Source organism: Streptomyces sp. NBC_00637, from assembly GCF_045161545.1.
In the GTDB taxonomy this organism is placed as follows: Bacteria; Actinomycetota; Actinomycetes; order Streptomycetales; family Streptomycetaceae; genus Streptomyces.
Genome location: NZ_CP109046.1, coordinates 5617931 through 5675601, shown reverse-complemented (window position 1 = coordinate 5675601; position 57671 = coordinate 5617931). Strand labels below are relative to the sequence as shown.

46 protein-coding genes and 2 tRNA genes (2 of these 48 running past the window's edge) are annotated in these 57671 nt (G+C 71.0%); 13 read left to right on the top strand and 35 right to left on the bottom strand.

Annotated elements, in window-relative coordinates:
• Window positions 1-125: the 3' portion of an MBL fold metallo-hydrolase gene (locus OG440_RS24900; RefSeq protein WP_406008997.1), read on the top strand. The gene continues 592 nt to the left of window position 1, outside the view; the window shows 125 of its 717 coding nt (coding positions 593-717); the start codon falls outside the window, past its left edge; it ends in the stop codon at window positions 123-125.
• A 31-nt stretch (window positions 126-156) separates the two neighbouring features.
• A complete protein-coding gene (locus OG440_RS24895) occupies window positions 157-960 on the top strand; it encodes a DUF3097 domain-containing protein (protein WP_406008996.1) in 804 nt (267 codons plus the stop codon).
• Window positions 961-1024: 64 nt separating this feature from the next.
• Here OG440_RS24895 and hemW read toward each other — a convergent pair whose 3' ends face one another.
• The 5 genes from hemW to lepA all read right to left on the bottom strand — a co-directional run bounded on the left by hemW (window position 1025) and on the right by lepA (window position 9966).
• Window positions 1025-2257 carry a radical SAM family heme chaperone HemW gene (hemW, locus tag OG440_RS24890; protein WP_406008995.1) on the bottom strand — a complete coding sequence of 411 codons (1233 nt, stop codon included), beginning with the start codon at window positions 2255-2257 and terminating at the stop codon, window positions 1025-1027.
• Between the two features lie 217 nt (window positions 2258-2474).
• On the bottom strand, window positions 2475-3581 hold the full coding sequence (locus tag OG440_RS24885; RefSeq protein ID WP_406008994.1) for a Dyp-type peroxidase: 1107 nt from the start codon (window positions 3579-3581) through the stop codon (window positions 2475-2477).
• Between the two features lie 152 nt (window positions 3582-3733).
• On the bottom strand, window positions 3734-5761 hold the full coding sequence (locus OG440_RS24880) for a SpoIIE family protein phosphatase (RefSeq protein ID WP_406008993.1): 2028 nt from the start codon (window positions 5759-5761) through the stop codon (window positions 3734-3736).
• A 215-nt stretch (window positions 5762-5976) separates the two neighbouring features.
• Window positions 5977-7851 carry an AMP-dependent synthetase/ligase gene (locus OG440_RS24875; RefSeq protein ID WP_406008992.1) on the bottom strand — a complete coding sequence of 625 codons (1875 nt, stop codon included), beginning with the start codon at window positions 7849-7851 and terminating at the stop codon, window positions 5977-5979.
• A 246-nt stretch (window positions 7852-8097) separates the two neighbouring features.
• Window positions 8098-9966 (bottom strand): translation elongation factor 4, encoded by a 1869-nt coding sequence (gene lepA / locus OG440_RS24870; protein WP_406008991.1) that lies wholly within the window; start codon window positions 9964-9966, stop codon window positions 8098-8100.
• 269 nt (window positions 9967-10235) lie between these two features.
• Here lepA and rpsT point away from each other — a divergent pair, with 269 nt between their 5' ends.
• Window positions 10236-10502: a 30S ribosomal protein S20 gene (gene rpsT, locus OG440_RS24865; RefSeq protein WP_020127768.1), complete on the top strand. Its 267-nt coding sequence runs from the start codon at window positions 10236-10238 to the stop codon at window positions 10500-10502.
• 254 nt (window positions 10503-10756) lie between these two features.
• On the opposite strand, the gene OG440_RS24860 is transcribed toward rpsT, so the two are convergent.
• The 8 genes from OG440_RS24860 to leuS all read right to left on the bottom strand — a co-directional run bounded on the left by OG440_RS24860 (window position 10757) and on the right by leuS (window position 21912).
• Entirely contained in the window at window positions 10757-11152 is a 396-nt protein-coding gene (locus OG440_RS24860; protein ID WP_406008990.1) for a nuclear transport factor 2 family protein, read from the bottom strand.
• 131 nt (window positions 11153-11283) lie between these two features.
• Window positions 11284-12273 (bottom strand): DNA polymerase III subunit delta, encoded by a 990-nt coding sequence (gene holA, locus OG440_RS24855; protein ID WP_406008989.1) that lies wholly within the window; start codon window positions 12271-12273, stop codon window positions 11284-11286.
• Window positions 12274-12473: 200 nt separating this feature from the next.
• Window positions 12474-12719: a hypothetical protein gene (locus OG440_RS24850; RefSeq protein WP_406008988.1), complete on the bottom strand. Its 246-nt coding sequence runs from the start codon at window positions 12717-12719 to the stop codon at window positions 12474-12476.
• A gap of 177 nt (window positions 12720-12896) precedes the next feature.
• Window positions 12897-15593 carry a ComEC/Rec2 family competence protein gene (locus OG440_RS24845; RefSeq protein ID WP_406008987.1) on the bottom strand — a complete coding sequence of 899 codons (2697 nt, stop codon included), beginning with the start codon at window positions 15591-15593 and terminating at the stop codon, window positions 12897-12899.
• Window positions 15594-15670: 77 nt separating this feature from the next.
• Window positions 15671-16762, bottom strand: a complete 1092-nt coding sequence (locus tag OG440_RS24840) for a helix-hairpin-helix domain-containing protein (protein ID WP_406008986.1) — start codon at window positions 16760-16762, stop codon at window positions 15671-15673.
• Window positions 16763-17076: 314 nt separating this feature from the next.
• The gene (locus OG440_RS24835; protein ID WP_406008985.1) at window positions 17077-17922 is read right to left on the bottom strand and encodes a DegV family protein; all 846 of its coding nucleotides are present in this window, start codon (window positions 17920-17922) and stop codon (window positions 17077-17079) included.
• A 157-nt stretch (window positions 17923-18079) separates the two neighbouring features.
• On the bottom strand, window positions 18080-18817 hold the full coding sequence (locus OG440_RS24830) for a hypothetical protein (RefSeq protein WP_406008984.1): 738 nt from the start codon (window positions 18815-18817) through the stop codon (window positions 18080-18082).
• A 209-nt stretch (window positions 18818-19026) separates the two neighbouring features.
• Window positions 19027-21912 (bottom strand): leucine--tRNA ligase, encoded by a 2886-nt coding sequence (leuS, locus tag OG440_RS24825; RefSeq protein ID WP_406008983.1) that lies wholly within the window; start codon window positions 21910-21912, stop codon window positions 19027-19029.
• A 428-nt stretch (window positions 21913-22340) separates the two neighbouring features.
• Here leuS and OG440_RS24820 point away from each other — a divergent pair, with 428 nt between their 5' ends.
• Window positions 22341-23651: a cytochrome b/b6 domain-containing protein gene (locus OG440_RS24820; protein ID WP_406008982.1), complete on the top strand. Its 1311-nt coding sequence runs from the start codon at window positions 22341-22343 to the stop codon at window positions 23649-23651.
• Window positions 23648-25258 carry an NADH-ubiquinone oxidoreductase-F iron-sulfur binding region domain-containing protein gene (locus OG440_RS24815; protein WP_406008981.1) on the top strand — a complete coding sequence of 537 codons (1611 nt, stop codon included), beginning with the start codon at window positions 23648-23650 and terminating at the stop codon, window positions 25256-25258. The genes OG440_RS24820 and OG440_RS24815 overlap by 4 nt, the downstream gene beginning before the upstream one ends.
• 241 nt (window positions 25259-25499) lie before the next feature.
• Here the strand turns inward: OG440_RS24815 and OG440_RS24810 are convergent.
• The 3 genes from OG440_RS24810 to OG440_RS24800 all read right to left on the bottom strand — a co-directional run bounded on the left by OG440_RS24810 (window position 25500) and on the right by OG440_RS24800 (window position 27686).
• A tRNA-Ala gene (locus OG440_RS24810) sits at window positions 25500-25572 on the bottom strand.
• Window positions 25573-25703: 131 nt separating this feature from the next.
• Complete coding sequence (locus tag OG440_RS24805; protein WP_003976229.1) at window positions 25704-25937, bottom strand: hypothetical protein; 234 nt, start codon at window positions 25935-25937, stop codon at window positions 25704-25706.
• 246 nt (window positions 25938-26183) lie between these two features.
• Window positions 26184-27686, bottom strand: coding sequence for an MFS transporter (locus OG440_RS24800; RefSeq protein WP_406008980.1), 1503 nt, complete (start codon window positions 27684-27686; stop codon window positions 26184-26186).
• 109 nt (window positions 27687-27795) lie between these two features.
• On the opposite strand from OG440_RS24800, the gene OG440_RS24795 reads away from it, so the two are divergent.
• Window positions 27796-28704, top strand: a complete 909-nt coding sequence (locus OG440_RS24795; RefSeq protein ID WP_406011447.1) for a helix-turn-helix transcriptional regulator — start codon at window positions 27796-27798, stop codon at window positions 28702-28704.
• 90 nt (window positions 28705-28794) lie between these two features.
• Here the strand turns inward: OG440_RS24795 and OG440_RS24790 are convergent.
• The 7 genes from OG440_RS24790 to OG440_RS24760 all read right to left on the bottom strand — a co-directional run bounded on the left by OG440_RS24790 (window position 28795) and on the right by OG440_RS24760 (window position 33254).
• Window positions 28795-28867 (bottom strand) — tRNA-Ala (locus OG440_RS24790).
• Between the two features lie 92 nt (window positions 28868-28959).
• Entirely contained in the window at window positions 28960-29640 is a 681-nt protein-coding gene (locus OG440_RS24785) for a histidine phosphatase family protein (RefSeq protein WP_406008979.1), read from the bottom strand.
• The gene (gene rsfS / locus OG440_RS24780; protein ID WP_351753929.1) at window positions 29637-30089 is read right to left on the bottom strand and encodes a ribosome silencing factor; all 453 of its coding nucleotides are present in this window, start codon (window positions 30087-30089) and stop codon (window positions 29637-29639) included. Before rsfS ends, OG440_RS24785 begins: the two co-directional genes overlap by 4 nt.
• Before the next feature lie 122 nt (window positions 30090-30211).
• Window positions 30212-32041, bottom strand: coding sequence for a LytR C-terminal domain-containing protein (locus tag OG440_RS24775; protein ID WP_406008978.1), 1830 nt, complete (start codon window positions 32039-32041; stop codon window positions 30212-30214).
• Window positions 32042-32057: 16 nt separating this feature from the next.
• Entirely contained in the window at window positions 32058-32684 is a 627-nt protein-coding gene (gene nadD, locus OG440_RS24770) for a nicotinate-nucleotide adenylyltransferase (protein WP_406008977.1), read from the bottom strand.
• A 97-nt stretch (window positions 32685-32781) separates the two neighbouring features.
• Window positions 32782-32946, bottom strand: a complete 165-nt coding sequence (locus tag OG440_RS24765; RefSeq protein ID WP_310430738.1) for a hypothetical protein — start codon at window positions 32944-32946, stop codon at window positions 32782-32784.
• A 146-nt stretch (window positions 32947-33092) separates the two neighbouring features.
• On the bottom strand, window positions 33093-33254 hold the full coding sequence (locus tag OG440_RS24760; protein ID WP_406008976.1) for a hypothetical protein: 162 nt from the start codon (window positions 33252-33254) through the stop codon (window positions 33093-33095).
• A 154-nt stretch (window positions 33255-33408) separates the two neighbouring features.
• Here OG440_RS24760 and OG440_RS24755 point away from each other — a divergent pair, with 154 nt between their 5' ends.
• The gene (locus tag OG440_RS24755) at window positions 33409-34554 is read left to right on the top strand and encodes a M48 family metallopeptidase (RefSeq protein WP_406008975.1); all 1146 of its coding nucleotides are present in this window, start codon (window positions 33409-33411) and stop codon (window positions 34552-34554) included.
• Window positions 34555-34611: 57 nt separating this feature from the next.
• On the opposite strand, the gene OG440_RS24750 is transcribed toward OG440_RS24755, so the two are convergent.
• The 5 genes from OG440_RS24750 to proB form a co-directional block, all read right to left on the bottom strand.
• Window positions 34612-35682 (bottom strand): hypothetical protein, encoded by a 1071-nt coding sequence (locus OG440_RS24750; protein ID WP_406008974.1) that lies wholly within the window; start codon window positions 35680-35682, stop codon window positions 34612-34614.
• Window positions 35683-35748: 66 nt separating this feature from the next.
• On the bottom strand, window positions 35749-36363 hold the full coding sequence (locus OG440_RS24745; protein ID WP_406008973.1) for a hypothetical protein: 615 nt from the start codon (window positions 36361-36363) through the stop codon (window positions 35749-35751).
• 69 nt (window positions 36364-36432) lie between these two features.
• A complete protein-coding gene (locus tag OG440_RS24740; RefSeq protein ID WP_406008972.1) occupies window positions 36433-37719 on the bottom strand; it encodes a glutamate-5-semialdehyde dehydrogenase in 1287 nt (428 codons plus the stop codon).
• 107 nt (window positions 37720-37826) lie between these two features.
• On the bottom strand, window positions 37827-38384 hold the full coding sequence (locus tag OG440_RS24735; protein ID WP_406008971.1) for a hypothetical protein: 558 nt from the start codon (window positions 38382-38384) through the stop codon (window positions 37827-37829).
• A 138-nt stretch (window positions 38385-38522) separates the two neighbouring features.
• Window positions 38523-39629: a glutamate 5-kinase gene (gene proB / locus OG440_RS24730; protein WP_406008970.1), complete on the bottom strand. Its 1107-nt coding sequence runs from the start codon at window positions 39627-39629 to the stop codon at window positions 38523-38525.
• A 237-nt stretch (window positions 39630-39866) separates the two neighbouring features.
• Between proB and OG440_RS24725 the strand changes: the two genes are divergently transcribed.
• Complete coding sequence (locus OG440_RS24725) at window positions 39867-41267, top strand: polysaccharide pyruvyl transferase family protein (RefSeq protein WP_406008969.1); 1401 nt, start codon at window positions 39867-39869, stop codon at window positions 41265-41267.
• A 91-nt stretch (window positions 41268-41358) separates the two neighbouring features.
• Here the strand turns inward: OG440_RS24725 and OG440_RS24720 are convergent, their stop codons facing one another.
• The 7 genes from OG440_RS24720 to rplU form a co-directional block, all read right to left on the bottom strand.
• Complete coding sequence (locus OG440_RS24720) at window positions 41359-42585, bottom strand: glycosyltransferase family 2 protein (RefSeq protein WP_406008968.1); 1227 nt, start codon at window positions 42583-42585, stop codon at window positions 41359-41361.
• Between the two features lie 177 nt (window positions 42586-42762).
• Complete coding sequence (locus tag OG440_RS24715; RefSeq protein WP_406008967.1) at window positions 42763-44862, bottom strand: hypothetical protein; 2100 nt, start codon at window positions 44860-44862, stop codon at window positions 42763-42765.
• Window positions 44863-45019: 157 nt separating this feature from the next.
• Window positions 45020-46519: an SDR family NAD(P)-dependent oxidoreductase gene (locus OG440_RS24710; protein ID WP_406008966.1), complete on the bottom strand. Its 1500-nt coding sequence runs from the start codon at window positions 46517-46519 to the stop codon at window positions 45020-45022.
• A 259-nt stretch (window positions 46520-46778) separates the two neighbouring features.
• Window positions 46779-47975: a hypothetical protein gene (locus OG440_RS24705; RefSeq protein WP_406008965.1), complete on the bottom strand. Its 1197-nt coding sequence runs from the start codon at window positions 47973-47975 to the stop codon at window positions 46779-46781.
• 265 nt (window positions 47976-48240) lie between these two features.
• Entirely contained in the window at window positions 48241-49677 is a 1437-nt protein-coding gene (gene obgE / locus OG440_RS24700; RefSeq protein ID WP_406008964.1) for a GTPase ObgE, read from the bottom strand.
• Window positions 49678-49803: 126 nt separating this feature from the next.
• A complete protein-coding gene (gene rpmA, locus OG440_RS24695; RefSeq protein WP_007381992.1) occupies window positions 49804-50058 on the bottom strand; it encodes a 50S ribosomal protein L27 in 255 nt (84 codons plus the stop codon).
• A gap of 14 nt (window positions 50059-50072) precedes the next feature.
• Complete coding sequence (gene rplU, locus OG440_RS24690) at window positions 50073-50393, bottom strand: 50S ribosomal protein L21 (protein WP_007381993.1); 321 nt, start codon at window positions 50391-50393, stop codon at window positions 50073-50075.
• Between the two features lie 426 nt (window positions 50394-50819).
• Here rplU and OG440_RS24685 point away from each other — a divergent pair, with 426 nt between their 5' ends.
• The 5 genes from OG440_RS24685 to OG440_RS24665 form a co-directional block, all read left to right on the top strand.
• Entirely contained in the window at window positions 50820-52562 is a 1743-nt protein-coding gene (locus OG440_RS24685) for a D-glucuronyl C5-epimerase family protein (RefSeq protein ID WP_406008963.1), read from the top strand.
• A 97-nt stretch (window positions 52563-52659) separates the two neighbouring features.
• Complete coding sequence (locus tag OG440_RS24680; RefSeq protein WP_406008962.1) at window positions 52660-53262, top strand: acyltransferase; 603 nt, start codon at window positions 52660-52662, stop codon at window positions 53260-53262.
• Between the two features lie 253 nt (window positions 53263-53515).
• The gene (gene wecB / locus OG440_RS24675; protein WP_406008961.1) at window positions 53516-54619 is read left to right on the top strand and encodes a non-hydrolyzing UDP-N-acetylglucosamine 2-epimerase; all 1104 of its coding nucleotides are present in this window, start codon (window positions 53516-53518) and stop codon (window positions 54617-54619) included.
• A 200-nt stretch (window positions 54620-54819) separates the two neighbouring features.
• Window positions 54820-56064 (top strand): glycosyltransferase, encoded by a 1245-nt coding sequence (locus OG440_RS24670; RefSeq protein ID WP_406011446.1) that lies wholly within the window; start codon window positions 54820-54822, stop codon window positions 56062-56064.
• On the top strand, window positions 56061-57671 hold the 5' portion of the coding sequence (locus OG440_RS24665; protein ID WP_406008960.1) for a glycosyltransferase family 1 protein. Its footprint extends 534 nt past the window's final position; 1611 of the gene's 2145 nt are visible here — the first part of the coding sequence; it begins with the start codon at window positions 56061-56063; its stop codon lies beyond the right edge, outside the window. Before OG440_RS24670 ends, OG440_RS24665 begins: the two co-directional genes overlap by 4 nt.

Genomic DNA, 57671 nt, shown 5'->3' with positions numbered 1-57671 from the left:
ACCGCCTCCTGGAGCTCGGCGGCGAGGACGCGCTGTACGTGCCCGGTCACGGGGCGGTGGTGGACGCGGCGTTCGTACGGGCGCAACGCGACGCGCTGAGCGCCCGTTTCGGCGTGTCGCCCTGATCGGCCCCGGGCTTCTCCTATCGTCATCAAAATGCGCCCGTACTCCGCCGACCTGACTCCCTCCTGGAAGAAGCCGAAGCCGGTCCCCGAGGTCCCGGCGGAGCCCGGGCTCGTGGTGGAGGAGCCCGGCACCGGGTTCTGCGGGGCGGTGATCCGCTGCGAGGCGGGCACGGTGACCCTGGAGGACCGCTTCGGCAAGCACCGGGTGTTCCCGCTGGAGCCGCGCGGGTTCCTGCTGGAGGGCAAGGTCGTGACCCTGGTGAGGCCCACCTCGTCCGCGCCCGTACGCCCCACCCGTACGGCCTCCGGTTCGGTCGCCGTCCCCGGCGCCCGCGCCCGCGTCGCCCGGGCGGGCCGTATCTACGTCGAGGGCCGACACGACGCCGAACTGGTCGAGAAGGTGTGGGGCGACGACCTGCGCGTCGAGGGCGTGGTCGTGGAGTACCTGGAGGGTGTGGACGACCTGCCGTCGATCGTCGCCGAGTTCGCGCCGGGCCCCGACGCGAGACTGGGCGTCCTGGTGGACCATCTCCTCCCCGGCACGAAGGAGTGGCGCATCGCCCGATCGGTCACGAGCGGACACGCCCTGGTCGTCGGCCACCCGTACATCGACATCTGGGAGGCCGTGAAACCGTCGGCCGTCGGGATCGAGGCCTGGCCCCGGGTGCCGCACGGCCAGGACTGGAAGACGGGCGTGTGCCGGGCCCTGGGCTGGCCGGAGAACACCGGGGCGGTCTGGCAGGCGATCCTCGAGCGGGTGGGTTCCTACAAGGACCTGGAGCCGGAACTGCTGGGACGGGTCGAGGAACTGATCGACTTCGTGACCACCCCCTGAGCCCGGCCCCGGCGGTCCCGCGGCGCGGCGGTCCCGCCGCCGCGGCGGTCCCGCCGACTACCGCTCAGTCCACCAGATCCCGCACCACCGCGTCCGCCAGCAGCCGTCCGCGCAGGGTGAGCACGGCACGCCCCTCGTCGTAGGGGCCGCTGTCGAGCAGCCCGTCCGCCAGGGCCCGCCGCGACGCCGCGAGACCCGCCGGCCGCAGCAGGTCCAGCGGCACGCCCTCGCGCAGCCGCAGCTCCAGCAGGATCCGCTCCACGCGCCGGTCCTCGGCCGGCAGCAGCTCGCGTCCGGCCCCCGGCGACCGTCCGGCCGCGAGCGCCGCCGCGTACGCCCCGGGGTGCTTCACGTTCCACCAGCGGACGCCGCCCACGTGCGAGTGGGCCCCCGGGCCCGCCCCCCACCAGTCGGCGCCGCGCCAGTACAGCTCGTTGTGCAGGCAGCGGGCCGCCTCGGAGGTGGCCCAGTTCGACACCTCGTACCACTCGTAGCCCGCCGCGGCGAAGGTCTCCTCGGCGATCAGGTACCGGTCGGCGTGGACGTCGTCGTCGGTCATCGGGACCTCGCCCCGGCGGATCCTGCGGGCGAGCTGGGTGCCCTCCTCGACGATCAGCGCGTACGCCGACACGTGGTCGGGACCGGCTCCCAGCGCGGCGTCCAGCGAGGCCCGCCAGTCGTCGTCCGACTCGCCCGGGGTGCCGTAGATCAGGTCCAGGTTGACGTGGTCGAAGCCCACCGCCCGGGCCTCGGCCACACATCGCTCGGGCCGGCCGGGGGTGTGCGTGCGGTCGAGCACCTTCAGCACGTGCTGCCGGGCGCTCTGCATGCCGAAGGAGATCCGGTTGAAGCCGCCGTGGCGCAGAGTGGCCAGATAGGCGGGGTCGACGGACTCCGGGTTCGCCTCGGTCGTCACCTCCGCGTCCGCCGCCAGCCCGAACTCGTCACGGATCGCGGCCAGCATCCGTACCAGGTCGGAGGCGGGCAGCAGGGTCGGCGTACCGCCGCCGACGAAGACCGTGCGGACCTCGCGCGGGTCGTCGCCGAGGACCTTGCGGGCCAGCCGGATCTCGTCGATCAGGGTGTCGGCGTAGTTCTCGCGGGAGGCGAGCACCCCACCGGTTCCGCGCAGCTCGGTGGCGGTGTAGGTGTTGAAGTCGCAGTAGCCGCAGCGGGTCGCGCAGTACGGAACGTGCAGATAGAACCCGAGGAGGCGGTCGGCGGCGCCGGCGAGCGCGTGCGCGGGCAGCGCGCCGTCGTCCGGAACCGGCTCACCGTCGGGAAGTGCGGAAGGCATGTCGTCCATTGTCCCGTACGTCCGACCCGACCCGGATGCCCTGCGGTCCGGACCCCCGGACCGCCGACCCCGGATGCCGGCCGTCCGGCCCGGGACGCCGGACGAGGACCGAGTTCCGGGCCGCCCACGCGGGGCAGGGGCCCATAGGGCGGACGCCATGTGACGGGGCGGGCGCCGTGTGACGGGCGGGCGGCAGGCGGCAGGCGGCAGGCGGCGATCAGCCCAGTAGATCCGCGCCCAGGGGCCGTCCCGCGCGCGCACCCGGCAGGATGTACGCCACCGCCGAGCCCCGCGCCTCGGTGAATCCGCTCAGCTCGTCCTGCGCCGCCATCCGGCGCTGTACCCGTGTGAAGAGCGCGGGGTCCCGCATGAACGCGAGGAACAGCAGGCCCTGGTCCATGGGCCCGTCGGCGTAGGAGTAGCCGCGGCGCAGCATCCGGGCCCCCGAGTCGAGGCGGGGGCTCACGGCCCGGACGTGGGAACGCGGCGGGGCGGCGTCCTCGGCACCACCGGACGACGGACCACCGGCCGACGGAACACCGGTCAGCGGGCCACCGGTCGCGCGGTCGCGGCCGATGATCTCCTCCTGGCGGTGCACGGCGAGCCGCGCGAAGTCCTCGACACGCAGGTGGATCCGCCGTACGACGAGGTAGGTGGCGTTGCCCGACCACACCCAGCGTTCGCACTCCTCGGGGGTGGGGTTGGCGGGCCCGTCCTTGAAGCCCAGCAGGCTGCGCGGGGTGGTGCCCCCGTCGGGGGACGGGGGCAGGAAACCGTCCTGCCGCCAGCGCGGGTACAGGGTCTCCCCGGCCAGCCGGGTCAGGGTCGCGGCGATCGCCTCGGTGGCGTCCGTGGTGTCGGCGCAGAGCTGGACCAGCAGGTCGCCGCCGCAACGGTCCGCGTCGAGCCGGTCGCCGGTGAAGGCGGGCAGGTCACGCAGGGCGGCCGGGGCGCGCAGGCCGAGGCGCGCGGGGAGGGCGGGGCCGATACCGAGGGTGGCGGTGAGGCGGGCGGCGCGCGAGCCGTCCGACCCCAGCGTCTCGGCGAGGGCGTGCGTCCACGTCCCGAGCACCGCCCTCAGCGCGCGCACGCCCGCCGCGCCGCGCAGGGCGGGGTCGAGGTCGTACGCCAGGAGCAGCGCGGTGGCCTGCCGCGGGGTGGTCACCCCGGCCTGACGCAGGCCGTGGAAGCCGGGCCCGCGGGCGTCCTCGGGCGGCTCGGCGTCACGGGTACAGGCGGTCACGGTCAGCCCGAGCCCCGCGCCGGTGATCAGGACGCGTCGGCGGGTGGGCGGGTCGGATACGGCATTCGTCGCCTTCGGCACGAACCGGACCATACATCCGCAGACCCGACCCCCCGGTTTCCCCCGCCCCACCCGACACTCCCGACCCCCGCCCGGCCGCCCCCGCCGCGTCCGGCGGACCTGGGCGGGCCGGGCGCCCGTGCCCGTCCCCGGCGGGCGAGCCCGGGCGGCGGCTACTCCGCCTGGAGTACCAACAGCGCCAGGTCGTCCTCGGGCGGCAGCTCGCCGAACTCGTGCACCAGCCGTCGGATGCGCTCCGCGATCAGCTCCGCGTCGAGCCCGACGCAGCCCGCCAGCGCCGTGGCGAGACCGTCCTCGTCGTCGAACTGCCGCAGGCCCGACCGCCGCTCCGTGACGCCGTCGGTGACGCACAGCAGGCTGTCCCCCGGCCGCAGCTCCAGACTGTCGCAGGTGTACGTGACGTCCTCGATGACCCCGAGCAGGGTCTGCGGACGCCCGCCCGTGGCGACCGAGCCGTCCGGCCCGAGCAGCAGCGGCAGCGGGTGCCCGGCGGAGGCGAGGGTGCAGCAGACGCCACCCTCGAACGGGGCCAGTTCGCCGTACAGGAGCGACAGGAAGCGGGTCTGCGGGCCGTCGCCCGGCCCGGCGGGGCCGACGAAGGCGCGGGCGGCGGCGTCGGCGGCCTCGGTCGCGTCGTCGAGGAGGAGCTGGTTGAGCCGGTCCAGGACGTCGGCCACGCCGTAGCCCTCGCGGGCCAGCAGCCGCAGCCAGGGCCGGGCGAGGCCGATGACGACGGCCGCCTCCGGCCCCTTGCCCTGCACGTCGCCCACCGCGAAGCACCAGCGGCCGTCGCCCGCGGGGAAGAGGTCGTAGAAGTCGCCGCTCGGGCCGCCCTGCTCGCGCGGCTCGTAGACGAGGGCGCTGCGCACGCCGGGGATCTCGGCGACCGCGCCGGGCAGCAGCCCCCGCTGCAGGACGGCGCTGATGGTGGCCTGGCGGGCGTACTGGCGGGCCGCGCCGATGGCGAGCGCCACCCGGCGGCCGAGATCCTCGACGAGCCCGGTGACCTCGTCGGCGAAGGCCGACGGCCCGGCCTGGCCGATGACCAGCGTGCCGAGCGGCCGGCCGCCGGCGATCAGCCGGTAGGCGAGAGCCGTGCCCTGCGGGCCGATCGCCGCGCCCGGCCAGGGAAAGTGCTCGGGCCCGGAGCGGGGACCGCCGTCGGGCGGACACGGCGGATCCTTCTCCAGCGCCCGGCGCAGCTCCTCGACGCGGTTCTCACAGCCGTGCCAGACCCGCGCCAGCCGCGGTCCGGGCCCGCCGGCCCACTCACCGCGTCCGCTCACCTCGTCCTCGAGCCACACCGCGCACCAGTCGGCGAGCCGCGGCACGAGCAGCTGGCCGGTCAGCGCGGCCACCAGGTCCTCGTCGAGCTGCCCGGCGAGCAGATCGGACGCCTCGGCGAGAAAGGAGAGGGCGCCGCGGTTGAGCCAGTCCCGGTCGCGCGACCCGGCCGGTGGCGGGGACGGGGCCAGCGCCTCCAGGAGACCCGGGCCGGCCTCGCCGAGGGGGCGGTCCGGGCGGGCGGTGAGGCCGTCGTGGCCGAAGCGACCGAGGTGTCCCGCGCGGCCGGGGCCGTCGTGCTCGTCGCCGGGACACGGCTGGTCACGGCGGTCGGGGAGGTCGGCGTCGGGGGACTCGCCGTCCGTCGGCAGCAGCCGGGCCCAGACCGTCTTCGTCCCCCTGCGGTACGTCACCCCCCAGGCGTCGGCGAGCGCGGCGACCAGGCGCAGGCCACGGCCGTACTCCGCCGTCCCGTACGACGGTTCGGCGGTGCCGTCGCGCGGGGCGCGGGACGGGTGGTGGTCGGAGACCTCGACGACGACCGCGCGGCAGCCGCCGGGACGCCCGGGGTGTTCGGGGTCCAGCTCCAGGCGGCACGCCAGCTCGACGTCGGTGCCGGCGTGCACGACGGCGTTCGTGACGAGCTCGCTGACGACGAGGGTGGTGTCCTCCGCGAGGCGCTCGCCGGGCTCCGCGGCCTCCCCGGCGCCGAGCAGGCCGAGACCGGTCCACTCCGTCAGCGCGGCGCGCACCAGCGCGCGGGCGGCGCCGGGCGCGAGGGGGCTGCCGTTCAGGGTCGCGCGGGTGTGCGGGAGCGCGACCGAGTGGGTACTCGGGTGCGCGGGCGCGCCCTGGGCACGGGACGCGGTCTCCCGTTGCGTCGGAATGGCCCCCATGCGCAGCTCCCCGGGCGGTTCGGATGCCCACAGGGTGACAGACCGATCCCGGCCATGAGCGCTGGGTTACCGAAGTGGGCCGTCCTGAGCGAGAACCGTGCTACGCATCTGTTCGCGTGTGCTCGATGAAGCACGGTTGAGGGGCGGAATCCGAGCATGTGGACTCCGCCCCTGCCGCGCGCCGAGCGCTGCTTCTCGCGCCGTCGCGCCCCGCTCTACGCCTCGCGCGATCCGGCGTACATCTCGTCGATGAGGTGCTTGTACTCCCGCTCCACGACGGGCCGCTTCAGCTTCAGGCTCGGCGTGATCTCGCCGTGCTCGACGTCCAGGTCCCGGGGCAGCAGCCGGAACTTCTTGATGGTCTGCCAGCGCTGGAGACCCTCGTTGAGCTGCTTGACGTAGCCCTCGATGAGCTCCACGGTGACGGGCGCGGCGACGACGTCCGCGTACGACTTTCCGGCCAGCCCGTTGTCCTTCGCCCAGTCGAGGAGCGACGGCTCGTCGAGCGCGATGAGCGCCGTGCAGAAGTTCCGGTCGGCGCCGTGCACGAGGATGTTGGAGACGTACGGGCACACCGCCTTGAACTGTCCCTCGACCTCGGCGGGCGCGATGTACTTGCCGCCGGACGTCTTGATGAGGTCCTTCTTGCGGTCGGTGATGCGCAGGTACCCGTCGGGCGACAGCTCGCCGATGTCGCCGGTGTGGAACCAGCCGTCGGCCTCGAGGACCTCGGCGGTCTTCTCCGGGAGCCCGTGGTAGCCCTCCATGATGCCGGGGCCGCGCAGCAGGATCTCGCCGTCGTCGGCGATCCGCACCTCCGTGCCGGGCAGCGGCTTGCCGACCGTGCCGGTGCGGTAGGCCTCGCCGGGGTTGACGAAGGAGGCCGCGGAGGACTCCGTCAGGCCGTAGCCCTCGAGGATGTGGATGCCGGCGCCGGCGAAGAAGTAGCCGATCTCCGGTGCGAGCGCCGCCGACCCGGAGACACAGGCGCGCAGGTTGCCGCCGAAGGCCTCGCGGATCTTGGCGTAGACGAGCGCGTCGGCGATCTTGTGCTTGGCGCCGAGTCCGAAGGGGACCGCGACGGTGCCGGTGCGCCGGAAGTTGTCCTGGGCGGCCTTGGCGTACTCGCGGGAGACCTCGGCGGCCCACTGGAAGATCTTGAGCTTGGCCCCGCCGCCCGCGCGGGCCTTGGCGGCGACCCCGTTGTAGACCTTCTCGAAGATGCGCGGCACGGCGGCCATGTACGTCGGCTGGACGACCGGCAGGTTCTCGATGATCTTGTCGACGCGGCCGTCGACGGCGGTGACGTGCCCGACCTCGATCTGGCCGGAGGTGAGGACCTTGCCGAAGACGTGCGCCAGCGGCAGCCACAGGTACTGCACGTCGTCGGGACCGACCAGGCCGGTCGCGGCGATCGCCTTCGCCATGTACGACCAGTTGTCGTGCGGCAGACGGACGCCCTTGGGGCGGCCGGTGGTGCCGGACGTGTAGATCAGGGTGGCGAGCTGGTCCTTGGTGATCGCACCGACCCGCTCCTTGATCAGCTCGGCTTCCTTCTCCAGCCGGGCCGTACCGCGCTTCTCCAGCTCGTCGAGGGTGAGGATCCAGTCCGAGGTCTCCACACCGGCCGCGTCGATCACGACCACATGGGTGAGGGCGGGCAGCTCGGCGCGCTTCTCGACGGCCTTGGCGAGCTGGGCCGCGTCCTCGGCGATCAGCACCTTGGACTCGGAGTCCGCGAGGATGAACGCCGACTCGTCGGCGTTGGTCTGCGGGTAGACGGTGGTCGTCGCGGCCCCGGCGCACATGATGCCGAGGTCGGCGAGGATCCACTCGAGACGGGTCGAGGCGGCGAGCGCCACGCGCTGCTCGGCCCGCACGCCCAGCTCGATGAGGCCGGCCGCGATCGCGTAGACCCGTTCGGCGGCCTGCGCCCAGCTCAGCGACTTCCAGTCGTCGGGGCCGGTACCGGACGCGGCCGGTACCGGGTACCGGTATGCCTCGGCGTCGGGCGTGGCCGCCACGCGCTCCAGGAAGAGGCCCGCGACGGACTGCGGACGGTTCTCGATCAGTGTCTGTGTGTCGCTCACGACATCCTCCGGGCCCGCGGCGATGCGGCTGGCTCATTGCGCCGTCGTTCGACGCGGCGGTTGTTGACAGCGGCGTTGTTGACGGCGGCTGTTGTTTAACTCACGAGTAACTACCGGGCAGGGATCAGAGTAGAGGGCGACTGGCCAGCACGTAAGAGGCTCCGGGCAGTCACTTTCTCCTGAATAGAGCCACAGGGCCCGCCGCGCTGTCGCGCGACGGGCCCTGTGAACCGGCGTAAATCGTGGCTACTTCTTGCCCTTGCCCGATCCGGCGTTGTCGTCACTGCTCAGGACGGCGATGAAGGCCTCCTGCGGAACCTCCACGGAACCCACCATCTTCATCCGCTTCTTGCCTTCCTTCTGCTTCTCCAGCAGCTTCCGCTTCCGGGAGATGTCACCGCCATAGCACTTGGCGAGGACGTCCTTGCGGATGGCGCGGATGGTCTCGCGGGCGATGACCCGGGAGCCGATGGCCGCCTGGATGGGCACCTCGAAGGCCTGCCGCGGGATGAGCTCGCGCAGCTTGGCGACGAGCCGCACACCGTACGCGTAGGCCGCGTCCTTGTGCGTGACCGCCGAGAAGGCGTCCACCTTGTCGCCGTGCAGCAGGATGTCCACCTTGACCAGGCTGGAGGCCTGCTCACCGGTGGGCTCGTAGTCCAGGGAGGCATAGCCGCGCGTCTTGGACTTCAGCTGGTCGAAGAAGTCGAAGACGATCTCCGCGAGCGGGAGCGTGTAGCGGATCTCGACCCGGTCCTCGGAGAGGTAGTCCATGCCGAGCAGGGTGCCGCGCCGGGTCTGGCACAGCTCCATGATCGAGCCGATGAACTCGGAGGGCGCGAGGATCGTGGCGCGTACGACGGGCTCGTACACGTCGTCGATCTTCCCCTCGGGGAACTCGCTCGGGTTGGTGACCGTGTGCTCGGAGCCGTCCTCCATGACCACGCGGTAGACCACGTTGGGCGCGGTGGCGATGAGGTCGAGCCCGAACTCGCGCTCCAGCCGCTCGCGGATCACGTCGAGGTGCAGCAGGCCGAGGAAGCCGACGCGGAAACCGAAGCCGAGGGCGGCGGAGGTCTCCGGCTCGTACACCAGCGCCGCGTCGTTGAGCTGGAGCTTGTCGAGGGCGTCGCGCAGCTCGGGGTAGTCGGAGCCGTCCAGCGGATACAGCCCCGAGAAGACCATCGGCCTCGGGTCCTTGTAACCGCCGAGCGCCTCGGTGGCCCCCTTGTGCAGGGTGGTGATCGTGTCACCGACCTTGGACTGGCGGACGTCCTTCACACCGGTGATGAGATAGCCGACCTCACCGACACCGAGGCCGTCGGCCGACTTCATCTCGGGGGACGAGACGCCGATCTCGAGCAGCTCGTGCGTCGCGCCGGTGGACATCATGCGGATCCGCTCACGCTTGTTGAGCTGACCGTCGATGACACGCACGTACGTCACGACGCCGCGGTAGGAGTCGTACACCGAGTCGAAGATCATGGCGCGCGCGGGGGCGTCCTGGACGCCGACCGGGGCGGGGACCTCGGCGACGACCCGGTCCAGCAGTGCCTCGACGCCCAGACCGGTCTTGGCGGAGACCTTGAGCACGTCCGCGGGGTCGCAGCCGATGAGGTTGGCGAGCTCCTCGGAGAACTTCTCGGGCTGGGCGGCCGGAAGGTCGATCTTGTTCAGTACGGGGATGATCTTGAGGTCGTTCTCCATCGCCAGGTAGAGGTTGGCGAGAGTCTGGGCCTCGATGCCCTGGGCGGCGTCGACCAGGAGGACTGTCCCCTCACAGGCGGCCAGCGACCGGGACACCTCGTACGTGAAGTCCACGTGCCCGGGGGTGTCGATCATGTTGAGGATGTGGGTCTTGCCCGGATCCCCGGTCGGGGCCCAGGGCAGCCGGACCGCCTGGGACTTGATCGTGATGCCGCGCTCGCGCTCGATGTCCATGCGGTCGAGGTACTGAGCACGCATCTGCCGCTGATCGACGACTCCGGTCAGCTGGAGCATGCGGTCGGCGAGAGTGGACTTGCCGTGGTCGATGTGCGCGATGATGCAGAAGTTGCGGATCAGAGCCGGGTCGGTACGGCTCGGCTCGGGCGCGTTGTTAGGGGTCGCGGGCACGCAGGGTCCTGTCTCTTGAGGCGCCTTGTGCCTCGGGTCGGATCGATACGTAGGCTCCATGGTCCCACGGGTGGCGACCGGGGACCGGTTTGGGCCACTCGGGGAGCCACTGGTAGTCTGGGCAGCTGTGTCTCCTGCCCTCTCAGCACGAGGCACATCTCCTCGGAGAACTTCTCGGACAACACTTCTCGGGGAACTTCGGGGTATCTCGGAAAATCATCGGTACGGGACCCGTACGGGCCCGTGCCTGAACCTGAAAAGGCTCATTCGTGGCGAACATCAAGTCCCAGATCAAGCGGATCAAGACCAACGAGAAGGCTCGGCTGCGCAACAAGGCCGTCAAGTCCTCCCTGAAGACCGCGATCCGCAAGGCCCGTGAGGCTGCTGCCGCGGGTGACGTCGAGAAGGCCACCGAGTACCAGCGCGCTGCCGCGCGTCAGCTCGACAAGGCCGTCTCGAAGGGCGTCATCCACAAGAACCAGGCCGCCAACAAGAAGTCGGCGCTTGCTTCCAAGGTCGAGACCCTCAAGGGCTGATCCCCTCAGATGTGATCGCCGGAAGGACCAGGGCGGGCCCTCTCTCATCCGCCCCCGACCGGCACCAACGGATCGCGCACGGCCTGCGTTCGCCACGCGGGCGCGATCCAGCAGCTCCAAGCGTGAACCGAAGGCCCCCGAGCCTCGCCCTTCCCCAGGGCGGACGCGGGGGCCTTCGGTCTGCGTCGGGACCTCTGCCTGAGGCGGGCCTTCGGTCCGGGTCGGGCCTTCGGCTGCGTCGGGGCCTTCGGTACTCAGGACCAGAAGTCGTTGCTCACGTCGATGTCCTCGACGCACTCGTCGAGATCGCTGATCTTGTCACCGACGATGCGGAAGACGATGCCCCCGTTGTCGTCCAGGTGCTTGCCGCTGCGGTCGGCGGTGATGCGGTGCAGGGAGACCGCGTGCCCACGGCCGTCGACGAGTACGGTGCGCAGGTCGACGCGCAGCGACCCGCCCGTCTCCGAGAACAGCCTGCCGTACATCTCCACGACCGCGTCCAGGCCCTTGAAGTCCCCGGAGAGCATGTGGGAGCCGGGCACATGGTGCGTACAGTCCCCCGTCATCATCCCGCGCAGGGCGTCCATGTCTCCGCGGGTGAAGGCCTCGTATCCCTTGCGGACCAGTGCCGCGTGCGGGTGTTCAGCCATGTCGATCGCCACCTTTCGCATGCGCCGGCGATGTGCGGCCGATACCCCCGATTCTCCTCCGCGGCGGCCGAACGGCTACTGGATCACCCCGGCGTCACCTGGGGATACGGCCGTCGCGTGCTACCCGCGCGCTACCCGCGACCTCCGGACCGTGCGGCCCTCGCGACCGCCACGACGGCCTTCTCCAGGGCGTACTCGGGGTCGTCACCGCCACCCTTCACTCCCGCGTCCGCCTCGGCGACGGCCCGCAGCGCGACGGCCACTCCGTCCGGCGTCCAGCCCCGCATCTGCTGACGCACCCGGTCGATCTTCCAGGGCGGCATGCCCAGCTCCCGGGCGAGATCGGCGGGCCGGCCGCCGCGCGCCGAGGACAGCTTGCCGATGGCCCGCACTCCCTGGGCCAGCGCACTGGTGATCAGCACAGGGGCGACCCCGGTCGCCAGCGACCAGCGCAGTGCCTCCAACGCCTCGGCGGCCCGCCCCTCCACCGCCCGGTCGGCGACGGTGAAGCTCGACGCCTCGGCCCGTCCGGTGTAGTACCGCCCGACGACGGCCTCGTCGATGGTCCCCTCGACATCGGCGACCAGCTGGGACACCGCCGACGCCAGCTCCCGCAGATCGCTGCCGATGGCGTCGACCAGCGTCTGGCACGCCTCGGGCGTCGCCGACCGCCCCGTGGTCCGGAACTCCTGCCGCACGAAGGCCAGCCGGTCCGCCGGCTTGGTCATCTTCGGACAGGCCACCTCCCGCGCCCCCACCTTGCGCGCGGCGTCAAGCAGCCCCTTGCCCTTGACCCCGCCGGCGTGCAGCAGCACCAGCGTGATCTCCTCGGCGGGCGCCCCCAGGTACGCCTTGACGTCCTTGACCGTGTCGGCGGACAGGTCGTGCGCGTTGCGTACGACGACGACCTTGCGCTCCGCGAAGAGCGAGGGGCTGGTCAGCTCGGCGAGCGTGCCGGGCTGCACCTGGTCCGAGGTCAGGTCCCGGACGTCCGTGTCGGCGTCGGCGGCCCTGGCGGCGGCCACCACCTCCTGCACGGCACGGTCGAGCAGAAGGTCCTCCTGGCCCACGGCAAGCGTCACCGGGGCGAGCGGGTCGTCATTCGCAGTCTTCCTGGCCATCCCCGAAAGCATCCCACGAGCCACTGACAACCCGGCCTCCGCCGACGGGCCACCGACGAAACACCACCGATGAACCACTGACGAACCACTGACGAACCACCGACGAGCGACAGTGGGTCGCCGACAGGTCGCCCGTCGGGTCAGGGTCACGACAGATCACCCGCCAGGTCGCTCATGACAGGCGACCCGTCGGGTCGCGGTCACGGCTCCTCCCGCCAGCCCTCCCACTCCCCCGCGAACTCGTCCAGGGCCGCCGCGTCGAGGCGCTCCTCCTCGTCCCGCAGCAGGACGAGCCACTGCGCGTCCTCCGCGTCGTCCTCCCCCGCCAACGCGTCCCGGACCACCCTCGGCTCCTCGCGCACCCCGAACCGTTCCCCGAGCACCTGCGCCACCTCCTCGGCGGCATCGCGATCGGGCAGCACCAGCACATGTCTCACATCGCTCACCGCACCATCTTCCGACACGCTCAGAAGACACCGCCCAGCCGGTGGCCCCAACCGTCGACTCCACCGTTGCTCCAGCCGTCAGCTGTTGGCTTTAGCCGTCAGCCGTCAGCGGTCAGCGGTCAGCGGTCAGCGGTCAGCGGGGAGTCTCCGCGCCGTCAGCCGGGAGTCTCCGCGCGCTCAGTCCCGCGCCACCCGCAGCTCCCCGCCCGGATCGGCGGAGACCGCCAGCGCCCCGTCCCGGTCCGTCCGCAGCACAGCCGCGCCTTCCGCGCGCAGCGCCGCGACCGTGCTGGGCGCGGGATGCCCGTACGGGTTGTCCGCGCCGCACGAGATCAGAGCCAGCCGTGGCGCCACGGCGCGTATGAGGTCGGGATCCTGGTAGGCCGAGCCGTGATGGGCCACCTTGAGCACATCCACCCCACGCACCAGCAGTGCCGCCGACGATCTCGACAAAGCCTGCTGGGCCGGGGGTTCGAGGTCGCCGAGCAGCAGCATCCGCAGCCCGGCCACCCGCACGAGCAGCGTCACGCTCGCGTCGTTCGGCCCGTCCGGTCGCGACGCCGGACGCGATGGCGGCCACAGCACCTCCCAGTCGAGAGCACCGACCCGCCGCCGCTCCCCGGCCCCGGCCCGCACCACCGGCACATGCCTCGCCGCCGCCTCCCTCCTCACGAACTCCACCTGGTCCACGGGCTCCTCGAACCCCGTCGTCTCGATCGCCCCCACCGCCCGGCCCCGCAGCACCCCCGGCAGCCCGGCCACGTGATCGGCGTGGAAGTGGGTCAGCACGACGAGCGGCACCCGGGTGATCCCGAGCTTGCTCAGACATCGGTCGACCAGTGTGGGATCCGGCCCGGCGTCCACCACCACGCCGGCGCCGTCGCCCGCCGCCAGGACGGTCGCGTCGCCCTGCCCCACGTCGCACATCGCCAGCCGCCAGCCCGGCGGCGGCCAGCCCGTGAGCACCCGGGTCAGCGGCGGCGGTTGCACCACCACGAGCAGAAGCAACGCCCCGCAGACCGCGCACAGCCACGGGTGCCACGACAGTCGCCGACCGAGCAGCACCACCCCGCCCGTGACCAGGGCGAGCAGGAACGCGCCGCCCCAGCTCCCCGGCCAGTCCACTCCCCCGCCCGGCAGTGCCGCACCGCTCCGTGCCACACCCGCGATCCACTCGGCCGGCCAACTCGCGCACCACGCCAGCGTCTCGGCGACCGGCATCGCCACCGGAGCGGTCGCCAGCACCGCGAAGCCCACTACCGTCGCCGGCGCGACCGCGAACTCCACCAGGAGATTGCAGGGCACCGCCACCAGACTCACCCGCGCCGACAGCACGGCCACGACCGGCGCGCACAGCGCCTGCGCCGCCGCCGCTGCCGCCAACGCCTCCGCGAGCCGCGGCGGCACCCGGCGCCGTCGCAGAGCGGCACTCCAGCGTGGCGCCAGGGTCAACAGGGCCCCGGTGGCCAGCACCGACAGCAGGAACCCGTAACTCCGGGCCAGCCACGGGTCGTACAGCACCAGGAGCAGCACCGCCGTCGCCAGCGCCGGGATCAGGGACCGACGGCGGCCGGTCGCCAGCGCGAGCAGCACGACCGCCCCGCAGGCCGCCGCGCGCAGCACACTCGGGTCGGGCCGGCACACCACCACGAAGCCGAGCGTGAGCGCGCCACCGAGCAGCGCGGTCGCCCGGAGCGGGACGCCGAGGCGAGGTGCCAGTCCCCGTCGCTCGACGTGCTGTGCCAGCCCCGGCGGGCCGAGGAGCAGGGCGAGGATGATCGTGAGGTTGCTGCCGGAGACAGCGAGGGTGTGGGTCAGATCCGTCGCCCTGAACGCCTCGTCCAGTTCGGGTGTGATCCGCGAGGTGTCCCCGACGACCAGGCCCGGCAGCAGCGCCCTCGCGTCCGCCGGAAGCCCGTCGGTGGCCTCCCGCAGCCCGGCCCTCAGCCGCCCTGCCAGCCGCTGCGCGCCCGACGGCTCCCGCACGACCGCCGGTACCGCGCGGCCCCGCACCCGCAGCACGGCCGCGAAGCGGTCCCCGCCGGCCAGCGCGGGCACCAGCCGCCCGGTCACCCGCAACCGAGTGGACGGCAACAGCTCCAGCCAGGGCGACCCGGACCGCACCCCGGAGCCCGGAAACTCCCCGGTCCCAGCCCGGCCCGCAGCCCCCTCGGGAGTACCGCCGACCCCTGTACGACCAGTCTCCTGGCGGCCAAACAACTCACGGCCCGGCACCTCACGGCCCCGCAGCTCACGGCCGGGCACCTCACGGCTCTCGGGATGTGCCCGTGCACCACCCGAGCCCCGGCGCGAGCCGACGTCCACCAGCATCAGCACCGGGGCCCGTGTCGCCACGGCCGCCCGGGCCGCCCCCTCGACGCTGCGCACCTCGGCGTCGATCAGGACGGAGTCCGGGGTCACATGGTCCCCTCTGACCCGGGGCCGGGCGAGTCGCGGATCGGAGGTGATCTCGACCTCGGCGGTGACGTTCGCGTACTCCCGCGCCAACTCCGGTACCGGTCCCCGGCGCAGATCGGCCCCGTGCAACCCGGCCGACGCGGCAGCCGCGCCCACACAGAGCAACGAGGCGGCGACCGTGACGCCGGGCCACGCGCGCCGACCGGCGACGGGCCACGCAGCGCGCCCCGCACTGCGCCCCGCACGGCACCTGCCCACACGCCGGCTCACGATCAGCAGGGCGCCGCCGACCAGTAGACAGACGGCCACGATGCCGGACACCACTCCCGAGGACGCGTCCAAGGTCAGCGCCGCCGTCGCCCAGGCGGCGAGTGCCGGTGGTACGAGCCGTAGATCCACCGGCCCTTCCTGACGCGGGTGGGCGTCGCCCAACCGCTTCCCGGAGGCCGCGTGCACGGCCTGACGGGTAGGGGAACCAGGCCCGGCCCGAACGCCCACGACCCCGACGCCCCCGGCCCCGGCGTCCTCGCGCCTCATGGCCGCACGAGATTCCGCAGGTCGGCGAAGCGTCGCTCGCCGATGCCGTTCACCTCACGCAGTTCGTCCACCGACCGGAAACCGCCGTGCTGCGCCCGGTAGTCGATGATGTGCTGCGCCAGCACGGGTCCTACGCCGGGCAGCGTGTCGAACTGGTCCACGGTGGCCGTGTTGAGGGAGACGGGTACCGGTGGCCCCGCGCCCACGCCGGCACCGGTGGAACCCGCCCCCGACGACCCGGCTCCCGTCCCCACCGCCCCGGGCTGCGGGACGGGAACGCCGACGACGACCTGCTCACCGTCCACGAGGAAACGCGCGCGGTTGAGACCGTCGGTGTTGGTGCCCGGTCGCACACCACCGGCCGCGCCCAGCGCGTCGACCACCCGTGAACCGGCCGGAAGCCGGTGGATGCCGGGCTTCCGCACCTTGCCGCTGACGTCCACCACGATCTCGGCCCCTGCCGTGCCGCCGACCCCCGCCGTGCCGCCGACTCCCGACGGGCCCGCTGAAGAGGCGGACCCGGCAGCCGAGTTCGGCTCCCCCGTCTCGTAGGGGGCGGCGGCGCGTACCACCTCAGGTGCCCGGACCGGCTGGGCCCGGCCGACCCAGAAGTGCTGCACGGCGAGGACGGCGGCGACGACGAGCAGCACCGAAAGCGCGAGCACGCTCCTGCGTTCCAGGCCGCAGCGCGCCAGCAGCCACACCGGCATCCGCTCACGCAGAGCGAGCCCCATCCGCTCCTGCCAGGGCCCGGCCACACGAGGAGTACTCCCCCGACGAATCCCGACGCCGAAGCCGTCACCCTCGATGTCGCCACTGGCCCTGGCACTGGCATCGGTGAGCCGCGCGCCCTCGGCGCCGGCCGCATCCACCCGTGACGCACCGAACCTCTTCGGAGCGGCCGGCGCCACCGGCACCCTCGTCCGCACCGGTCCCGTCCCCGCTACCGCCGCACCCGCCGGGCCGTCCGGACCGGCAGCCTCCAGCACACCCGACGCACCCGAAGCACCGGGCCCCCCAACAACGACAGCACCCCCGCCACCCCCTCCACTCCCGCCGTCCCCGCCGCCCTCACCTGGCGGCCCCATCCCCATCTCCCCTTCCTCCCGGGGTCGTTCGGCGAACAACGCCTTCGCCCGGCGGCGGATCTCCTCCGCCGAGGCGTGCCGGGGTCCGGTGCGGGCGCGGGCACCGCCCGGTGGGCGGCGAAGGCGTGGGGAACGGCTGTCGGAGCCGGGGCCCCGGCCGGGGCCGCTGGTCGCGTTCGGGCTGCGTGGACGTGATCGAAGTGCCATGCCACGAGGATCGGACACTTCTCCGCACCGCGATGATCTTGCTCAATTCCCGGGGACGAACGCCCGGTTGTGGATAACTCCACCACTCACACGAGTGAGCGGGGCCTTCAGCGCGGCGAGACCACGAGTCCCAGCAGTCCCGGTCCGGTGTGCGCCCCGATCACCGCGCCGACCTCGCTCACGTGCAGGTCGGCGAGTCCGGGTACGCGGGCCCGCAGGCGGTCGGCGAGGGCGGACGCCCGGTCGGGGGCGGCGAGATGGTGCACGGCGATGTCGACCGGCCCGCTGCCCGCCCGGTCGGCCCCGAGTTCTTCGAGGCGGGCGATCGCCCTCGACGCCGTCCGCACCTTTTCCAGGAGGTCGATGCGCCCCCCGCTCAGCTGGAGCAGCGGCTTCACCGCGAGCGCGGAGCCCAACAGGGCCTGCGCGGCGCCGATGCGGCCGCCGCGGCGCAGATAGTCCAGGGTGTCGACGTAGAAGTAGGCGGAGGTGTTGGCGGCGCGTTTCTCCGCCGCGGTGACCGCCTCGTCGACCGTGCCGTCCGCCTCGGCGACCTCGGCCGCCGCGAGCGCGCAGAAGCCGAGCGCCATCGCGACCATGCCGGTGTCCACCACCCGTACCGGCACCGGCGCTTCACGCGCCGCGACGACGGCGGCGTCGTAGGTGCCGGACAGTTCGGCGGAGAGGTGGAGGGAGACGATGCCGGTGGCACCGGACTCGGCGATCCTGCGATACGTCTCGGCGAAGAGCTGGGGGCTGGGACGCGAGGTGGTGACGGAACGTCGCTTCTGCAAGGCCTGGGCGAGAGAGCGGGTCGAGATCTCGCTGCCCTCTTCGAGAGCCTGGTCGCCGAGGACGACGGTCAGGGGCACGGTGGTGATGCCGTGACGCTCCATCGTCCGCTGCGGCAGGTAGGCCGTGGAATCCGTGACGATCGCGACATGGCGGGACATGATCTGGAGGTTACCTGGCGTAGCCCCCGTGCGGCAGCCCGGCCCCTCGCGGCTGGACAGCCCTTGACCGAATCAAGTACCACTCCGGACGCCGGCTTACGCAGGACCACGTCACCTGGCGGACGGGCGCGCGAAGGACGGGAATCCGGTCCTCGTCTCAGGTGGTGCTCTCGGGGCGCGGCTTCTTCTGCCACGGGTAGGCGGGGCGCGGTGCGGGTGGCGTGATGGACGGCCGGGTCGGCTCCTGGGCGGAGCGCGCGCCCGGTGTCTCCGGCCAGGTCTGTCCTGCCGCCGCGCTGTCGGCGGCCGGGGCCTCGGGCCACGGGGGCGGCGTCTGCGGGGCGGAGTCCGATGTGGTCCAGTGCCGCAGGGCACCGGCTTCGACGTCGATCTGGGTGCTGAGGGAGTCGAGGTCGTCGTCCGCGAAGCGGCGGGCCCGGTCGCGGGCGGCCCAGCGCAGCGAGTCCGCCGATCCCGTGACGCGCTCGGTGCGCTCCCGCAGTGAGGGCAGCCGCGCGGCGAGCGTCGTCCGGTCCGGTTCGGATTCCAGCCGCTTGAGCTCGTTGTCCAGTTCGTGTCCGTGGGCGCTGAGCCGGTGGAACAGGGCGAGGGACTCCTTGAGGGACTCGTCCTCGGTGACGCCGGCGGACAGCGCGTCCTGGGTGGCCCGCATCGACGTACGCAGCTTCAGCCTCAACTGGGCGAGCTCGCCGGCCGGTCCGAACTGGGCGAAGGACTTGGCGCGCAGCGTGTGGTCCTCGACCGTGCGGCGGGCCTGGTCGATGGTGCGGTCGACGCCCCGCTTGGCGGCGCCGATCACCTTCACCGTCGCGTAGGCGCCGAGCGCGAGGAAGAGTACGAAGAGCAGGGCGACGACTGCGATCACTGCTTCCACGAGCTCCTCCTCCGGCCTGCCACGACACGTCCGGCGCCGCACAGGGCACGCCGCACTTCACACGGTAAACGAGACGGGCAGGCTCGGAGTTCCAGAAGAACCCCGAACCTGCCCGTAGGGGACTACCCCGAGCCGCACCCGCCGGCCCGTGAAAGCCGGCCCCACCGGGCGTACAGCCCCGTCACGCGTACCGCCCCGTCACGCTGCGCTCACGCCGTGACGATGTTCACCAGCTTCGGCGCCCGCACGATGACCTTGCGGATTCCGGCCCCGCCCAGCGCCTTCACGACGCCCTCGTCGGCCAGCGCCACCTTCTCCAGCTCCTCGTCGGAGATCGACGGGGACACCTCCAGGCGTGCCTTGACCTTGCCCTTGATCTGCACGACGCAGGTCACGCTCTCGTCCACGACGTACGCCGGGTCGGCGACCGGCAGGTCCCGGTGGACGACCGAGTCGGTGTGGCCCAGCCGGCGCCACAGCTCCTCGGCGATGTGCGGGGCCAGCGGGGCGACCAGCAGCACCAGCGGCTCGGCGACGGAGCGCGGCACCGCGCCGTCCGCCTTGGTCAGGTGGTTGTTCAGCTCGGTGATCTTGGCGATGGCGGTGTTGAAGCGCAGGCCCTCCAGGTCCTGGCGCACTCCGTCGATCGCCTTGTGCAGGGCCCGCAGGGTGTCCTCGTCAGGCTCGGTGTCGACGACGCTCAGCTCACCGGTGCTCTCGTCGACGACGTTGCGCCACAGCCGCTGCAGCAGGCGATACTGGCCCACCACCGCGCGCGTGTCCCAGGGACGCGACACGTCCAGAGGGCCCATCGCCATCTCGTACAGGCGCAGGGTGTCGGCGCCGTACTCGACGCAGATCTCGTCCGGAGTGACCGCGTTCTTCAGGGACTTGCCCATCTTGCCCAGCAGGCGGCTGACCTTCTCGCCCTGGTGGAAGTACGCGCCGTCGCGTTCCTCCACCTCGGTGGCCGGCACCGGGAAGCCGCGGCTGTCGCGGTAGACGTAGGCCTGGATCATGCCCTGGTTGAACAGCTTGTGGAACGGCTCCGCGGAGGAGACGTGCCCCAGGTCGAACAGGACCTTGGACCAGAAGCGCGCGTACAGCAGGTGCAGTACGGCGTGCTCGGCGCCGCCCACGTACAGGTCGACACCGCCGTGGGGCCGGTCCTCGCGGGGGCCCATCCAGTACCGCTCGATCTCCGGGTCGACCAGCTTCTCGCTGTTGTGCGGGTCCAGGTAGCGCAGCTCGTACCAGCAGGAACCGGCCCAGTTGGGCATGGTGTTGGTCTCGCGGCGGTACCTGCGGGGGCCCTTGCCGTCACCCAGGTCCAGGGTGACGTTCACCCAGTCCTCGTTGCGCGACAGCGGCGTCTCCGGGGACGTGTTCGCGTCGTCCGGGTCGAAGGTGCGCGGCGAGTAGTCCTCGACCTCCGGCAGCTCCAGCGGCAGCATCGACTCGGGCAGCGCGTGGGCGACGCCGTCCTCGTCGTAGACGATCGGGAAGGGCTCGCCCCAGTAGCGCTGCCGGCTGAACAGCCAGTCGCGCAGGCGGAAGTTGACGGTGCCCTCGCCGATGCCCTTGCGGGCCAGCCACTCGGTGATGCGGGCCTTGGCGTCGGTGACACCCAGGCCGTCCAGCGAGATCTCCTCGTTGGACGAGGCGATGATCTTGGCGTCGTAGGACCCGAAGGCGTTCTCCCACGTCGAGGTGTCGGTACCGCGGCCGTCGGTCGGCTCGACGACGCAGCGGATCGGCAGCTCGAAGGCGCGCGCGAACTCGAAGTCGCGCTGGTCGCCCGCCGGGACGGCCATGATCGCGCCCGTGCCGTAGCCCATCAGCACGTAGTCGGCGACGAAGACGGGGACCTGCTCGCCGTTGACCGGGTTGGTCGCGTACACGCCGGTGAAGACGCCGGTCTTGTCCTTGGCCTCGGCCTGGCGCTCGACGTCGGACTTCGACGCGGCCTGCGCCCGGTACGCGGCGACGGCCTCGGCCGGGGTCGCGTGGCCGCCGGTCCAGACGTCGTGCGTGCCCTCGGGCCAGGCGTCCGGGGTGAACTTGTCGATCAGCGGGTGCTCGGGCGCCAGGACCATGTACGTCGCGCCGAACAGGGTGTCCGGGCGCGTGGTGAAGACGGTGATGCGCTCGCCGTCCACGGGGAAGTCGACGCGGGCGCCCTCCGAGCGGCCGATCCAGTTGCGCTGCTGCAGCTTGATGGCCTCGGGCCAGTCCAGCGCGTCCAGGTCGTCCAGCAGGCGGTCGGCGTAGGCCGTGATGCGCATGTTCCACTGGCGCAGCTTGGCCTTGAAGACGGGGAAGTTGCCGCGCTCGGAACGGCCGTCGGCGGTGACCTCCTCGTTGGCCAGCACGGTGCCCAGACCGGGGCACCAGTTGACCGGGGCGTCGGAGGCGTAGGCCAGCCGGAACCCGCTCAGGACGTCGGCGCGCTCGGTGGCGCTCAGTTCGTTCCACGCGCGCGTGGTGCCCGGTACGGCGCGCTCACCGGACTCGAACCGGGCGACCAGTTCGGCGATCGGACGGGCCCTGTCCGCCTCGTCGTCGTACCAGGAGTTGAAGATCTGGAGGAAGATCCACTGGGTCCACTTGTAGTAGTCCGGGTCGATCGTGGCGAACGACCGGCGCTTGTCGTGGCCCAAGCCCAGCCGGCGCAGCTGGGACTTCATGTTGCTGATGGCCGCCTCGGTGGTGATCCGAGGGTGCTCGCCCGTCTGCACGGCGTGCTGCTCGGCGGGCAGGCCGAAGGCGTCGAAGCCCAGGGTGTGCAGGACGTTGTGGCCGGTCATGCGCTGGAAGCGCGCGTAGACGTCGGTCGCGATGTAGCCCAGCGGGTGGCCGACGTGGAGGCCCGCACCGGAGGGGTACGGGAACATGTCCATGATGAACTTCTCGGGCCGGGCCGCCAGCTCGGGGTCACCGGCCAGGTCGCCCTTCGGGTTCGGTGCGGCGTACGTACCCTCGGCGTCCCAGAAGTCCTGCCAGCGTGCCTCGATCTCGGCGGCCATGGCAGCCGTGTAGCGGTGCGGCGCGGCCTCCGCCGGTGCAGCGGCGGCAGCGGGGTTCGTCTCGCTCATGGTCCTCAAAGCTCCATCGATCGTCTCTGCCAGCGGGTTGTCGTCCAGGAAACGAAAAATCCCCTCGCACAGGAGGGGACGCCGCGCCGATTCCGAACCGTCCGTTCACCGGCGGTCGGGACTGATCAGCGCGGCCCACTAAGCAGAAGGCGTACAGCACACATGGCGTTAGGGTACCGCAGGCCTTGAGCAAGCCGCGCCGTTCGTACGTATGCATGGTCGCGACAACGTTGGTGCGACCAGAATGGCGAGGACGGAACTGAACCAAGGTCAAGGGTTACTTCGCGTAACAGCAGCTAAGGGACATCACAACAGTCACATTGTCGTTTGATAACAGCGCAATAACTCAAACCTCGTACCCATCGGTATGGAGCCACTTAGAGTTCGGCAGCGGGACCGCTTTCCCGAAACTGCTCGGAGTTGCCCCCATGAACCCTCGTTCTAGTAACAGCTCGCTTCCCAGGTCAGGCCGGTCGGCCTACGGGGTGGCGACGGTTGTCGTCCTGGTCCTCATACCCGTGGTCGTGCTGGTCGGCGGCGACCAGTTCCAGGCATTCCTCAACTTCGGTGCGGGCGTGCTGTCACTGGTATGCCTCACCTGCTCGGTCATCTGGGGTCTCGTGGCCCAGGACCGGCTCATCCTCAACACGCGTCAGCGGATCGTCGCGCAGGCGATCCACCGGGTGACCGCCGTGGGCTCCATCGCGTTCCTCGTCGTGCACATCTCCGTCAAGCTGGTGCTGCAGCACACCGTCCTGATCGCCGCGCTGATCCCGTTCAGCCTCGGCATCAAGGGCAGCGCCGGACTCATCGGCCTCGGCTCCCTGGCCGCCCTGCTCATGATCTTCGTCGGCATCACCGGCGCGCTGCGCAACCGGTTCTCCGCACCCGCCGAGGTCGCCGCCCGCTGGCGCGCGATGCACATGCTGGCCTACCCGGCGCTGTGCGCGGCCCTGATCCACGGCCTCTTCGCGGGGCGCGCCGCCAAGCCGTTCTTCATGATCTCGTACGAGCTGTGCCTGGCCGGGGTCATGGCCGCCCTCGCGCTGCGCTCCGCCCCGCGCCCGTTCAAGCGCAAGGTCGCCGACCAGGTCGCCGCGATCCTGGGCACGCAGGACCGCTCCGCCATGGACGGCCTGGACGCGTCACGCGCGCGCATGGGCGAGACCGGATCGTCCGCGCTGCCCGGTTACGAAGGCCGTTCGGGCCGCTCGCCGCTGACCGACACGATGAGCTCCACCCGGATGTCCCCGCCGTCGTCGCCGCTGTACGACACGCCCGCGCCCGCCCCGGAGCCCGCGAACGGCTTCGCCGCCGCCTACCGCGCCGTCAACACACCGCAGCGCGGCCAGCAGCCCTACGCGGCCGACCAGACCGCGCGGATGAACCTGCCGTTCGACATCCAGGCCACCGAGGCCATCCCCCGGGTCGACAACGTCGGCAGCACCTCGGGCAACTGGCCGATCCCGTCCCCGCCGCCGGTCGGCGAGGCGCCCCCGTCGGCCTACGACCCGCTCCAGGACACGGGATTCAACATCCCGGTCTACGACAATTCGGGCACTCCCGGGTACGGCGGACGTGACGTGTACGACACCGGTGAGACGAATGCCGCCTACGGCACGTACAACCAGAACGACACGTACAACAGCGGTCCCGCCAATGAACCATCGCCCGGGGCGTCGTTCGACGCACCGGGTTCGGGCGAACCTTGGAACACGCCTTCCGGAGGCTATAGGTGAACGAGGCCCTGCCCGACGTCCCAGAAGTCCGCGTGGTCGGACTTCCGCAGCTCACGTCGGGCTTCGACCTTGTCGAAAGACTCGATCTCCCCATGCACCTGAAGGTGCACGGGCCGCTCGAACCCCTCGGCGGAGAAGCCCTCGCGAAGCTCTCCGAGAACATCAACCTGAAGGGCCGCGGCGGCGCGGGCTTCCCCTTCCACAAGAAGCTGCGCTCGGTCGCCGAGGCCGCGATCAAGCGCGGCGTACGGCCGGTCGTCGTCGTCAACGGCAGCGAGGACGAACCGGCCTGCCGCAAGGACACGGTGCTCATCAACCGGGCCCCGCACCTCATCCTGGACGGTGCGCTGCTGGTCGCGGAGGCGCTGGGTGCCCGCACGCTCGTGGTGGGGGTCACCCGCGAATCCACCCAGCGCTCCATGGAGGCCGCGCTCGCCGAGCGCGGCCTCAGCAACGGCCGTAGATCGGCGCTGAAGGCGTTCGTCCAGCGCAACCCGATCCGCATGGTCACCGGCGCCGCCGCGTCACTGATCCGCTCCATCGACGGCGGCCCGCCGATCCCGCCCGGCCGCAAGGTCAGCGCCTCGCAGAACGGCGTCGGCGGCGCGCCCACCCTGCTCTCCAACGCCGAGACGTTCGCCCAGCTGGCCATCGCCGCCCGCATCGGCCCGGAGCGCTACGGCAACACCGGCCTGTACGACGAGCCGGGAACCGTCCTGCTCACGGTCTCCGGCGCGGTCGCCCGCCCGATGGTGATCGAGGTCCCCACGGGCGTGCCGCTGCGCTACGTCCTTCAGCTCGCCGGCGCCCCGCCGGTGCCCCAGGGCGTGCTGACCGGCGGCTACCACGGCAAGTGGATCGACGCGGCCACGGTCAACGAGGCGATCGTCTCCCGCAACTCCCTCGACGCGGTGGGCGGGGCGCTCGGCGCCGGCGCGATCCTGCCGATCAGCCAGGAGACCTGCCCGCTGGGCGAGTCATTGCGGGTGGCCCAGTGGCTGGCCGACGAGAGCGCGGGACAGTGCGGTCCCTGCTACCTCGGCCTGCCGGCCGCCGCGCGCGGCATGGAGGACATCATCAACGGCGGCGGCCCGGCCGCCCTGGAGGCGCTCAAGCAGGTCGCCAAGAACGTCAAGCGGCGCGGTGCGTGCTCGCACCCGGACGGCTCCGCGATGTTCCTGGAGTCGACCATCAAGGCGTTCACCGACGACCTGGCCGCGCATGTCCTCGGCAACGGCTGCGGACGCCCCGTGGAGGGCGTTCTGCCGCTCTTCGAGGCCGGCATGGCCCCGGCGGCCATCACCAGCGGCATCGCGCCGGAGGACAGCGGCTCGAGCCGCCAGAAGATCTTCGTCGACTGGACGCTGTGCCGCGGCCACGGCCTGTGCGCCGACATCCTCCCCGAGGTCTTCCAGCTCGGCGCCGACGGCTTCCCGACGGTGGCGCAGGCGAAGGTGCCGCAGAACGCCGAGGCGAAGGCGCTGCGCGCGGTACGCCGCTGCCCGGCCCTCGCCCTGCGCATCGAGGAGGACACGCGCGCGCAGGCGCCCGCCCGCAATCTTCCGGTCCTCTCCCAGGGCCGCGGCCGCCGCGCCCTCGGCCGCTGAACGTCACGAAGGCAGCCGAGCGCGACGACGGCAGAGCGGGAGAGCGACGAACGACAAGGGGCCGCCCGGTGACAGGCGGCCCCTGACTCGTCGGCTCTGACGGCATGTCCGGCGGGGGAAGGTCCGGCGGGGGAAGGTCCGGAGAGGGCAGGCCCGGAGGAAAGGTCCGGAGAGGGAGGCGGAACGCCATCCGAACGCAAAAGATCCCGCCGGATCGCATCCGATCCGGCGGGATCTGCTGTGGAGCTAAGGAGAATTGAACTCCTGACCTCCTGCATGCCATGCAGGCGCTCTACCAACTGAGCTATAGCCCCTCGTGGCCAGGCGGCGAAGCCGCGTACCGACCGTGTCGCCCGGTTCCCCCGGCGGCGACGCCAACATTACCGGCCCGGGGGGTGGAGCACCAAATCCTTTCCACCCCGTCCGGTTTCACCCGGTTTGCGGGTCAAGCGGTGACGAACGAGTAGAACCGCTTGAGCGTGCAGTGCTCTTCGAGGAGCCGCCCGTAGATCGGCTCCCCCTCCAGCTCACGGTACGTCTCGATCGGGTCGCCTTTTATGATCAGCGCCCGCGCGCATTCCTCGCACCAGTACTGGTAGTCGGGGTTGACCGGCTCCATGTCACGGACGATCGGGGTGCCGCTGCCGCACCAGTCGCACTTTCGCCTGTGTGCACCCATCGATCAGCTCCAGCTGTGGCCGCAGGCCGTGCACACGTAGGAAATCCCGCCATTGTCACCAAGAACCTGGGCCACATGACCGGAACCACAGGAGGGGCAGCTGAGCCGGGTGGCCTTGTCCGGTGTCACCGCCGCTTCGGAGAGGTGACCGCCCTCTCCGAGGATGCTCGCAGGCATCGCTACTCCCTCCCGTCGGGCCGCGCTCCCTTCCGGCCGTTTGATTCTGCCACGGCCGGGCCAATACGGTCAGCGACGCCTCAGTACCAGTCCGGACACGGCACCCAGGGCAGCTGTCGTAGCGAGCGCGAACATGCATGTGAGAAGCGCTTCCGAAGAGGTATACGCCTCTGGGGCCCCAAGTGACTCAAGCCGGTGGAAGAACAGTGTGCCGAACACCGCGACACCGAGCAGCTGCCCCAGCTGGGTCACCGTGGCGAGCAGGCCGCTGGCGTCCGCCGCGTCCTCGGGCCGCACCGCCGCCAGCGCCCCGGTGAGCGTAGGACTGAAGGCGAGGGCGAGCCCGACGCCCACGCCGGCGTACGCCGCGTACAGCCAGACACCGCCGTGATCGCCGCCCCGGAAGGCCAGCCCCACTCCCAGCACGGACAGCGCGGTGAGCGTGAACCCGGCCGGGGCCAGGGACCGTTGCCAGGACGCGGGCCACCTGCGCCAGGTCAGTCCGACCACCCCGAAGACCACCGCGGTCGGCGCGAAGGTGAGTCCGGCGCGCAGCGCGCTGTAGCCGAGGCCGCCCTGGACGTGCAGGGTCAGCACGAAGAGGAAGCCTCCGTTGACCGCCATGACCGCCAGCACCCGCAGGACGGCGAGACCCATCCCGGGGTGACGCAGCACACGGGGCGCGATCAGCGGGACACCGCCCCGCCGGGCCAGCCGGGCCTCATAGCCGCGGAACAGCACCAGCGCGAGCGCGCCGGCGGCCAGCGACACCCAGGACCACAGCGGCCAGTCCTGCTCCTGTCCGAGCACGAGCGGCACGGTGATCAGCGAGACGGAGGCGCCCAGAAGCACGAGACCGGGCCAGTCCATCCCGCGCGCCCCCTCCCGCGCCTGCGCACCCGCCGCTGCCGGTCCCACTCCCCCACCGCGCGGCAGGACGCGCCTGCCGACGACCAGCAGGACCAGCCCCACCGGCACGTTCACGAGGAACACCGGACGCCAGCCGGCGCCCAGCAGGTCGGCGGCGACCAGGACACCGCCCACCACCTGCCCGGCCGCCGCGCCTACGGCGAGGACCGCCGAGTAGGCGCCCAGGGCCCGCACGCGGGCACCCCCGGTGAACGTCCGCTGGATCAGGCTGAGTACCTGCGGGATCATCACCGCCGACCCGGCACCCTGCACCAGCCGGAACACGATCAGTTGGGTGCTGTCGTGGGCCAGCCCGCAGGCCAGCGAGGCGGTCGTGAAGAGAGCGAGCCCGGCCAGGTGGACACGGCCGTGCCCGAACCGATCGCCGAGGCGCGCGCCGGTGATCAGCAGCACCGAGTACGTGATGGCGTATCCGGCGACCACCAGTTGGAGGTCCGCGCCGGAGGCGTTCAGGTCGGAACCGATCGTGGGGGCCGCGACGTTCACGATGAAGACGTCGAGCAGTGCCATGAACTGGGCTGCGAGCAGAACCGCCAGCAGCCGCCGAGGCCCGTTGTCAGTGCCAGGGTCTTTACTGGCAGCAGGACTTGAAGCGGGAGGAACGGGCGCGGGGACCGGGCTCGTCCGGGGTGTCGTCGTCATGCCGTCGAGCGTGACGAGGATCCGGTACGGGTGCCGAGAGCCCGCTGATGCTGGTACTGACGGCACCTGGCAGGGGACGGGCGGGGCATCGACCATGGGGGACGTGACGATGGTGACGCGAGCAGGGACGGAAGCAGGACCGGGGCCGGCACCGCGGCCCGGGACGGGGTCCACGCATCGGCGCCGTCCGGAGCTGGCCGCCTTCCTGCGCAGCAGGCGGGCCCGGGTGACGCCGGGTGACGTGGGGATGCCGCCCGGGCTGCGGCGCCGCACCCCGGGGCTGCGGCGCGAGGAGGTCGCCCAGCTCTCGGGCGTGGGCGTGACCTGGTACACCTGGCTGGAGCAGGGGCGGCCGATCAACGCCTCCGCGCAGGTCCTGGACGCCGTGGCGCGCACGCTGCGGCTCGATCCGCCGGAGCGGGAGCATCTGTACCACCTGGCCGAGGTGCCCTACGCGCACGTGCCGGAAGCCCTGGTGCAGAGCGTGGGACCGGAGATCCAGGGCATCATCGACGCCCTGGCGCCCCGAGCGGCGGTGGTCTACAACTCGCGCTACGACATCCTGGCCGCCAACCCCGTCTATCGCGACCTGTTCATCACACCGGTGGACGCGTGCGTGCCGGGGCCGAACAACGCGCTGTGGCGGCTGTTCACGGTCCGGGAGCAGGACTGCCCGCTGCTGTTCCGGGACAAGGAGCTGCCGGTGATGGTGGCGACGCTACGGGCGTCGTACGGGCTGCACGCCGGTGAGCCGGCCTGGGAGGACTTCATACGCAGGCTCTCGCAGGCGAGCCCGCTCTTCACGCGCCTGTGGGAGTCCGGTGACGTGGCGGAGCCCGGCCGCCGGGTGAAGGTCTTCCGGCACGCGGCGGTGGGCGAGCTGCGGATGACGTCGATGTCCCTGTCGATCAACGGGATGCCGGAGTGCCGGATCGTCGTCTACACGCCGAACGACGAGGAGACGGAGCGCCGCGCGGCCGTGCTGCGGAGCGGAGGGACAAAAAATCCCGCCCCCTGAGGGGACGGGATTTCCGTGAACAGATCTCGACCGGTCGCTACCGATCTTTGACAACTCAACAGAGTGTCGACCGACAGACCAGGTGATCCGTGGAGCTAAGGAGAATTGAACTCCTGACCTCCTGCATGCCATGCAGGCGCTCTACCAACTGAGCTATAGCCCCTAGCGTTCTTCCCGCTCGGCGGGCGAACAAGAAGAACTTTAGCCTGCGACCTGCCGGAAAGTGAAATCCGGGTCCCGGCGGTCGCACGGCCCTCAGTCGTCGTCGCCGAGCACCGGCTCGGGCAGGGTGCCGGCGTTGTGCTCGAGCAGCCGCCAGCCCCGGGCGCCCTCACCGAGGACTGACCAGCAGCAGTTGGAGAGCCCGCCGAGGGCTTCCCAGTGATGCGCTTCCAGACCGAGGAGCCGGCCGATGGTGGTGCGGATGGTGCCGCCGTGACTGACGACGACGAGCGTGCCGTCCTCGGGCAGCTTCTCGGCGTGCCGCAGCACCACGGGAGCGGCACGGTCGGCGACCTCCGTCTCCAGTTCGCCGCCCCCTCGGCGGACCGGCTCGCCGCGCTTCCACGCGGCGTACTCGTCCCCGTGACCGGCGATGATCTCGTCGTGCGTCAGACCCTGCCAGGCACCCGCGTACGTCTCGCGCAGGGCCTCGTCGTGGGTCACCTCGAGGCCGGTGAGGGCCACGAGCTCGGCGGCCGTGTTCGCGGCCCGCGACAGGTCCGAGGAGACGATCGCGTCGGGCTGGAGGGAGGCGAGCAGCCGGGCGGCACGGCGGGCCTGGGCCACGCCGGTCTCGGTCAGCTCCACGTCCGTCGTGCCCTGGAAGCGGCGCTCCACGTTCCAGGCGGTCTGGCCGTGCCGCCACAGGATGACGCGGCGGCCACGGCCCGTCCGGCTGTCGCCGGCCGGCTCCGCGGGGGTGGGGGCGCTCACCGCAGGTCCCCGAATCCGGCGGTGTCGTCCTCCTCGGCCTCGGCCTGCAGCTTCGCGTGCTCCTGGGCCTTGCCGCGGGTCGCCTTGGCGTCGGCGGGCAGCTCCAGCTCGGGGCAGTCCTTCCACAGGCGCTCCAGAGCGTAGAAGACACGCTCCTCGCTGTGCTGGACGTGGACGACGATGTCGACGTAGTCGAGCAGGATCCAGCGGGCGTCGCGGTCACCCTCGCGGCGTACGGGCTTGGCGCCGAGCTCCTTCTGGAGGCGCTCCTCGATCTCGTCGACGATCGACTTGACCTGGCGGTCGTTGGGCGCGGAGGCCAGCAGGAAGGCGTCCGTGATCGACAGCACGTCGCTGACGTCGTAGGCGATGATGTCGTGCGCGAGCTTGTCGGCAGCCGCCTGGGCGGCGGACTGGATGAGCTCGATGGAGCGGTCGGTGGCGGTCACTACGTGGCTTTCCGTCGGCGGACACTTGTCCCCAAGGGTCTCACGGACCGCCGACGGCACCCCACGAACGGAAGGGATCACCGGCGCGGGGGCCGTTTTGCGTCCGGTCCCCGCGCCTGCTCTCAGCCGGCCGACCCGGCCGAGGTGGGCTGGTAGTCCTCGCCCAGGACGACCGCGACGTCGGCGTTCGCGGCGACCGTGCCCTTCTTCACCACGTCGGCGTCCAGGCCCAGGGTCTTGGCGACCTCGGTGGCGTTCTCCTTGCCGGCGGGATCCGCGTAGAGCACCTGGGAGGTGGCCTTCGTGTTCGACGGGGTGGCGGCCGCCAGGAAGGTGAAACCGCCGTTGAGGAGCACCACGCGCGCGTCCTCGGTGTTGGCCTTGGTGCCGCTGGCGTTCTGGACGGAGACGCTGACGGCCGCGTCCTTGTCGGGGCTCTTCGCGGCGCCGCCGAGGACGTCCTTGACGACGCTCGCGCTGGCCTCGGCGTTGAGGGTGCCGTCGGTCTGCACGGGCAGCAGCGCGGTCTTGTAGTCGCCGCCCTTGGCGAGGTCCGCGAGCTTGGCCAGGAAGGTGCCGAGGTCCTTGTCGGTCAGCGACGGGTCGAGGATCTGCGCCAGGGTCTGGACGGTGACGGTGGCGCCCTGCGCGTCGGACGACACCTTGCGCAGCACTCCCTGCATGACCTGGCCGAACCGCTCCAGCTGGGCGTTCTGGGCCTCGCCCGCGGCCCGGTAGGTGGCGTAGGCGACAGCCATCTTGCCGCTGAGGGTCTGCCCCTTGCCCTTGCCGACGAGGGACGCCCCGCCCTTCTTGGCGGCCGGGTCGGGCACGGCGGCATCCGTGTCGACCTCGATGTTGCCGACGAGGTCGACGAGGTTCTGGAGGTAGGGCGTGTCGAGCCGCCAGGTGCCCTGGATGTCGGTGCCGAGGACGGTGTCGAGGGCTTCGCGGGTGCCGGCCGAGCCGTCGTCGTCGACTGACTTGGCGAGGGTGGTCGTGGTGCCGTCCTCGTCGGTGACCACGAGGGAGTTGGGCAGCAGGACCGTGGCGGCCTGCTTGGTGGTGGTGTTGTCGACGAGCAGCACCGTGGAGGTGCCGCCCCCGGTGGTGTTGTGCAGGTGGACGACGATCACGTCGCGCTTCTGCGCCGCGGTGGCGGTCGTGGCGCCGGTGCCGGAGTCCGAGGACGACGACAGGCCGGGCAGCTTCCCGGCGTACCAGAGGTAACCGACTCCGCCGCTCGCGACCAGGGCCAGGACCACGGCGAGGGCGACGAGGCGGCCGCGGGCGCGGCGTTTGGCCTCCTCCCGGCGTTCGGTGCGGTTCTCGGTGAAGTTCAGCCAGTCGATCACGTCCTCGGAGTCGCCGTCGGGCTCCTCCACGAACGCGAACTGCTCGGTCTCGTAGTCCTGTTGGGGCCGGCCGGAAGCTCCGGGCGCACCGCTCCCGTCCGTCGTCGCGCCGGGCCGTGCGTCGGCGTCGATGCCGGTGCCGGTCTCCGCCTGGGCCCCGGTCCCGACCGGGCGGCCCTGCTGCGGGATGTAGGCGGCCTGCTCGGCGACCCGGGCCTGTTCGGCCCGGGGCTGCTGTCCGCCGGCGACGGTCTGCCCGTAGGGGTCGTACGGGACCTGGGTGGCGGTGCCGTAGGGGTCGTGGTCGACGGGAGCCTGCCGACCGGTGTCGTACGGGTCGTACGCGGGCGTGGCCGGCTGCCGACCGGTGTCGTACGGGTCGTACGCGGGCGTCTGCTGCTGCCCGCCCGTGGCGTAGGGGTCGTAGCCGTAGCCCTGCTGCCCCTGGGACTGCTGCCCCTGCTGCCCGTACGGGTCGTAGGGCTGCTGCGGCATCTGCCGCGCCGGGACCTGTCGGTAGACGGGCTGTCCGAACTCGTCGTAGCCGACGAGCTCGTACTGGTCGTCCCCGTACCCCGCGTCGTATCGGTCGTTCACCGGTACCCCTCTCGGCTCACTCGCCGCGGTACAGCTCGCGCTTGTCGATGTAGCGCACGACGCCGTCCGGCACCAGATACCAGACGGGGTCGCCCTTGGCGACTCTCGCGCGGCAGTCGGTGGAGGAGATGGCGAGCGCGGGAACCTCGACGAGCGAGACTCCGCCTTCGGGCAGACCGGGGTCCGCGAGGTTGTGCCCCGGCCGGGTGACGCCGATGAAGTGCGCGAGGGAGATCAGTTCCTCGCTGTCCCGCCAGGTCAGGATCTGGCCCAGGGCGTCGGCGCCGGTGATGAAGAACAGGTCGGTCTCGAGGTTGAGCGACCGCAGGTCGCGCAGCGTGTCCACGGTGTACGTGGGGCCACCGCGGTCGATGTCGATGCGACTCACCGAGAACTGCGGGTTCTCGGCGGTGGCGATGACCGTCATCAGGTAGCGGTCCTCGGCCGGGGAGACACTGCGGTGGGACTTCTGCCACGGCTGGCCGGTCGGGACGAACACGACCTCGTCCAGGTGGAACTGCGCGGCGACCTCACTGGCCGCCACGAGGTGTCCGTGGTGGATCGGATCGAACGTCCCGCCCATGACGCCGAGGCGGCGCTTGCCCGGGTTCGACGGGCCGGTAGGCATGTCCTGCTCTCCCATGCGTGCAGACCCTACCGGCCCGGTTCCGGGGCCCCGGCCGGCGGATGCCCGGAGCGCCCCGCTATGCCGGACTGCCCGTCACTGAACACGTCGTGTCTCAGCGGTCGCGGTTGAAGCGGGTGGTGATCCACAGCAGGAGCAGCAGGATGAGGAAGGCACTGCCGCCGGTGACGAGCGGGCTGAGGCTCTCGTGGTTGCCACCGTGTTCCTCGCCCTCGGCGGCAAGGGTGACCAGCTGGGCAGCGGTGCTGTGAAGGCTCATCTTCGGCAGGACCTATCCGATGGTGGTCCCCCCGCTCGAGCGAAGTCGAGAGTGGGGGAGGGCGGGATAACGACGTCGGCCCAATCGTAAGCGGGCGGCCGGGCGGCGATCACGCCGACTCCGCCATTGGGAACCTTCCCGCCGGCTCAGTCGTCTTTCCGCTTGTAGCCCCGCAGCAGGAACCAGGCGGTGAGCGCACAGCCGAGGATCATCACGACCAGTACGACGCGGAGCAGATTCCCCGTCCCCTGCTGCTGGGCGGCGCCGGCGGCTTCGGTGAGCCAGGCGGCTGCGGGGTGGTGCTCCATGGGAGGGACTCCTTCGGTGTAGTGCCCGTCCACGGTAACTCCGCCTAGGCTGGGCTCTGCTTCGGGGGCGCAAAGGGCCGCACAAGGGTCCGTAAAGGGTCAGGTAAAGGCCACACAGCAGGTAGCGGCCACTCAGACGCACATGGGGGAAGACATGTCCGACGACGGCCACGAGCAGAACGGCACCGGCCACGAGAACGTACCGGGCAGGCAGCGCAGGCGCTTCCCGGGAATCTCCTCCCGTGCGTACGAGCACCCGGCCGACCGCTCCGCCCTGGTGGCGCTGCGCAAGCTGAGCGGTTTCGACACCGTGTTCAAGGCGCTCAGCGCGCTGTTGCCCGAGCGGAGTCTGCGGCTGCTGTTCCTGTCCGACTCGGTGCGGGTCTCCGACCAGCAGTTCGCGCACCTCAACGACATGCTGCGGGACGCCTGTTACATCCTGGACCTGAAGAAGGTCCCGCCGATGTACGTCACCCAGGACCCGCAGCCCAACGCCATGTGCATCGGTCTGGACGAGCCGATCATCGTCGTCACCACCGGCCTCGTCGAGCTGCTCGACGAGGAGGAGATGCGCGCGGTCGTCGGCCACGAGGTGGGCCACGCCCTGTCCGGGCACGCCGTGTACCGCACGATCCTGCTGTTCCTGACGAGTCTGGCGATCCGGGTCGCCTGGATCCCGCTGGGCAACCTCGCGATCATGGCGATCGTCACGGCGCTGCGCGAGTGGTTCCGCAAGTCGGAGCTGTCCGCCGACCGGGCCGGCCTCCTCGTCGGCCAGGACCTGCGGGCCTCGATGCGCGGCCTGATGAAGATCGCCGGCGGCAACCACCTGCACGAGATGAACGTGGACGCGTTCCTCGAGCAGGCCGAGGAGTACGAGGCCGGCGGCGACCTGCGCGACTCCGTGCTGAAGATCCTCAACATGCTGCCCCGCACCCACCCCTTCACCACCGTGCGCGCGGCCGAGCTGAAGAAGTGGGGCGAGTCCCGCGACCACCAGCGGATCATGGACGGCCACTACCCGAAGCGCACCGAGGACAAGGACACCTCGGTGACGGACTCCTTCCGCGAGTCCGCGAGCCACTACGCGACGAGCGTCAAGAGCTCCAAGGACCCGCTGATGAAGCTGGTCAGCGACCTCGCGGGCGGGGCCGGCGACCTGGGAGGCCGGGTGCGACGCGGTTTCGGCGGGTTCACGGGCTCGGCTCCGGCGGAGGACCAGCCGCCGAGGAACGGCTCGGACGGCTCGGACGGCGGCCCCGAGAGGCCCACGGACACCCCTCCGCGCGCCGACAGCTGACCGGGAGCGCCGACGCGGCCCTGAGCGGGGTCACACCCGCGGGGTCACACCCGCGGGTCACACCTTCGGCTGGGCGCTCGTCGCGAGCGATCCGCACAGGGCCGTGGCGCCGCCCGTCGCGTAGGGGTCCGTGCCGGCCGGGCCGCCCGTCTTCGCGGTCTGGCCGGCCAGCAGGGGGTGCAGATGATCGGTGGAGTCCTCGGCACAGGACAGCGGACCGGCCTGGACGTAGGACACGATCAGCTGGACCTGGTGGGTGCGCAGGTCGTCGCGGTCGAAGCGGAAGTGCAGCTCGCGCCGGACGGTGAAGAGGGAGGCCGGGGTGTCGGCGTCCGCACCCGTCGGCCGTAGCGCGTACACGAAGGTGTGGTCCGCGGTGACCTCGAGGGTCGCGGAGTCGGTCTCGGCGGCCTGGAGCGTGCCCTGGACGCGGATGTTGCTGTCGGCCAGCTGGGCCTGGGCGGGGTCGAAGCGGACCAGCCAGCCGGTCGGGGCGTGCCTGCCGTCGGCGGCCGGGTGGGAGAAGCTCTCGTCGAACTGGTCGAGCTGCTCGGCCGCGATCAGGGCCCGCACGGGTCGCACCTGCTGCCGGGTGAGCACCTCCGGGTAGAGGGAGGAGTGCACGATGTACTCCTTGGCCGCGGTCAGCGCGGCGACGACCTGGCTGTCGGAGAAGTGCGCGGTGCGCCGGGAGGCGGGCAGCGGGATGCCCTCGGCGCCGACGCGGAACTGCGCGGCGGGACTGTGCGCGAACAGCGCCTCGGCGTCCACGGCCCCGGGCACGACGCCCTGCGGCGAGAGCGGGATGACGGTCATCCGCAGGGGCTCGACGGACCGACGCGCCAGGGGGCTCTGGTAGGGGTTGCGTACGCCCATGTAGACGGCGGTCCCGAAGGCGACGGCGATCAGCATGACCAGGATCAGCACCTGCCGCGACAGGCCACGCCGCAGGGGCGGACGGCGGCGGACGGCGGGCGCGTGGTCGGCCATGCGCTCCTGCGCGGAGTACTCCTGGATGCGGGCAGCACGGACGAACGATTCGTCGAAGACGACGGATCGGTACTCGTCCTCTCCACCTCCGGGTGTGCCCTCGGGTGTCCCCTCCGGTGGGTCTCCAGGCCCGGCCATACTTTCAGAGTAGGTCGCGCGGACCTCAGGTAAACGCCCCGCCGTACGACAACTTCTGACAGGCGCTCAGGGCGTGCGCGGAACGGCCGAGACGGGTGGCCGGGAGGAGTCGGCGGACGCCGGGGGAGGCGGCACGCTCCCCTGTTCGAGTCCGGTCGTCGCGGGCGACGGGAGCTGGTCCCGGCTGCTCGACGAGGCACCCCGGTAGACCGCGGCGAAGGCCAGCGCGACCATGCCGATGCCCATGACGAGAGCGAGCATCCAGGCGACGGGGCGGTGCCAGCGGACCTGCCTGCCGTACGCCCCGGCGGTGCCGTAGCGGCGTTCCCACGCTTCGGGGAGGTCTGCGTCGTCCAGGTCGTCGAGATCGGGATCATGGCCGAAATCGCCGGGTCCGTCGGAACCGTAGGCGTCGTCGTAGCGGTCGCCCCGGGCGCGTGCCCTGCGGGCCTCGGCCTCGGAGGCCTCGGCTCTCGCCTCCGCGGCGGCCAGGAGGCGTTCGACGGCGGTCGGCTCGTGGACCACGGCCGCCCTGACGAACTCCTCGTCGAAGACCACGGAGGCGAACTCTTCGTCCGACACCCCGCGGTCGTGGTCGTCGTCGGGCTCCCAGCCGTCAGGGAACGGCGGCGTACCCCCCACGTCCTCCGGCACGAATCCAGAGTAGACCTGGGGGGTCAATTTGGGCAGTCGGTAGGGAAATTCGTCGGCCGGATGAGACACCTCTCACGGCGCCCCCCACGCGGCGTTTCAGCGCCGTACGTGTCCGTCGCCCGTGACGATGTACTTGGTGCTGGTCAGCTCCGGGAGGCCCATCGGGCCCCGGGCGTGCAGCTTCTGGGTCGAGATGCCGATCTCCGCGCCGAAGCCGAACTGACCGCCGTCGGTGAAGCGGGTGGAGGCGTTCACGGCCACCGTGGTGGAGTCGACCAACTGGGTGAAACGGCGGGCGGCCTGCTGCGAGGTGGTGACGATGGCCTCGGTGTGACCGGAGGTCCACAGCCGGATGTGCTCGACGGCCCGGTCCAGCGAGTCGACGACGGCGGCGGCGATGTCGTAGGAGAGGTACTCCGTCTCCCAGTCCTCGGGGGTGGCCTCGACCACGGTCGCCTTGGAGCCCTCGGCATAGGCCAGCACGCGCTCGTCGGCGTGCACGGTGACGCCCGCCTCCGCGAGGGCGTCGAGGGCGCGCGGCAGGAACCGGGGAGCGATGTCCTGGTGGACCAGGAGGGTCTCGGCGGCGTTGCAGACGCTGACCCGGTGCGCCTTGGAGTTGATCAGGATGTCGATGGCCATGTCGAGGTCGGCGTGGGCGTCGACGTAGACGTGGCAGTTCCCGGTGCCGGTCTCGATGACCGGGACGGTGGACTCCGTGACCACGGTGCGGATGAGCGAGGCGCCGCCGCGCGGGATCAGGACGTCGACCAGGCCGCGGGCCCGCATCAGCTCGCGAACGCTGTCGCGGCCCTCGCCGGGCACCAGCTGTACGGCGTCGGCGGGCAGGCCGGCCCCGCCGACGGCGTCGCGGATCACCCGGACGAGCGCGGAGTTCGACTCGTAGGCGGAGGACGAGCCGCGCAGCAGGACGGCGTTGCCGGCCTTCAGGCAGAGGGCGGCGGCGTCCACGGTGACGTTCGGGCGGGCCTCGTAGATGATGCCGACGACGCCGAGCGGGACGCGGACCTGGCGCAGGTCGATGCCGTTGGGGAGGGTGGAACCCCGCACGACCTCGCCGACCGGGTCGGGCAGCGCGACGACGTCCCGGACATCCGAGGCGATGGCCCGCACTCGCTCCGGGGTGAGGGTCAGCCGGTCCACGATCGCCTCGCTGGTGCCCGCCTCGCGGGCCTTGGCGATGTCCTTGGCGTTGGCCTCGACGATTTCGCTCGTACGGACCTCCAGCGCGTCCGCGATGGCGAGCAGCGCGTCGTCCTTGGCGGCCCGGGGCAGCGGCGCGAGGTCGGCGGCGGCCGCCTTGGCGCGGTAGGCGGCGCGGGTGACCGGGGACATGGAGTCGTACGGGGAGAGCGTGGTCATAAGGGAAGGGTAGTGCGCCACGCGGGCCGGTCCACCGTTCGTTCCACACCCCGAGATGTGCCTCGGGACGAGCCACCGCGACGCCCTCGGGTCCGCCCAGGAGAGTCTCAGTACGGGTGGACACCGACCGGGGTCGCGGGAGCCGGTCCGTAGCCCTCCGCGATGCGCTGGTGGTAGGTCTGGCGGTCGATGACCTCCAGGCCGACGATCTCCCAGGGCGGCAGGCCCGCGGTCTGGCGGTGCTCCCCCCACAGCCGCAGGGCGACGGCGGCCGCGTCATGCAGGTCGCGGGCCTCCTCCCAGTAGCGGATCTCGGCGTGGTCGCCCGCGTATCTGCTGGTCAGGAGGAAGGGGTGGTCGTGGGCGAGCTGTTCGAGCGCCCGTCGGACCTCCTTCAGCGGGGCTTCCTCACCGGAGACGCTGAGGGTGACGTGCCACAGCCGGGGGACGTCCTCGGGCTGCCCGCCCTTCGACTCGGCGCCCTCCTGGGCCAGGTACCGCTCGCCCGCCGCCACGCTGGTCAGGGCGCGCTCCTCGCCCGGCGCGCGCGTGGGCGCGGGGCCCGCGGCGCGTGACGACGCCGGACCGGCCGTACGCGGCGCCGCCGAACCGGTTTCGCCGGTACTCCCACGGGCCGCTGCCACCCCAGGGCGCACTCGTCTCACGACGGCCTCCTTTAACGCAGCGCTCGTGCGGAATCTGTCCGTGGAACAAAGTTGAGCAGGCCGCACGGCTCCGCGGGGCGGTTTCACGGAACGTCCCCCACCGGTACGGACCGTTCGAGCGGGTTTACGGGTGCGGGATCACGGGTGCAGGATCACCAGGTCGTCCCGGTGGACGATCTCGCGTTCGTACTCGGCGCCCAGCTCCCGCGCCAGTTCCCTGGTCGATCGCCCGATCAGCTGCGGGATCTCCTTGGCGTCGAAGTTCACCAGGCCGCGGGCCACCGCGCGTCCCCGGGTGTCGCGCAGTTCGACGGGGTCGCCCGCGCTGAACTCGCCCTCCACGGCGGCGATGCCGGCCGGGAGCAGCGAGGTGCGCCGCTCGACGACCGCGCGCACGGCCCCGTCGTCCAGTGTCAGCGAGCCCTGCGGGGTGGAGGCGTGCTGGAGCCACAGCAACCGGTCGGCGGAACGCCTGCCGGTGGAGTGGAAGTACGTGCCGGTGTCCCCGCCGGTGAAGGCGTCGGCCGCGTGGACGGCGCTGGTGAGGACCACGGGGATGCCCGCGGCGGCCGCGATCCGGGCGGCCTCGATCTTGGTGACCATGCCGCCCGTGCCGACGCCCGCCTTGCCGCTGCTGCCGATCTCGACGTGCGCGAGGTCCGCGGGGCCCCGCACCTCGGCGATCCGTGAGGTGCCCGGCCTGTCGGGGTCGCCGTCGTACACGCCGTCGACGTCGGACAGCAGGACCAGCAGGTCGGCGTGGACGAGGTGGGCGACGAGGGCGGCGAGCCGGTCGTTGTCGCCGAAGCGGATCTCGTCGGTGGCGACGGTGTCGTTCTCGTTGACGATCGGGAACGCGCCCATCGCGAGCAGCTCGTCGAGGGTGCGGGAGGCGTTGCGGTGATGGGCCCGTCGGCTCATGTCGTCGCTGGTCAGCAGCACCTGGCCGACCCGGACGCCGTAGCGGGCGAAGGAGGCGGTGTAGCGGGCGACGAGCAGCCCCTGGCCCACGCTCGCGGCGGCCTGCTGACGGGCGAGGTCGCGGGGGCGGCGGCGGAGGCCGAGCGGGGCGAGGCCGGCGGCGATGGCGCCCGAGGAGACGAGCACGATCTCCTTCTCGCCCCCGCTGCGGCTCTTGGCGAGGACGTCGACGAGCGCGTCGACCCGGTCGGCGTCGAGCCCGCCGGAGGCGGTGGTCAGCGACGACGAGCCGACCTTGACGACGATCCTGCGGGCCTCGCTCACGGCCTGCCTTGACCCTGCCACCTTGTTCTTCGCCCCTCGCGTAGGTCGACGGCTCCCCGCCTGGCAATCTACGCGAACAGGGGCGGAGGCCGCGCAGGGGTTTCACTGCGCGGACAGCACCCTTGCGTAATCGTTTGCTCACGCTTTGCGTACGGCAAAAAGGTTGTACTGGTTCCCTATCGGATTTGAAGAGAACACAAATTTATTTTGAAGTTTGTGTCACCTACAGTTCGCCCTGTGAAGCGCATACTCCTGAGATCGGGGAAGAGCCCCTTCGACGTCGTCCCCGTCGAGGAAGCCCTCCACCGCGACGTCATCGCCACCAACTCCGGCAACCTGATCTTCAGTGATGCCGCCCACAAGATCCTCACCACGCCGGACTCCGAGGTCTCCTCGAACGGCATGCGGACGGACGTGAGCGCCGCGGCCCGGATCAACGAGGAGTACGACGCCTTCGTCGTACCCCTCGCCAACGCCTTCCGGCCGACCTTCGAGCAGCCGCTCCAGCGGCTGACCAGGCTGATCTCGAAGCTGAAGATCCCGGTCGTGGTGATGGGTGTCGGCGCGCAGACCGGTGTGACCTACGACCCGGCGCGGCTGAAGCCCATGGAGGCCAGCGTGCGGGCCTTCTGCGCGGCGGTCCTGGAGCACAGCGCCTCCATAGGCGTGCGGGGAGAGTTCACCGAGCAGTACCTGAACGACATGGGCTTCCGGGACGTCGAGGTCATCGGCTGCCCGTCGATGTTCATGCACGGCGACCGGCTGCCCGTCGAGAAGAAGACGCCGACCCTGACGGCGGAGTCGCGGATCGGTATCAACGGTTCGCACACCGCGGTGCGCGGCGGCGGTCTGCACAAGGTCATCACCCGCACCCACGAGCGCTACCCGAACCTGCGCTACATAGGCCAGAACCTCACCGACGCCAAGCAGCTGCACTGGCGGGACGTGAACTCCCCGGCCGGCCGGATCACCGAGATGCCGACCCACCCCGACCACCCGATGTACCGCGAGGACAAGGCCCGGGTCTACATAGACCCGATCACCTGGATCGACGACCTGCGGGACTTCGACTACTCGTTCGGCTCACGCATCCACGGCAACATAGCCGCGCTGCTGGCGGGCACGCCCGCGACCGTGCTGGCCTTCGACTCGCGCACGCTGGAGCTGTGCCGCTACTTCGAGATACCGCACCGGCTGCTCAGCGAGGTGCCCGCGGACCTCGACCCGGCCGACCTCTACGAGGAAGCCGACTTCACCGGCCTCAGCGGCAACCACAAGGAGCGCTTCGACCGGTTCACCGCGTTCCTGGACAAGAACGGGCTGCCGAACACCTTCACCCACGGCGACGGTGGCGTGGCCTTCGAGAAGAAGCTGCGCTCGCTGTCCTTCCCGGCGGGTGTGCGTCCCTGGAACGACGCGGACCTCGCCTCGCTGGCCGACAGGTTCGGCTGGCTCCAGCGGCGCATCACCGAACTGGACTTGGACAACGCCCAGTTGAGGCGGGACCTGGCCAAGAACCGGCCCGGCGCGAAGGCCGCGGCCAAGGCCGCCGCGGTCATCCCCGCCCCGTCGATCTACCGTCGCGCGAAGCGCGCGGTGGGCGGTCCGCTGCGCCGCGCGTTGAAGCCGGGCAAGTAGGCCCCGCCGAACCCGACCCGGCCACACCACGGCCGGGCGCACACCACGGCCGTGCGGCACCGCACGCGGGCTCGCACGGGCACACGCGGGCTCAGGCGGCCGCCGTGCCGCCCGGCCGCATCGAGCGGCGGAGTCGGCGAAGCCTGCGGCGGACCTTGCGGGAGAAGCCGCGGAGGAAGGTCTCGGTCGGGTCCTTGCGCCAGCCCGGGAACTCCTTCGCCTCGCGGGGCTCGGCGAGGTAGATCCGGTCGGGCAGGCCGGCCGTGCGGTCGCCGTAGTGCGGATAGGCCAGGTACAGCTGGGTGTTGCGCTTCTTCAGGATCGGGGCCGGCTCGCGCTTTGCCTTGATGAACTCGAGGACGTCCACGAGGAGTTCGGGGCGCTGCCGGGCCACCAGCTCCAGGCGCAGCCGCTCGTGGACCCGGAGCCGCTGGGCGACGCCCTCGTTCCAGTAGGCGTCCATCAGCGGCTTGGCCAGCTCCAGCTTGGTGCGCCGGATCCCCTCGTCGTTCCTGAGGAAGACGGGCCCGAACTGCGGCAGCACGGTGACGAGGAAGGGGCGGACCATGAGCACGTCCCGCTTGGCGCCGGGCGGGATGAGCCGCTCCAGCAGACCCATCAGGGCACGGGCGGAGTCGAAGCGCAGGGTGTAGCTCCCGCTCTTCGTCACATGCTTGCCGTCGGTGCGGCCCACCAGGTAGTAGCAGGTGTAGTCGGCGAGCACGGAGACGCCGTCGGCCCGCAGATAGGCCTCCATCGTGAACAGGGCGTCCTCGCCGGTCCACAGCGACTCGTCGAAGCGCATGCCGTGGCGCTCCAGGAACTCCCGGCGGAACAGCTTCTGCGCGCTGAGGGTGAACTTGATGTTGGAGGAGTAGACGTCCGTCCGGTCGAGGGTCTCGCCCCACATCGACCTCGGCGGCTTGCGGTTGATGCCCTCCACCCGGCCGAGGACCACGTCCGTGCCGTTGCGGTCGCCCATGGCCACCATGCGCTCCAGGGCCTCGGCGCCGAGCCGGTCGTCGGCGTCGAGGAAGAAGACGTAGCGGCCGGTGGCCTTGGCGAGGCCGACGTTGCGCGGGCCGCTGGGACCGCCGGAGTTCTCCTGGTGGATCACGGTGACGGCCATGGGCGCGCGGGCCGCGAACTCCTCCAGGTACGCGCTGGTGCCGTCGCGGGAACCGTCGTCCACGGCGATGACCTCCAGGCGCGCCGCGTCCAGGGTCTGCGCCTCGACCGATGCCAGGCACTCGACCAGGTACGGCATCGCTTCGTACGCCCCGATGACCACCGTGACGTCAGGCTGCGCAGCGGTCACTTTTCCCTCTCATCACACACACCGGCCCCCCGTATGAACACTTTGGATACCCGGTAGACGATGGATGAACGGGGTGGGTTGCCTGGGTTTCGGCACGTGTCCCACATCACAGAACAGAGAAGAGGCCGGGCCCCCGGAGAGTACTCTCCGGGGGCCCGGCCTCAGGAAACACGGATGTCAGCCGGCCGTAACACCCTTGGCGTCCTTGGGCAGTTCCGTCGCGTCGTCCGGCGCGGCGCCGACCGCGTTGTCCGCCGAGACGGCGTGCGACTCCTGACCGACGTTGCGTGCCTCCGCCTTCAGCGCGAGGTCGGTGATCGCGGTGTCGAACTGTTCGAGCGAGGTGGGCTCGTCGGGGCCGAGCAGGTACTCCTTGAGCTCCTTGCGGTCCTTGGCCAGCGGATCGCCGGCCGGGTCGCGCACCCCGTCGAGCAGCTGGTCAAGTTCGGCGGCGCTGTTGCTGAGGATCACCGCCGCGCGCACGGCGGTGTTCTGCCGCCTGAACTCCTCGGCGCCCAGCCCCGCGGAGTCCGCGACCGCGTACGGCTTGCCGCTCGCGATGAAGTCGGAGACCACGCTGGAGATGTCCGAGACCATCGCCTCGGAGGCGTTGAAGCAGTCGTACAGGCGGGGTGCGGCGCCGGTGATCACCCGGTGCTCGAAGGAGGGGAAGGAGCGCCAGTAGGTCTCGTTCCACTCGGCACGCAGCCGGGCGGCCTCCTCGTGCTTGCGGACGTCGACGATGCCGTCGCGGCTCGTCACGGCCTCGTCGGCGCGCTCGTCGAAGGCGAGGGAGAGACCGTCCAGCCGGGCCTTGAGGCGGGTCAGTTCCGCCTTGGCCTTCGCCTCGGCCGCCGGGTCCGCGGTGAAGCGGGGGTCGCTCGCGCGCTGGGCGGCGGCCTTCTTGATCAGGGCGGTGATCCGCCGGTGCGCGGCGCCCGCCTTGGCGCTGCGGGTGCCGGTGAACGGGTGCGGCTTGTACAGGACGCGGACCGGGGGATCGGCCGCGACCAGCTTCTTCACGATGTTCTCGCCGGCCAGCAGGAGCGAGGTGTTGCCCGGGTTGTCGTCCCAGCCCTCCCAGGTGGGCGCGTACAGAACGGTCGGGATGCGCTCGACCGGCACACCGTTGCCGGTTCTGATCGGCGCCAGCTGCGGGCGGCCGACCTCCACGATGTCCTCGTCGCGGATGCCGACGTCGGCGATGGCGTAGCGGTCGCGGCCCGCGCGGCCGGCGGTCCACACCTCGTCGTAGACCTTGCTGAACGGGTTGACGCTGGCGAGCTTGTCGCTGTCGCCGTGGCCGATGAAGACGTGCTTCATGGTCGGCACGCGCAGCAGGTGGATGTTCTTGCCGACGTTCGCGCAGTACAACGCGACCCGCACCATGGACAGGTCCATGTTCATCAGGTGCACCCCCCCGGGCACGCAGACGACAGGGACCGAGGTGGGCGCCATCTTCTCCAGGACGGTGCGCTCACGCAGGATGACCAGCGGCCGGGACTGCATCTGCTCCATGGTCTCCAGCCACATGTTGACCTGGTAGGCGGAGTCGTCGGAGCCGGAGAAGTACAGCACCGTCTGCGGCCGGTACTCGCGCAGCCAGGCGCTGACCGTGCCGAGCACCTTGTCGGCCTTCGGCGGCAGCCGCTTCGCCCGCAGGTGCGGCACCAGCACCAGCACGTAGAGCGTGCCCAGGCCCAGGGTGACGCCGATGCCGGCGAAGCCCGCCGCCTCGGAGTCGGTGAGCGCGCAGACGAGAAGGCCCACGACGGCCGCGAGGTCGAGGTGGAGCATCTTGACGGTGGCGCGGCTCAGCAGCCGGCGCGGCGGGGCGTCCGGGATGCGCAGCCTGGAGGCCAGGTCGACGTTCCTGGTCACGACCGGCATCTGACGGCGCTTGCCGATCAGGGTGATCAGTGCGCCGTGCGGGGCCTGGAGACCGAAGAACACCGTGAAGCACGCGATCGCCGCGTAGAAGACCGGCTCCTGGGAGAGGTCGAGTCTCGCCAGCAGCAGGATCAGCAGCAGCTCGCGGACCAGGAACCGGGTGGACAGCCCGGCCCGTGCCTTGCCCAGGAGGGCGATGAGGCGGCTGCCTTTGCGGTGGAGGTAAAGGTCCGCCAGGTACGTCACGGCGGCCGCGGCGGCGAAGGCAGGGGCACTCGGTACGAGCGCGGCCGCCATGAGGCCGGGGTAGCCCAGCATCATGAGGACCGCCGCGGCCAGTTCGGCCGCGCTGCCCACCCGGGCTACGCGAATAGCGGTGGATATCACGGAGAAACCTGCTCTGGGAGGGGGCCGGTCATAGGTACTAAAAGTCCGGAAAATCCTTTGTGAAGGTTTCGGGAATTTTACGGATTCAGGCCTCTGTGAATTCTCCGTAAACAGGGAGCCACAGAGGCCTGAAAATTCGATGGCTATTTACGATGGATTATGACACGCCATCCTGTCGGTCGAGCACTCCGGCCAGGGCCGCCTCGAAGCCCGACGCCCGTCCGGCGGCCGCCGTCGGGTCCTGCTGGCGCACGTCGATCACATGCCCGGTCAGCTCGGAGAGCAGCACGTCGAGCGAGGTGCGGGCGACCGCCTCGGAGGACAGCAGACTGCCCGACGGCTCCTGCCCGAAGGCCTTGGTCCGCATGGGCGTGGCCGTCCGCTCCGGGTTGACGCAATTCACCCGGATGCCGTCACCGGCCCACTCGTCGGAGAGCGCCTGGGTGAGATTCACCATGGCGGCCTTCGTCGAGGAGTACAGGCTGTATTCGGCGCGTCCCCGGGTGTAACTGCTGGAGGTGTACAGCAGCAGCTGGCCCTTCGTCTCCGCCAGGTACTTGTACGCCGAACGGGCGATCTGCACCGGCGCCAGGTAGTTGACTTTCAGCGCTTCCTCGATGGTCGCGTTGTCGGTCTCGGCCAGCTTGCCGATGCGCAGCACGCCCGCGGTGTTGACGACGTAGTCGATGCGCCCGGTCTCGCTGTACGCCTTGGACAGGGCGTCGTCGACCTCCTCCGGGTTCTCCACGTGGGTGCCGGTGGTGGAACGGCCCAGGGCGTAGACGGTGGCGCCGTAGGACTCGGCGAGCTCGGCGATGTCCTTGCCGATGCCGTAGGAGCCGCCGAAGACGACCACGGTCTTGCCGGTGAGGAGCTCGCGGTAGACCTCCTCGCCGTTCTGCTCCGGGGTGGCGGAGGAGGCCAGCTGGAAGAGCTTGTCGGCGATGAAGACGTCGACGGGCTGGGTCACCTTCATGTTGTACTCGTCACCCGCCACGACGTGGATCGGCACGTCGGGCAGGTAGCGCAGGACGACGGTGCAGTCGTCGGTGGCCTGGAAGTTGGGGTCGCCCGCCGCCACCTCGTAGGCGCGCCGGATGGTGGACAGCTTGAAGGCCTGCGGGGTCTGACCGCGGCGCAGCCGGGAGCGGTCCGGGATCTCGGTGATGAACTCGCCGTCGTCGCCGTGCGTGCGCGTCACGATGATGGTGTCGGCGGACGGGATGGCGACGTCGACCGCCTGGTAGCGCTCCAGCGCCGTGACGCAGTCGTCGATGACCCGCCGCGAGAGCAGGGGACGCACCGCGTCGTGGAACAGGACGTTGAGGTCCTCGCCGTCGGCCAGCCCCTCGCCCAGGGCCGCGATGGCGCGCTCGGTGGTCTCGTTCCGCGTGGAGCCGCCCTCGATGATCTTCCGGACCTTCTTGAATCCGGCCTTGGATACGATCTTCTCGACGTCCGGCACATAGCCCGGCGCCATCAGCACGATGATGTCGTCGACCGAGTCGGCCTTCTCGAAGGTGGTCAGCGTGTGCTCGATGACTGCCTTGCCGGCGATCTTCAGCAGCTGCTTGGGGATCGACAGACCCACCCGCTGGCCGGTGCCACCGGCCAGGATCACTGCGGTGGTACGGGGCTTGGCTATGTGCTGGGACACAGAGGACCTACCTTGGGGCGACAGGGAACGGGGAAATGGTCCCACTTGCGGTTACCGCGATGCAAGGTGAGCGCCGTTCGCTGCAAATGTGCGCGCAACCTGGCATTCACCTTGCGTCGCCGGTGATTGATTGGCCACCGGCGCGGCTGCCCATGGATGGTCCCTGGAAATCCTGTGAGTTACTGCACAGGGAGTATGGCATTGCCGAGAGTGACGGAGTGCCACGGGACGAGGGCGTGCCGCCCGCCGTCGGCCGTCCTCAGTGCCGCCGCAGCCGCTTGAGGCAGCGGTGCCCGAGCACCCGGACGAGTTCCTTGGACGAGGTCTGGTGCACCGCGCGCGCCGAGGCCCCGCCGGGCCCCGCGGCCGCCGCGGCGAGCGCCCCGTACAGGGCCTGAGCGGCCACCTCGGGGGCGATCCGGGCCTCCCCGGGCTCCGGCCCGGCGGGCTCGGGCACAGCGGACAGCAGCGCCGGGTCACCGATGAGGCGCACGCCCGTCGACCGGATCCCGGCGACCATCTCGGCGCCGATCCCGGCGGCCGCCCGGACGGCCCAGTCGGGTGTGGAGATCCTCACGTCCTGTGAGGTGGGACTGCACGTGTTCTTCATATGCATGACCGCGCCGTTGCGAACCAGCAGGGAATAGAGCTCGTCGGGGAGCCCATTACCGCGGAATTCCTTGTTGAGGTTGCGCAGCATTTCGGTCTCGGCGAGGGTGAGAGAGCGATTCGCCGTGTCCGGAACGGGCTGAAGGAGATTCGCGGGCAGTCCGAGGAGTCCCTCGAAGGTGCGCATCAGCCCGCCCCGGTCCCGGTCGTCCACCACGACGACGGTGACCCGGTCGGCCCCGACCGCCCGCACCCACCGCTCGACCAGCCGGTCGTGCCGGTGCCGGCGCCAGAAACTGGGGTTGGGCTTCTCGTAGGGGGCCTTGCGGAGCATGTGCTCCAGCCACTCCTCGTAGCCCATGCGCAGGCCGTTCTGCACGTACTGCTGCCACTGCGAGGGCATGATCCGCACCAGCGGGCGCAGGGTGACCAGCACGTGCACGGACTCCCCGCCGAGCTGCTCGACGATCCGCTCGGCGGTCGCGTCGTCCGGGGCGTCGGCGAAGAACTCGCTGCTGACCACGCAGGTGTGCCGGCCGGTGGCGTGCACCTGCTCCACGAGCCGCGTCCAGTGCCGCTGGGTGGGCGTGGTGTCGCCGATCATCCCGGTCCGGGAGCAGGCCGCCAGCACGGCCTGCATGGGGTGTCTGCTCTGCGCCGGATACGCGACGCCGTAGGCCGGCAGTTTGTCCTTCGCCGCGAAGAGGGCGCCCTGGATCGAGGTGGTCCCGGTCTTGTGCGGCCCGATGTGCAGCAGGCGGGTGCCGGCGGGCAGCGGGGTGGGGTGCGCGGGGGCCGGGGCGCCGTCACTCGTACGGTCCGCGGTGTTCGTACAGTCCGTCTCCATGGTCAGAAGACGGTAAGAGAACTTCCTTAGGGGACGCTGAGAGGAGCCTGGGTCACAGATGAGTCCCCGGCTCCGGTCGGCGATTTTCCCACCCGGCCCTCACACAGGTTTCCCACCCGGCCTTCGCGCAGGCCGGAGGCGGCGACGGCCGGCGGCCCTCCGCGAAACCACTCCCCTGCCTCGCCGTGACGAAGAGGGACCCGCGGCGGACGGCCGACGGCCGACCACCACGGGTCCCGGAGACGAAGGCCGGCGGGCCCGGCGGCTAGAAGGGCTCGAAGCCCTCGAACTCCTGGGTCACCTCGTCGCGTTCGGCCTGCTTGTCCCGGCGGCGCTGGGTCGCGGGACGCGGCTCCTCGAAGCGGTGGTCCTCGCCTCGGCGGCCGAGCATCTCGGCGCCGGCCGTCACCGACGGCTCCCAGTCGAAGACGACGGCGTTGTCCTCGGGGCCGATGGCGACGCCGTCGCCGCCCCGGGCACCCGCCTTCATCAACGCGTCCTCCACACCGAGGCGGTTGAGCCGGTCGGCGAGGTAGCCGACGGCCTCGTCGTTGTTGAAGTCGGTCTGGCGCACCCAGCGTTCGGGCTTCTCGCCCCGGACGCGGAACAGGCCGTCCTCCTCCAGCGTGACGGTGAAGCCGGAGTCGTCGACCGCCTTCGGACGGATGACGATGCGGGTCGCCTCCTCCTTCGGCCTGGCCGCGCGCGCCGCGCCCACCATCTCGGCGAGGGCGAAGGACAGCTCCTTCAGACCCAGGTGGGCGACCGCGGACACCTCGAAGACGCGGTAGCCGCGCGCCTCCAGATCCGGGCGGACCATCTCGGCGAGGTCCTTGCCGTCCGGTACGTCGATCTTGTTCAGCACCACGAGCCGCGGACGGTTGCCGAGGCCGCCGTACTGCTTGAGCTCCTCCTCGATGATGTCGAGGTCGGAGAGCGGGTCACGCTCGGACTCCAGGGTCGCCGTGTCCAGCACATGCACGAGCACGCTGCACCGCTCGACGTGGCGCAGGAACTCCAGGCCCAGGCCCTTGCCCTGGCTGGCCCCCGGGATCAGGCCCGGCACGTCGGCGATCGTGTAGACCGTGGAGCCGGCCGTCACCACGCCGAGGTTCGGGACCAGGGTCGTGAACGGGTAGTCCGCGATCTTCGGCTTGGCGGCGGACAGGACGGAGATCAGCGAGGACTTGCCCGCGCTCGGGTAGCCGACGAGGGCCACGTCGGCGACGGTCTTCAGCTCCAGGACGATGTCCTGGAGGTCGCCGGGCACGCCGAGCAGCGCGAAGCCGGGCGCCTTGCGGCGGGCCGAGGACAGGGCGGCGTTGCCGAGGCCGCCGCGACCGCCCTGGGCGGCGACGTACGAGGTGCCGTGGCCGACCAGGTCCGCCAGCACGTTGCCGGCCTTGTCCTGGATCACGGTGCCGTCCGGGACCGGCAGGATCAGGTCCTGGCCGTCCTTGCCGGAGCGGTTGCCGCCCTCGCCGGGCTTGCCGTTGGTGGCGTTGCGGTGGGGCTTGTGGTGGTAGTCGAGGAGCGTGGTGACCGACTGGTCGACGACCAGGATCACGTCGCCGCCGCGGCCGCCGTTGCCCCCGTCGGGGCCACCGAGCGGTTTGAACTTCTCACGGTGGACGGAGGCACAGCCGTGGCCTCCGTTACCCGCGGCGACATGGAGTTCGACGCGGTCCACGAAGGTGGTCATGTGGGTGCCTCCAGCACTACGAAAACGTCAGGATCTTGCCAACTGCTCTATCTACTGCTCTAACACGCGAAAGGCGGACCCGCCTTCCCACACGGGAAGTGAGGTCCGCCTCGCGAAAGCTTCCGATCAGGCGACCGGAACGATGTTCACGACCTTGCGGCCACGGTGGGTACCGAACTCCACCGCACCGGCGTTCAGCGCGAACAGCGTGTCGTCGCCGCCACGGCCGACGCCCGCACCGGGGTGGAAGTGGGTGCCACGCTGGCGGACCAGGATCTCACCCGCGTTGACGACCTGACCGCCGAAGCGCTTCACGCCGAGCCGCTGGGCATTGGAGTCGCGACCGTTCCGGGTGGACGATGCGCCCTTCTTGTGTGCCATGTCTCCTCAGTCCCTTACTTCGCAGCCGCGGGGATCTCAGTGACCTTGATCGCCGTGTACTGCTGGCGGTGGCCCTGACGACGGCGGTAGCCGGTCTTGTTCTTGTAGCGAAGGATGTCGATCTTGACGCCCTTGTGGTGGTCCACGACCTCGGCCTGGACCTTGATGCCGGCCAGCACCCACGGGTCGCTGGTCACAGCGTCGCCGTCGACAACGAGCAGGGTCGAGAGCTCGACCGTGTCGCCAACCTTGGCAGTGGAAATCTTGTCAACCTCAACGATGTCGCCGACAGCAACCTTGTGCTGGCGACCACCGCTGCGCACGATGGCGTACACGCGGATCTCACTCTCTCGCTCTGGGACGGCACCCCCGAAGTCCAGCCGCCCGGGAACGAACACGGACGGCCTCTCCCGACCACCGAGGTGACCAGTGGCCGGAAGGAAAAGGTTTACGGGGATGTGGCACGTCAATCGACACGCCGAGGGTCAAGGCTACGGGCCGCGGCTTGAGGGGTCAAACCGGGTCGGTCGTCCGGCGGCGACACCTCCGGACGGATCACGGTTCCATCACGGAATCTTTCACCCCCTGGCCGAACATCCCACAACGCACCGGTATGCCCGTCTCCCCCCTCCGCCCCCTCGGCTGAACTTCTCGCGACCCTCACGAAAACCCACAGCTTTCACATACGATCCACACTTATTGTCAAATCAAGATCATCCGTTGATCACCGCTGATCAACGCCCTTGGGGGGGACCAGAGTTATGGCTGGAAAGAGGCGCGCCGAAATCGGCCGGAGACGGTTCATACGGCTGGCCGGGGGCGGCGCCGCGGGGGTTGCGGTCGTGGGTGGCGGGGCCGTCACCGCGATGGCCACCGGCGTGTTCGAGTCACCGACTCCGCCGGACCCGTTCGCCAACATGCCGCGGTCGATCGCGCTGAGCCTGCCGTCCGGCGCCGGCGGGGAGTCCCTGCCCGTGCCGCCGCTGCCGGACCCGCTGGAGGGCGGCAGCGTCAGCGCGCCGAGCCCCGGCACGCACATCCCGTACACGGGCGGCACGCCGACCGAGACGGACGTCCCCACCACCCTGCCGTTCGAGTTCAACAAGGTCGGCTACCAGATCGACCCCGATCTGCCGGAAGCCATGAAGCCGTGGCGCAACCGGGCCACCACCTGGGCCAACGCCAACCTGTCGTCGGGTGACTACCACCTGAACTCCGACGGCGTGTACATGAAGTTCACGGCCGACGGAAAGTCCTACGACCACCCCGTGGGGCAGATCCAGTTCGGCCTCGGCTGCATCACCAGCTACCGGGTCGAGACCGACCCGACCCGCAAGGACGTCTTCCTCAAGCGCGCCAAGGCCCAGGCCGACCGGCTGATCGCCAAGCGCGTCGAGACCCGCGGCGCCTGGTACTTCCCGTACCCGTTCGACTTCACCCACGCCGAGCACAGCGGTGTCGTCTACAAGGCGCCCTGGTACTCCGGCATGGCACAGGGCGAGGCGATCAGCCTCTTCGCCCAGCTCGCCGCCCTGGAGGACGGGCTCAGCGCGGACGAGCGCGCCCTGTACCGGACGGCGGCCGACGGCGCCTTCGCCTCCCTGCTGCGCGCGGACAACACGAACCCGTGGGTCGTGAACAGGGACAAGGCGGGCTACCTCTGGATCCAGGAGTACCCGTTCAAGACGGCCGGTACGGGCGACTACACGTACAACGGCATGATCTTCGCCCTGTTCGGCGTCTGGGACTACTACCGGCTGACCGGCAACGAGCTCGCCGCCCAGCTGTACGACGGCGGCTGCACGACGATCGCCCGGTACTTCACCCTGCTGCGCAACCCGCGCTGGTTCTCGTACTACTGCCAGACGCACCGGATTCCGGCGAACACCTATCACCACCACCACATCACGCTGTGGCAGCAGCTGAACTGGCAGACCAACAGCTCGGTCTTCGCCCACCAGCTGGACATGCTGATCGAGGACGTCCCGCCGGGCGTGAAGTCCGGGTCGGTGATCGCGATCGCCGCCGGCACGCACACCCTGTACAAGCTGGACACCAAGGCCGACGGCAGCTGGACCAAGGGCCAGGCCGACAAGATCCTCGGCACGAAGAAGGTCGTCTTCGCCCGGGCCACCCAGGCTCCGATCGACATGCGGCGACGCATCCAGGGCGCGGGCGTCTGGTACCGGATCAGCGCCGGGGCGTACAAGGGCTACTGGATCGGGGAGGCCTACCCCAAGGTGTTCCTGCGCGGTGAGCACGTCACCGTCGTCTACCGGGCGCCGCGCACGCTCACGATCGCCGCGAACGCCTCCGTCGAGGCGATCAGCTTCGGCACCAACGGCGTGGCCGGCACGCTCAAGACGCTCAAGTACTCCGCGTCGCACACCCTGCAGTTCGACCGCAGGGCGGTCGTGAACGGCCGGTCGATGGTGCGGGTCACCTCGGAGGAACTGGCCGGGTACTGGATTCCGGCCAACCAGGTCACCACCGACGGACACTGAGCGAACGCGCTTGCCCGGGCAGGGGCCGCCCTCGTCGGAGGGGGCGGCCCCTGCCCGTATGCTCGCCAGGCGTAGCCAGACACCGGAAGGCGGAGAAGTGAACTACAGGGTCCAGCCCAGCGCCCAGGTCGACGCGGGTGCCGAGATCGGTGCCGGGAGCAGCGTGTGGGACCTCGCGCAGATCCGGGAAGGCGCGCGGCTCGGTGAGGGCTGCGTGGTCGGCCGTGGGGCGTACGTCGGTTCCGGTGTCCGCATGGGTGACAACTGCAAGCTCCAGAACTACGCGCTCGTCTACGAGCCGGCCGAACTCGGCGACGGTGTCTTCATCGGCCCCGCCGTCGTCCTCACCAACGACCACAACCCGCGCTCCGTGGACCCCGAGGGCAAGCAGAAGCGCGGGGGCGACTGGGAGGCCGTCGGCGTGCGGATCGCCGACGGCGCGTCCATCGGGGCGCGCGCCGTGTGTGTCGCCCCCCTCACCATCGGCCGCTGGGCGATGGTCGCCGCCGGCGCCGTCGTCACCAAGGACGTGCCGGACTTCGCGCTGGTCGTGGGCGTCCCGGCCCGCCGCGTCGGCTGGGTCGGGCGGGCCGGTGTCCGGCTGGTGGAGCGGGACGGCGAGCCGGGCGTGTGGGAGTGCCCGGAGACCGGCGCCCGCTACGACGAGAAGGACGGAACGCTGGTCGAGCGCAGCGCCTAGCGACGCGCCCGCGTTGACCCGTTTTACGTACCTGTAAACGCAAGGTTCACGAAATCGTTATGCGAGCGAGTCGAAGCCCGAAAGCCGTGTTCTGACCACGGCTTGGACGGACATGGACAGGACGCGACAGGACCCGTCAGAACGCGCTCGCCCGGCAGGGCAACCCGCAGCGGATCCGGCGCGTCCAACCCGTTGCCTACCATTTCCTCTGCTCGCACACCCCACATGCCCGCCCCCAGAAGAAGAGTGCTCTGTGAAAGTCATCAGCATCGTCGGCGCCCGTCCCCAGTTGGTGAAGCTCGCCCCCATCGCGGCCGCCTTCGCGGAAACCGAGCACGAGCACGTCATCGTGCACACCGGGCAGCACTACGACGCCGACCTCTCGGACGTCTTCTTCTCCGGACTCGGCATCCCGGACCCCGACGTCCACCTCGGTGTCGGCTCCGGCAGCCACGGAGCGCAGACCGGCGCCGTCCTCTCCGCCCTCGACCCGGTCCTCGACCGTGAGCAGCCCGACTGGGTGCTCGTCTACGGCGACACGAACTCCACCATCGCGGGCGCGCTGTCCGCCGTGAAGATGCACCTGCCCGTGGCGCACCTGGAAGCCGGCCTGCGCTCCTTCAACCGGCGGATGCCGGAGGAGCACAACCGCGTCCTCACCGACCACAGCGCCGACCTGCTCCTCGCCCCGACCGAGGAGGCCATGCGCCACCTCGCGAACGAGGGCCTGGCCGACCGCGCCCGGCTGGCCGGCGACGTGATGGTCGACATCTGTCTGCGCATCCGCGACCAGGTCCGCGCCGGCGAGTTCCCCGCGCCGGAGCTGCCCGAGGGCATCGACCCGGCACAGCCCTTCTTGCTGGCGACCCTGCACCGCCCGGACAACACCGACGACCCCGAGCGGCTCGCCGCGATCGTCGACTCGCTCGCCAAGCTGCCGGTGCCGGTGGCGCTGGCCGCCCACCCGAGGCTCGTCGCCCGCGCCCACGAGCACGGCATCGACCTGGCCCAGGGCAACCTGCACGTCGGCCGCCCGCTGCCGTACGCGAGCCTGGTCGCCGCCGTGCTGGCCTCCGTCGGTGTGGTGACCGACTCCGGCGGTCTGCAGAAGGAGGCGTTCCTGCTGGAGCGCATCTGCACCACGATCCGCCCGGAGACGGAGTGGGTGGAAACCGTCGGCACCGGCTGGAACGTCCTTGTACCCGACCCGCACACGCTGTCGCCCCAGGAGTGGGCCGAGACCGTGACCCGTGCCGTGCCGACCGACGACCCGGGCACCCCGTACGGCGACGGCCGCGCGGCGCACAATGTCGTCCGTCTCATGGAGGAATGGAAGGGGGGCAGCCGGCCCGCCTGACATGAGGAACGGCACCGGGGAGCGCGGCCGTCCGCCTGCGGACGGCCACACGTGACCCACAGTCCGTGCATGTCAGCGTGCTAGCGTCAACCGCTATGTCATCGTCTCCCCCGTCCGGGCCGCCTGCGGAAGGCAAGCGACCGCACGTCATCTATCTCGCCATCGGGTTCCCCCCGGCCGCCAAGAGCTCCACGTACCGGATGCGCGAGACCGCCAACCAGTTCGTGAAGGTCGGCTGGGACGTCACGGTCGTCAACATCGCCCGGGAGTCCTGGGAACTCGACTCGGGCATCGACCTCTCCCTGCTGGACCAGGTCGACCCCCGGGTGAAGATCGTCGAGCTGCCGCTGGCGCGCGAGGATCTCGAGACGGACATCCGCCTCTTCGACGAGGCGCGTGCCCTCGACCCCAACGGCTGGGTCGCCAAGCTCCGCAAGCGCCAGACCGAGAACTTCCCCGAGCCCAACTTCGGTGAGTGGCGCGACGACCTCGAGCAGGCCGTGCTGGACATCCACCGGGAACACCCGGCGGACCTGCTGCTCGCCAGCTGCGTGCCGTACGTGAACCTCGCCGCGGCCTGGAAGCTGTGGGAGGAGGCGAAGGTGCCGTACGCGGTGGACTTCCGCGACGGCTGGTCCATCGACGTCATCGACGGTGTCGAGGCCTTCGCCCGTGACTCCGCCGAGGGTCGCTGGGAGCAGAAGATCCTGGACCACGCGGTGTCGCTGTGGGTCGTCAACGACCCCATCGCCGAGCACTACCGGCGGCGCTACCCCAACTTCGCCGACCGCGTGCACGTCGTCCGCAACGGCTACGACGCGGACAGTTCGCCGGGCCGCGCGCACAACCCCGACGCCGAGGCCGGTCTCGTCTTCGGCTACCTCGGCACGGTCAACTTCACCGTCCCGCACCTGGAGACGGTGCTGAACGCCTGGCGCGCCGCCCGCGCCAAGGAGCCGCTGCTGGCGAACGCGCGCTTCGAGCTGCGCGGCCACCTCGGCAACGGCGCCACCCGCGGCGCGAACCGTCACGCCGAGGTCTTCAAGGAGGCCGAGGCCGACGGCGTCGTCTTCGGCGGTCCCGCCGCCAAGGCCGAGGTCTCCTCGATCTACGCCGGCTGGGACGCCATGGTGCTGATCCTCATCGGCGGCCGGTTCGTCACCTCCGGCAAGGTGTACGAGTACATGGCGACCGGCCTGCCGATCGTGTCGGCGCACGCCGTCGAGCACGACGCCTCGAACGTGCTGAGGGGCCACCCGCTGTGGACCGGCGCCCCGGGCATCGACGAGGCGGGCTTGACCGAGTCCTTCATCAAGGCCGCCCACATGGCGGTGGAGACCACCGACGAGGAGCACGCCGAGGCGATGGCCCACGCCGACCAGTTCACTCGCGAGGCGCTGATGTCCGTCGCGATCAAGAACCTTGTCGAGGAGCTCGCCAAGTGACCGAAGTCCTGCTCGTGGCGTCCGTCCGGCCGAATTTCGGCGTGCTCGCCGACACGGTGCGCAAGTTCAACGCCCAGGGCGCGCGCGTGCACCTGGCGGGCATGTTCCACCTGGACGCCGAGGGCGTCCCCGAGGAACTCGCCCAGGTCGAGCTGGCCGGCGTGCACCAGCTGCCGCGCACGCTCAAGCACCGCAGCCAGGCCGTGCGCCGCCGGCTCGGCAAGGCCCCGCGCGGCCTGCGCAACTGGACGCAGGTGCGCGGCGACTCGTGGCTGCGCTCCCACGGCCGCAAGGCCGATGTCCTTGTCGCCCTCGACGTGGCCGCCGTGTACACGGTGTGGCGGCTCGCCGAGTACAACCGCACCGCCGCGGCCAGGTTCGGGCTCGCGCCCGCGCTGAAGGCCGTCGAGGAGCTGACGGCACAGGGCGGCGCCACGGCCCGGCACTCCACGGTCCTGCCGCCGCTGAGCGCCGTCGCGCGCGACGTGAAGCGCTCGGTCGACCGGCTGCCCGCGCAGCTGGTGCGCACGGTGACCCCGCGGCCCCTGATGCGTTCCGGTGTCGGCGCCCGGCTGTGGCGCTCGGCCGTGACCGCGCCGGGCGTGCCCATAAAGGTGCGCGCCGCGACCTCGCGGTACGTCGCCGAGGGCATGCAGTGGGCGGGCCGCACCAGCGGTGCCGCGCTCACCCTCGCGGACGCCGCCGCGAAGATCCCGGACCTCCAGCTGCGGGCGGACCTCTACAACGAGGGCGTCATGCAGGAGCTGAAGAAGGGCATCAGCCCCCGCTTCCTCGGCAAGGCGGTCGCGGCCCAGCTCGCGAACGCCGACGCGCTCTTCGCCGCGGGCAAGACCGACGAGGCGGCCGAGGCGCTCAACCGCACGCTGTTCCTGCACTTCCACCGGGTGCTGCACATCGACCAGTTGTCGTCGCCGCTGGCGAAGGACGCCGAGGGCTTCGTCGCCCCGCTGCACCGCTCCAAGGCGTTCCAGGCACTGAGCCGCCCCCGCGACCGCAAGGTGCCCGCCGCGCCCGCCCCCACCGACCGCCCGCTGCGGCTGCTGGTGACGACGAGCGCCAACGACAACTTCCTGCACCTGATCAAGGAGCACTTCGCCGACCACCCCGGTGTCGAGCTGCGCTTCCTCGATCTGGCCACGAACAAGCACCTCAAGCGGATCTCCTGGGCGGCCCCGCGCATGCTCAAGGACCGGCTGGCGGGCGACGCGAGCGACTACCAGGAAGAGGTGGAGCGCCTGATGCGCCCGCACCTCGACTGGGCGGACACCGTGTTCCTGGAGTGGGCGGCCGGTCCGGCCGGCATGCTCACCACGATCGACCCGGGCGACACCCGGATCATCGTGCGCCTGCACAGCTACGAGGCCTTCACGCGCTGGCCGCACATGACGGACTTCTCCCGGATCGACGACCTCGTCTTCGTCGCCCCGCACGTGAAGGACCTGACCGCCTCGCTCGTGCCGACGCTGCGCGGCGAGCAGGCCCCGCGGTTCCACCTCATCGACAACGCCATGGACCTGTCGGGCTTCAACCGCGCGAAGCCGGCCGACGCCCGCTTCAACCTCGGTCTGATCGGCATCAGCCAGGTC

What these genes read in the sequence shown, in the direction of transcription:
- rpmA (WP_007381992.1), bottom strand. Translation starts at nt 50,058, where the DNA reads ATGGCACACAAGAAGGGCGCATCGTCCACCCGGAACGGTCGCGACTCC.
- holA (WP_406008989.1), bottom strand. Translation starts at nt 12,273, where the DNA reads ATGGCCAGGAAGACTGCGAATGACGACCCGCTCGCCCCGGTGACGCTT.
- OG440_RS24895 (WP_406008996.1), top strand. Translation starts at nt 157, where the DNA reads ATGCGCCCGTACTCCGCCGACCTGACTCCCTCCTGGAAGAAGCCGAAG.
- hemW (WP_406008995.1), bottom strand. Translation starts at nt 2,257, where the DNA reads ATGCCTTCCGCACTTCCCGACGGTGAGCCGGTTCCGGACGACGGCGCG.
- OG440_RS24750 (WP_406008974.1), bottom strand. Translation starts at nt 35,682, where the DNA reads ATGGCCGGGCCTGGAGACCCACCGGAGGGGACACCCGAGGGCACACCC.
- OG440_RS24860 (WP_406008990.1), bottom strand. Translation starts at nt 11,152, where the DNA reads ATGGCTGAACACCCGCACGCGGCACTGGTCCGCAAGGGATACGAGGCC.
- OG440_RS24835 (WP_406008985.1), bottom strand. Translation starts at nt 17,922, where the DNA reads ATGTCCCGCCATGTCGCGATCGTCACGGATTCCACGGCCTACCTGCCG.
- OG440_RS24880 (WP_406008993.1), bottom strand. Translation starts at nt 5,761, where the DNA reads ATGGGGGCCATTCCGACGCAACGGGAGACCGCGTCCCGTGCCCAGGGC.
- OG440_RS24795 (WP_406011447.1), top strand. Translation starts at nt 27,796, where the DNA reads ATGGTGACGCGAGCAGGGACGGAAGCAGGACCGGGGCCGGCACCGCGG.
- OG440_RS24765 (WP_310430738.1), bottom strand. Translation starts at nt 32,946, where the DNA reads ATGAGCCTTCACAGCACCGCTGCCCAGCTGGTCACCCTTGCCGCCGAG.
- leuS (WP_406008983.1), bottom strand. Translation starts at nt 21,912, where the DNA reads ATGAGCGAGACGAACCCCGCTGCCGCCGCTGCACCGGCGGAGGCCGCG.
- OG440_RS24820 (WP_406008982.1), top strand. Translation starts at nt 22,341, where the DNA reads ATGAACCCTCGTTCTAGTAACAGCTCGCTTCCCAGGTCAGGCCGGTCG.
- OG440_RS24840 (WP_406008986.1), bottom strand. Translation starts at nt 16,762, where the DNA reads ATGGGGCCGCCAGGTGAGGGCGGCGGGGACGGCGGGAGTGGAGGGGGT.
- OG440_RS24740 (WP_406008972.1), bottom strand. Translation starts at nt 37,719, where the DNA reads ATGACCACGCTCTCCCCGTACGACTCCATGTCCCCGGTCACCCGCGCC.
- OG440_RS24705 (WP_406008965.1), bottom strand. Translation starts at nt 47,975, where the DNA reads ATGGAGACGGACTGTACGAACACCGCGGACCGTACGAGTGACGGCGCC.
- OG440_RS24685 (WP_406008963.1), top strand. Translation starts at nt 50,820, where the DNA reads ATGGCTGGAAAGAGGCGCGCCGAAATCGGCCGGAGACGGTTCATACGG.
- OG440_RS24670 (WP_406011446.1), top strand. Translation starts at nt 54,820, where the DNA reads ATGCGCGAGACCGCCAACCAGTTCGTGAAGGTCGGCTGGGACGTCACG.
- nadD (WP_406008977.1), bottom strand. Translation starts at nt 32,684, where the DNA reads ATGGGAGAGCAGGACATGCCTACCGGCCCGTCGAACCCGGGCAAGCGC.
- OG440_RS24805 (WP_003976229.1), bottom strand. Translation starts at nt 25,937, where the DNA reads ATGGGTGCACACAGGCGAAAGTGCGACTGGTGCGGCAGCGGCACCCCG.
- obgE (WP_406008964.1), bottom strand. Translation starts at nt 49,677, where the DNA reads ATGACCACCTTCGTGGACCGCGTCGAACTCCATGTCGCCGCGGGTAAC.
- OG440_RS24755 (WP_406008975.1), top strand. Translation starts at nt 33,409, where the DNA reads ATGTCCGACGACGGCCACGAGCAGAACGGCACCGGCCACGAGAACGTA.
- OG440_RS24800 (WP_406008980.1), bottom strand. Translation starts at nt 27,686, where the DNA reads ATGACGACGACACCCCGGACGAGCCCGGTCCCCGCGCCCGTTCCTCCC.
- OG440_RS24760 (WP_406008976.1), bottom strand. Translation starts at nt 33,254, where the DNA reads ATGGAGCACCACCCCGCAGCCGCCTGGCTCACCGAAGCCGCCGGCGCC.